The organism is Pseudarthrobacter cellobiosi (assembly GCF_023913815.1).
Classification (GTDB): domain Bacteria; phylum Actinomycetota; class Actinomycetes; order Actinomycetales; family Micrococcaceae; genus Arthrobacter; species Arthrobacter cellobiosi.
In genome coordinates this window covers 113,881-162,187 of record NZ_JAMXBK010000016.1, presented here as the reverse complement: position 1 = coordinate 162,187, position 48,307 = coordinate 113,881, and the positions used below count along the sequence as shown (strand labels likewise).

At 63.7% G+C, this 48,307-nt stretch carries 37 protein-coding genes (1 of these 37 cut by a window edge); 14 read left to right on the top strand and 23 right to left on the bottom strand.

The features are described 5' to 3' along the window. Positions 1-749, top strand: a 749-nt coding sequence (locus NG701_RS02895; RefSeq protein ID WP_252564374.1) for a PKD domain-containing protein, incomplete at its 5' end; no start/stop codon positions are given. 23 nt (positions 750-772) lie between these two features. On the opposite strand, the gene NG701_RS02890 is transcribed toward NG701_RS02895, so the two are convergent. From NG701_RS02890 to NG701_RS02830, 13 genes are all read right to left on the bottom strand, one after another. Then, positions 773-2,095: a M18 family aminopeptidase gene (locus NG701_RS02890; RefSeq protein WP_252564372.1), complete on the bottom strand. Its 1,323-nt coding sequence runs from the start codon at positions 2,093-2,095 to the stop codon at positions 773-775. 10 nt (positions 2,096-2,105) lie between these two features. Then, positions 2,106-2,999 (bottom strand): intradiol ring-cleavage dioxygenase, encoded by an 894-nt coding sequence (locus NG701_RS02885; RefSeq protein ID WP_252564370.1) that lies wholly within the window; start codon positions 2,997-2,999, stop codon positions 2,106-2,108. An 80-nt stretch (positions 3,000-3,079) separates the two neighbouring features. After that, the gene (locus NG701_RS02880; RefSeq protein ID WP_252564368.1) at positions 3,080-3,772 is read right to left on the bottom strand and encodes a response regulator; all 693 of its coding nucleotides are present in this window, start codon (positions 3,770-3,772) and stop codon (positions 3,080-3,082) included. Beyond that, complete coding sequence (locus NG701_RS02875) at positions 3,769-5,133, bottom strand: sensor histidine kinase (protein ID WP_252564366.1); 1,365 nt, start codon at positions 5,131-5,133, stop codon at positions 3,769-3,771. The genes NG701_RS02880 and NG701_RS02875 overlap by 4 nt, the downstream gene beginning before the upstream one ends. A 20-nt stretch (positions 5,134-5,153) precedes the next feature. After that, positions 5,154-6,041 (bottom strand): ABC-2 transporter permease, encoded by an 888-nt coding sequence (locus NG701_RS02870; RefSeq protein ID WP_252564364.1) that lies wholly within the window; start codon positions 6,039-6,041, stop codon positions 5,154-5,156. 14 nt (positions 6,042-6,055) lie between these two features. Beyond that, on the bottom strand, positions 6,056-7,018 hold the full coding sequence (locus tag NG701_RS02865) for an ABC transporter ATP-binding protein (protein WP_252564362.1): 963 nt from the start codon (positions 7,016-7,018) through the stop codon (positions 6,056-6,058). 168 nt (positions 7,019-7,186) lie between these two features. Beyond that, on the bottom strand, positions 7,187-8,683 hold the full coding sequence (locus tag NG701_RS02860; protein WP_252564360.1) for a bifunctional phosphatase PAP2/diacylglycerol kinase family protein: 1,497 nt from the start codon (positions 8,681-8,683) through the stop codon (positions 7,187-7,189). Between the two features lie 29 nt (positions 8,684-8,712). Continuing rightward, positions 8,713-9,924 (bottom strand): MFS transporter, encoded by a 1,212-nt coding sequence (locus NG701_RS02855; RefSeq protein ID WP_252564358.1) that lies wholly within the window; start codon positions 9,922-9,924, stop codon positions 8,713-8,715. Next, positions 9,921-10,694, bottom strand: a complete 774-nt coding sequence (locus tag NG701_RS02850) for a DeoR/GlpR family DNA-binding transcription regulator (protein WP_252564356.1) — start codon at positions 10,692-10,694, stop codon at positions 9,921-9,923. The genes NG701_RS02855 and NG701_RS02850 overlap by 4 nt, the downstream gene beginning before the upstream one ends. A 133-nt stretch (positions 10,695-10,827) precedes the next feature. Continuing rightward, positions 10,828-12,510: an ABC-F family ATP-binding cassette domain-containing protein gene (locus NG701_RS02845; protein WP_252564354.1), complete on the bottom strand. Its 1,683-nt coding sequence runs from the start codon at positions 12,508-12,510 to the stop codon at positions 10,828-10,830. Positions 12,511-12,612: 102 nt separating this feature from the next. Beyond that, positions 12,613-14,601 carry a penicillin-binding transpeptidase domain-containing protein gene (locus NG701_RS02840; protein ID WP_252564352.1) on the bottom strand — a complete coding sequence of 663 codons (1,989 nt, stop codon included), beginning with the start codon at positions 14,599-14,601 and terminating at the stop codon, positions 12,613-12,615. A gap of 137 nt (positions 14,602-14,738) precedes the next feature. After that, positions 14,739-16,178, bottom strand: a complete 1,440-nt coding sequence (locus tag NG701_RS02835; protein ID WP_252564350.1) for a phytoene desaturase family protein — start codon at positions 16,176-16,178, stop codon at positions 14,739-14,741. Continuing rightward, positions 16,171-17,634: a glycosyltransferase family 87 protein gene (locus NG701_RS02830; RefSeq protein WP_252564348.1), complete on the bottom strand. Its 1,464-nt coding sequence runs from the start codon at positions 17,632-17,634 to the stop codon at positions 16,171-16,173. Before NG701_RS02830 ends, NG701_RS02835 begins: the two co-directional genes overlap by 8 nt. Here NG701_RS02830 and NG701_RS02825 point away from each other — a divergent pair. After that, positions 17,633-17,833 carry a hypothetical protein gene (locus NG701_RS02825; RefSeq protein ID WP_252564346.1) on the top strand — a complete coding sequence of 67 codons (201 nt, stop codon included), beginning with the start codon at positions 17,633-17,635 and terminating at the stop codon, positions 17,831-17,833. The two genes, NG701_RS02830 and NG701_RS02825, sit on opposite strands and share 2 nt — an antisense overlap. Positions 17,834-18,474: 641 nt before the next feature. Here NG701_RS02825 and NG701_RS02820 read toward each other — a convergent pair. Continuing rightward, entirely contained in the window at positions 18,475-19,059 is a 585-nt protein-coding gene (locus NG701_RS02820) for a histidine phosphatase family protein (RefSeq protein WP_252564338.1), read from the bottom strand. Then, complete coding sequence (locus tag NG701_RS02815) at positions 19,056-20,564, bottom strand: CCA tRNA nucleotidyltransferase (RefSeq protein ID WP_252564337.1); 1,509 nt, start codon at positions 20,562-20,564, stop codon at positions 19,056-19,058. The genes NG701_RS02820 and NG701_RS02815 overlap by 4 nt, the downstream gene beginning before the upstream one ends. A 207-nt stretch (positions 20,565-20,771) precedes the next feature. Here NG701_RS02815 and NG701_RS02810 point away from each other — a divergent pair, with 207 nt between their 5' ends. The 5 genes from NG701_RS02810 (at position 20,772) to trxA (ending at position 26,784) form a co-directional block, all read left to right on the top strand. Further along, entirely contained in the window at positions 20,772-21,272 is a 501-nt protein-coding gene (locus NG701_RS02810; RefSeq protein WP_058930646.1) for an NUDIX hydrolase, read from the top strand. Positions 21,273-21,364: 92 nt separating this feature from the next. After that, on the top strand, positions 21,365-23,473 hold the full coding sequence (gene murJ / locus NG701_RS02805) for a murein biosynthesis integral membrane protein MurJ (RefSeq protein ID WP_252564335.1): 2,109 nt from the start codon (positions 21,365-21,367) through the stop codon (positions 23,471-23,473). A gap of 181 nt (positions 23,474-23,654) precedes the next feature. After that, on the top strand, positions 23,655-25,214 hold the full coding sequence (locus NG701_RS02800; RefSeq protein ID WP_252564333.1) for a protein kinase family protein: 1,560 nt from the start codon (positions 23,655-23,657) through the stop codon (positions 25,212-25,214). 249 nt (positions 25,215-25,463) lie between these two features. After that, the gene (trxB, locus tag NG701_RS02795; RefSeq protein ID WP_252564331.1) at positions 25,464-26,420 is read left to right on the top strand and encodes a thioredoxin-disulfide reductase; all 957 of its coding nucleotides are present in this window, start codon (positions 25,464-25,466) and stop codon (positions 26,418-26,420) included. 37 nt (positions 26,421-26,457) lie between these two features. After that, positions 26,458-26,784, top strand: a complete 327-nt coding sequence (gene trxA, locus NG701_RS02790) for a thioredoxin (protein ID WP_058930642.1) — start codon at positions 26,458-26,460, stop codon at positions 26,782-26,784. Positions 26,785-32,292: 5,508 nt separating this feature from the next. Here trxA and NG701_RS02785 read toward each other — a convergent pair. The 8 genes from NG701_RS02785 to rpmH all read right to left on the bottom strand — a co-directional run bounded on the left by NG701_RS02785 (position 32,293) and on the right by rpmH (position 38,016). Then, complete coding sequence (locus NG701_RS02785; RefSeq protein WP_252564329.1) at positions 32,293-33,585, bottom strand: ParB/RepB/Spo0J family partition protein; 1,293 nt, start codon at positions 33,583-33,585, stop codon at positions 32,293-32,295. Between the two features lie 66 nt (positions 33,586-33,651). Next, entirely contained in the window at positions 33,652-34,719 is a 1,068-nt protein-coding gene (locus tag NG701_RS02780; protein ID WP_308291968.1) for a ParA family protein, read from the bottom strand. 86 nt (positions 34,720-34,805) lie between these two features. Beyond that, positions 34,806-35,456, bottom strand: coding sequence for a 16S rRNA (guanine(527)-N(7))-methyltransferase RsmG (gene rsmG / locus NG701_RS02775; protein WP_252564327.1), 651 nt, complete (start codon positions 35,454-35,456; stop codon positions 34,806-34,808). A 20-nt stretch (positions 35,457-35,476) separates the two neighbouring features. After that, positions 35,477-36,043 (bottom strand): Jag family protein, encoded by a 567-nt coding sequence (locus tag NG701_RS02770; protein WP_252564325.1) that lies wholly within the window; start codon positions 36,041-36,043, stop codon positions 35,477-35,479. Beyond that, entirely contained in the window at positions 36,043-37,023 is a 981-nt protein-coding gene (gene yidC, locus NG701_RS02765; RefSeq protein WP_252564323.1) for a membrane protein insertase YidC, read from the bottom strand. The genes NG701_RS02770 and yidC overlap by 1 nt, the downstream gene beginning before the upstream one ends. 16 nt (positions 37,024-37,039) lie before the next feature. Beyond that, positions 37,040-37,435 (bottom strand): membrane protein insertion efficiency factor YidD, encoded by a 396-nt coding sequence (gene yidD, locus NG701_RS02760; protein ID WP_252564321.1) that lies wholly within the window; start codon positions 37,433-37,435, stop codon positions 37,040-37,042. After that, on the bottom strand, positions 37,428-37,838 hold the full coding sequence (rnpA, locus tag NG701_RS02755) for a ribonuclease P protein component (protein WP_252564319.1): 411 nt from the start codon (positions 37,836-37,838) through the stop codon (positions 37,428-37,430). The genes yidD and rnpA overlap by 8 nt, the downstream gene beginning before the upstream one ends. A 40-nt stretch (positions 37,839-37,878) precedes the next feature. Beyond that, positions 37,879-38,016 carry a 50S ribosomal protein L34 gene (rpmH, locus tag NG701_RS02750; protein ID WP_003800212.1) on the bottom strand — a complete coding sequence of 46 codons (138 nt, stop codon included), beginning with the start codon at positions 38,014-38,016 and terminating at the stop codon, positions 37,879-37,881. Positions 38,017-38,507: 491 nt separating this feature from the next. On the opposite strand from rpmH, the gene dnaA reads away from it, so the two are divergent. The 7 genes from dnaA to gyrA all read left to right on the top strand — a co-directional run. Beyond that, positions 38,508-39,929 (top strand): chromosomal replication initiator protein DnaA, encoded by a 1,422-nt coding sequence (dnaA, locus tag NG701_RS02745; RefSeq protein WP_252564317.1) that lies wholly within the window; start codon positions 38,508-38,510, stop codon positions 39,927-39,929. 529 nt (positions 39,930-40,458) lie between these two features. Then, complete coding sequence (gene dnaN / locus NG701_RS02740; protein ID WP_252564315.1) at positions 40,459-41,583, top strand: DNA polymerase III subunit beta; 1,125 nt, start codon at positions 40,459-40,461, stop codon at positions 41,581-41,583. A gap of 103 nt (positions 41,584-41,686) precedes the next feature. Next, a complete protein-coding gene (gene gnd / locus NG701_RS02735) occupies positions 41,687-42,571 on the top strand; it encodes a phosphogluconate dehydrogenase (NAD(+)-dependent, decarboxylating) (RefSeq protein WP_252564313.1) in 885 nt (294 codons plus the stop codon). Positions 42,572-42,616: 45 nt separating this feature from the next. Then, on the top strand, positions 42,617-43,819 hold the full coding sequence (gene recF, locus NG701_RS02730) for a DNA replication/repair protein RecF (RefSeq protein ID WP_252564311.1): 1,203 nt from the start codon (positions 42,617-42,619) through the stop codon (positions 43,817-43,819). Then, positions 43,812-44,369, top strand: coding sequence for a DciA family protein (locus NG701_RS02725; RefSeq protein WP_056342749.1), 558 nt, complete (start codon positions 43,812-43,814; stop codon positions 44,367-44,369). Before recF ends, NG701_RS02725 begins: the two co-directional genes overlap by 8 nt. 374 nt (positions 44,370-44,743) lie before the next feature. Then, complete coding sequence (gyrB, locus tag NG701_RS02720; RefSeq protein ID WP_104060341.1) at positions 44,744-46,834, top strand: DNA topoisomerase (ATP-hydrolyzing) subunit B; 2,091 nt, start codon at positions 44,744-44,746, stop codon at positions 46,832-46,834. A gap of 59 nt (positions 46,835-46,893) precedes the next feature. Next, positions 46,894-48,307, top strand: the 5' portion of a protein-coding gene (gene gyrA / locus NG701_RS02715; protein ID WP_252564304.1) for a DNA gyrase subunit A. Its footprint extends 1,265 nt past the window's final position; 1,414 of the gene's 2,679 nt are visible here — the first part of the coding sequence; it begins with the start codon at positions 46,894-46,896; its stop codon lies beyond the right edge, outside the window.

Below are 48,307 nucleotides of genomic sequence, written 5' to 3'. Positions count from 1 at the left end.
CCTCACACACCTACACAACCGCCGGCACCTACACCGCGGAACTCACCGCCACCAACAGCACCGGCTCCACCTCAGCGACCACAACCATCACCGTCAACCCCGTACCACCGGCTGGCGTGACGGTGGTCAACTCCAGCAGCGCTTCCGCCTCAACAGCATCGGCCAACGTGACCATCGCAGCACCGGCCGGCACCGCAGCCGGCGATGTGCTGATCGCCGCGATCACCGCGGACTTCAGCCCGACGATGTCCTCAGTTCCAACCGGCTGGACGCCGATTGTCAACGGTCTGGGCATTAATAGCTCCTCGAACTCGGGCTCCCGGGCGTTCGTTTATTACCACGTGGTGGGAACCTCGGATCCGGCAAGTTACACCTGGACGCTGAGCACTGCCGTGAAATGGGGCGGCGGCATCACCGCCTACCGCGGCGTCAACAACACAACTCCGCTGGACAGCCCGGTGGTCACTGCCCTCGACACAACCTACTCGGCAACGAGCATCACCGCCCCGAGCGTCACCACGGCCACCGCCGGCGCCATGCTGATCGGCGGCGGCGCGTGCGATTGCTCAGCACCCGTGTTCAGCCCGCCCTCCGGCTGGACCGAACGCTGGGAGGCCCCTGCGGGCCAGATAGCCGAATTGGCCGACCGCTTCCAGGCCACAGCGGGAGCCAGCGGCACGGCCACGTGGACCATGAGTGCAGCGCGGGCCGTGGCCGTCTGGCGGACAGCGCTGAAGCCCGCCGCCTGACGGCAGCGCCTGAAACCGGCCGCCTAAACCGCAGTCCGGAAAAACAGCTCCGTGACAGCAGCCAGCCTGTGCGGGTCCGCCACGCCGCAGAGCTCGCGGGCGGAGTGCATCGAGAGCAGGGGCACGCCGACGTCGACAGTCCGGATCCCCAGGCGCGTGGCGGTCAGGGGGCCAATGGTGGAGCCGCAGGGCATCACGTTGTTGGACACAAATTCCTGGTACGGCACCTTCGCCTCCCCGCACAGCCTGGCCCAGAATGCCGCGCCCGGCGCGTCGGTCGCGTACCGCTGGTTGGCGTTGATCTTCAGCAGCGGGCCGCCGTTCAGGACCGGATGGTTGGCCGGATCGTGCCGCTCCGGGTAGTTGGGGTGGACAGCGTGGCCGGCGTCCGCGGAAACGCAGAACGACGCCGCCACAGCCTGCCGCCGCTGGCTCACCGTTGCGCCGAGGCCGTCGGAGATCCGCACGAGCACGTCTTCGAGGATGGGTCCGCAGGCCCCGGAACGGGAGTTGGAACCGATTTCCTCGTGGTCGAACGCCGCGAGGACGGCGATCGGCCCACCGGCCGAGGCGGTAGAAGAGTGGTGCGCGATCAGCGCCGCCAGCCCGGCGTGCGTAGCCGAAAGGTTGTCCAGGCGCCCGGAGGCGAAGAACTCCCCATTGGCCCCGAAAACCGTAGGCGCCTGCGTGTCTGCAATAACGACGTCGTACCCTCCGATCCTGGCCGGATCAACGGAAGCGCCGCTGGGCACGTGCGAAGCGAGCACGGCAAGGAGGTCGACGTCGGCGGGATTGCCCAGGCCCCACACCGGGTGCATGTGCCGCTGCTTGTCCAGCGTCAGGCCGTCGTTCACGGCACGGTCCAGGTGGATGGCCAGCTGCGGGAAGCGGAGCATCGGCCCCGTTGCAGTCAGGTGTTCGGTGCCATCCAGCATGACCAGCCGGCCCGCCAGCTGAAGTTCGCGGTCCAGCCAAGAGTTGAGCAGCGGCCCACCGTAGACCTCCACTCCGGCCTGCAGCCAGCCGAAAGCTCCCGTGGTGGGCTTGGGTTTGAGCTTGAAGGACGGGGAGTCCGTGTGCGCGCCCAGGATGTTGAACCCGGTGGTGGGTCCGGCGCCTTCCGGGACCACCCAGGCGATCAGCGCGCCGTCGCGGACCAGGTAGAACGATCCGGCCCCGCCGGCCCAGGGCTCACGCTCGTCCAGGCGCGTGAACCCGGCCTCGTCCAGCCGCCGGGCGGCCTCGTGGACGGCGTGGAAGCTCGACGGCGATGCGCTGACGTACGCGCCAAGGTCCTGGATGTGGTCAACGGCACTGGAGGCGGCGGCACTGGAGCGTGAAGGCATGGTTCCGAGTCTAGATGGTCACATTGAGCCCGGCGGTGTAGCCGGCCGAAGCCGATCCGGTCATGATGGCCAGCTGGTAGATGCCGCCGTCATCCCTGAAGACGTTGTCCGACTGCAGCGTGGTCCGTTTCATGTTCGCGACGCTGGCCTCGTAGCCGGGAGTGGCGTAGACGTCGTCGCAGGCGGCCTTGGTCAGGGCGATCTGCGATACCGCCAGCACCTGTCCGGCGGCGGTGGCGTTGCCCATGGACTCGAACACCTCGAAGTGGATGTGCGGCCAGCGCCCGGAATAGGCGCCGGGGAAGATGGAGGTGAAGGTGACCTGACCGTTGGCGTCCGCCTCATGGACGCCGCGGAGGTAGTTTTCGTTTGCCAGGCCGGAATCGTAGAGGGAATACCTCCCGTCCCGGTCGCAGTGCCAGGCGTAGACGGCCGCGCCGGCTAGGGGCACGCAGCCGTTGGCGTTGTCCAGCAGGGTCAGGGTGAACGTCAGCGGCACACCCTCGGCCGTGGCTCTGCCGGTTCCGAAGCTTGAGGTGATGTCCTGCCGCACCACCCCGGAGGCTGCCAGGACGTTGGGGCCGTTGGAGCCGTCACCGGGGTAAGGACCTGCTGTTTCCTGCGGGATCTCCATGCCGCACTCCGCGATCGCCCGGGTGAGCGTGGGGCTGGCGGTGGGAGTCTCCGTCGTGGTGGCGGCACCTGCGGTGGCTGAGGCACTCTCGGTAGCGGCCGACGTCGACGTGCTGGCTGTGGTGCCTGACCCGCCGGGGGTGCAGGCTGCCAGCGCCGCTGCCGCACCGCCGGCGCCGAAGAACATTCCGAGTGAACGGCGGCTGATCATGGTGGACAGGTCAAACTCAAGGCCGCGGTCGTGGTTGGGGTGGGGAAGGTGGTTGCTCATGGCTCCGTCCAACGCGGCCGGCCTATCCCCTGCATAGGCCCTTCCTGTGCGGACCCTGTGCAACAGTCGGCGCGCCAGCGTCAGTAATCGGGATTGCTCGGGACCACCAGGCCGGTCTCGTAGGCGTACACCACTGCCTGGACCCGGTCGCGCAGGTGGAGCTTGGTGAGGATCCGGCGGACGTGGGTCTTCACCGTTGCTTCGGAGAGGAAATACCGGTGCGCGATCTCGGCATTGGAGAGGCCCTCCGCCATGGCTTCGAGCATTTCTGTTTCGCGCGGCGTGAGGTCTTCGAGCAGCGAATCCCGCGGCGCGGCGGAGGGGGCCGGCACGGCCGCACCCCGGACATAGGTCTCAAGCAGCCGCTGCGTGACCCTCGGTGCCACTACGGCATCCCCGCTGGCCACTACCCGGACGGCGCTGACCAGCTCCGACGGCGCCACGTCCTTGAGGAGGAACGCGGACGCGCCTGCCTGGAGCCCGGCGAAGGCGTATTCGTCCACATCGAAGGTGGTGAGGATGATGATCCGGGCGCAGGATCCGGAGGCGGTGATGGCGCGGGTGGCCTCGATACCGTCCAGCACGGGCATCCGGACGTCCATCAGCACCACGTCGGGTTTGAGGTCCCGGACCAGCCGGACCGCCTCGGCACCGTCGGAGGCCTCGCCCACAATATGCAGGTCTTCCTCGCCCTCGAGGATGAGGCGGAATCCCATCCTCAGCAGCGGCTGGTCATCAACCAGCAGGACGGTTATGGGTTGGGTTTCAGTCACGTGTGCCTTGCAGTTGGGATGGACGGTTGTGGGGTTTCCGCTGGTTCGTCGGCCGGCCAGTTCAGGACGGCACACACGCGCCAGCCGCGGCCGCGCCGCCCGGCCACCACGGCGCCTGCGTAGATGCGCGCCCGTTCAGCCATGCCTGCCAGCCCCTGGCCGGAACCGGGCCCGACGCCGGAGCCTGGGAGTCCTGAACCTGGCCCGCCGCCGTCGGAGGTGCCCGGGCCCGGGACTCCCGCGCCGTCGTCGAGCACTTCAATGGTGACCGTGGAGCCGGTCCGGACGATGCCCACGTCCACGCGTCCCAGCGACCGGCCGTAGCGGAGCACATTGGTCAGTGACTCCTGAACTATCCGGTAAACCGTCAGCTGGAAGGCCGCGTCGTCGGGCAGCGCGGGGCCGGTGTGCGAGTAGTGCAGGGGCAGGCCCGCGGTCCGGAAGCCTTCCAGGAGCTTGGCCAGGCTGTCGCCGGAAGCGAGCGGCTGCCGTGGCGCGGTCCCGCCGGCGTCGTCCCGGAGTACGCCCAGGACTCGCCGCATGTCCGCCAGCGCGGTCCGGCCGGTCCGCGACAGTTCGCCAAGCACTTCGCCGGCGCGGTCGGGGCTTTTCCGGACCACGACGGCGGCGCCATCGGAGAGGCTGACCATCACCGTCAGTGAGTGGGCCACGACGTCGTGCATTTCGCGGGCGATCCGGTTGCGTTCGTTGACGGACGCCAGGCTGGCCGTCCGCGCCGCCCAGGCGGCGATCTCCTGCTCATGTTCCCGCCGCTGCCGCACCGAGATTCCGATCCCGGTGGCGATGACGTTGGACAGGGCGATGGTGGCGCCGGTGGCGATGCTGGTCAGGAGGTGGAAGTCGCCGGGATTGCCGCCGGCATCATGGACGAAGGAATTCTCGATGGGACCAACGGCGGCCAGCAGGTACAGCAGGGCCAGCGGCGCCGTGGCGGCGGCCATGGCCACCAGCGCGAACCGGCGCGTGTGCACCACGGCCACGGCATACAGCGAGATCCACAGGCCCGCCGAAACATTGGAGCCCCACGGGTGAAGCAGCGTGACCGCCACTTCCATCACCGCGACGAAGGCAGCCAACGCCACGGGGTGGGAGCGCCGGAAGAATAGGGCCCCGGCGACCACGAAGAGGAGCGCCGCCGCCAGCCAGGCGCCGGACATGATCGCGTCCACCACGGTCGGCGCCACCAGAAGCGCGTAGCTGAACACCACCACACCGTCCATCACCCGGGGATGCTGGTAAAGGTAGCGCCGGAGCAGGCCGCGGCGCTTGGCCGTGATCTCGGCAAGGGACGCGTCGGCCTGTCCGGCCGGCGCGTCCCTCACGAGTCCCGCTTCATTCATGCTCTGAGCCTAGTGTCCGCCTAGACGTCGCGTTTCTTGAGCACGATCATGGCTGGTACCAGGAACAGCAGAACGTAGCCCAGGAATATCAGGCCGCCCTGCCAGGGATCGATGACCCCGTCGGTGTGGCCAATGGACAGGAACCGTCCGCCGGCGTCGCTGGGGAGGTACTGGGGCACGTACTTCCAGAAGTCACCGGGGATGAAGGTCATAAAGCTCGCCGCAATGGACAGGACGAAGAACAGGCCCACCAGCACGGTGATTCCGCCCGCGGAGTTGCGCAAGAGTGCGCCGAGCGACAGGCCGATCAGGGCCACCCCGGCAACGTAGAGGCCGCCCGTGAAGACGCTGTACAGCACGCCCTCCGTGGACCAGTCCAGGTCCAAGCCCAGTCCCTGGAAGACCGGCATGGCGATCAGGAACGTGGCCACGGCGGCGATGGTGGTGATGACGTAGGAGATCACGGCGAGCAGGATCGCCTTGGCCACGAAAGCCGGTGTGCGGCGCGGGACGGCGTTCATGGTGGAACGGATCATTCCCGTGGCGTACTCGGAGGAGATGAACAGGACAGCCAGCGAGCCCAGCACCAGGATGCCGATCTGCAGGCCTGCATTAGGCAGGTTGTACAGATCAAAGCCTGATCCTGGCGGGAATGTCTGCGACATCATTTCCGGCGTCATGGTCTGGCCCTGGTCCCTGGCCTGCCGGGCCATTTCGTCCAGGAAGGAGAACCGGATCAGGACGGCAAGGGCCCCGACGCCGATAATCGCCACAAGGGTCAGGAGCAGCAGGATGCGGGTGGACATCAGGGAGAACAGCTTGATCCATTCGGACCGCAGCACACCGGCGAAGGTCACCCCCTTGGTACCAGCGGTGGAACGGACCCGGGAAGTCTGGGTATCAGTCATGGTGGTCATCGTCCTTACTTTCCTGCCGTTGCCGGGGCGGGTTCCGGGGCGAACTCGCCGGCTGGTCCACCGGTCAGGTGTGAGTGGTATTCCACTTCGTCCTTGGTGAGATCGAAGTAGGCGTCTTCCAGAGACGATTGCTGCGGGGTGAGTTCGTAGACAAGCACCCGGTTGTCCAGCGCCACCTGGGCGATCTGGCGCGCGTCCAGGCCCGTCACTTCCAGGGTTTCGGGCTGGCCCTGGTCCACAGTTACGCCATCGCCGGACAGCAGGGCTGTCAGGTGGGTGGCTGCGGACGTACGGACCAGGGTCTTGACCTGACGGGTCCCCGCAATGATGTCCTGCACGGGGGCGTCGGCAATGATCTTGCCGCGGCCAATCACAATCAGGTGGTCTGCGGTCTGGGCCATCTCACTCATCAGGTGCGAGGACAGGAACACTGTCTTACCCTGCCCGGCGAGGTAGCGGACCAGGTTGCGGACCCACAACACACCTTCCGGATCGAGGCCGTTGACCGGCTCGTCCAGGATCAGGGTCTGCGGGTCGCCAAGGAGCGCGTTGGCAATGCCCAGGCGCTGGCCCATGCCCAGCGAGAAGCCGCCTGCCTTTTTCCGGGCCACTGCCTCCAGGCCGGTCATTTCGATGACTTCATGTACCCGGGACGTGGGAATGTTGTGCGTCGCCGCCATGGCCCGCAGGTGGTTGTAGGCGCTGCGGCTGGTGTGGACGGCTTTGGCGTCCAGCAGCGCACCCACCTGGTGCAGGGGGGCCTTGTGATCGGCGTAATGCAGGCCGTTGACGGTGACCGTGCCCGACGTCGGCCGGTCCAGTCCCATGATCATGCGCATGGTGGTGGATTTGCCGGCACCGTTCGGGCCCAGGAAGCCCGTTACCTGCCCTGCTTTGACGGTGAAACTGACGCCGTCAACCGCCGTTTTGCTGCCGTAGACCTTGGTCAGGCCTGTTGCCTCAATCATGGAAATGTTCCTTAGAACAGCAGCCTGGTGGCCGCGGGATGCGGGGAAGTTTCGTGTACGCTCCACGCTACCGACGGCTCGGCCGGATTTCGCCTGTCTCAGGGATGATTCAGGGTCGAATCAGGGTAGTCCGCACGGATGATTAGGGGTCCCCACCGGGGCGCAGCCTTAGGTGCGGGGCGAGTAGTACGTCAGGGCGCGCGGTTCCACCCGGATCCGGACGCTGCGCACGCCCGCCAGCGCCTCGCCGTCGACCGCCAGTGCCAGGGGGGAGCCCTCCGACTCAATCCGGACCTCGGTGGCCTCCCGCAGATGGGTGATCCGGGACGTCGCCACCGTGCCGGTCAACACCGACCACAGGAGCCGGAGCCGGGCAAAAGATTCGTCGGCAGTGATCATGCGGACATCCAGGACGCCATCGTCCAGCACGGGCCGCGACAGGGGCGCGTGGTCCCGGGGGTAATAGCGCCCACGTCCGATGTACGCGATCCAGAGTTTGTGCCGGACACCGTCCACGGTCAGTGTTGTGGGTGTTCCCGCGGCGAAGGTCCGGAACATTGCCACCACGCCGGCCAGCGGTTTGCCGAGGGCCGGCTGCAGCTGCTCCCTGCGCCGGACCAGGTTGGGGTACAGGCCGATGCTGGCCGTGTTCAGCATGACCAGGTCAGCTGTTTCCGGATTGCCCACCAGCCCGCGCTCCACGGTCACAATGCCGACGTCCGCCCGCGCGGCTTCACCCGCGGCCGCGGCTGCCACAGCGTCCTTGAGGTTGGCAGTTCCCGTGTCCCGGGCGAAGTGGTTGAGTGTTCCGCCGGGGAGCACCAGCAGGGGGAGGGAATGTTCGACGGCGGCTGCGGCGGCGGTGCCAACGGTACCGTCGCCGCCCCACACGCCCAGGGCACGGGTGTCCGCGTGGGAAGCGGCGGCCTGGATGGCCTCCTCCAGGCTCTCTCCCGGCTCGACCGCTTTTATATGCGCCTTGGAGAATACTTCCTGGAGTGCGCCTGCCGTTTGTTCCGTGAAGGAGCCGCCCAGGGTATTCACCACGATGCTGAGACCTTCACCGCCCGGCAGCTCCGGGGCTTGGGTTGCGGTGCGCGATACTCCGGGAAACGGTGGGCGGACGGGCCACCACTTACGGGTCACCAGGGCCGCCCCTGCGCCGATCGCCGAACCGAAGAACACATCCGAGGGCCAGTGCGCCCCCGTGTGGACGCGGGAGTAGGCCACCCCCAGCGCCGCCGGCGCAAGTGCCGCACCGACAACCGGCTTGACCAGGCCGGCGCCGAGCGCGAAGGCGATAGCGGAGGCCGAATGCCCCGATGGCATCGACGAGCTGGTGGGCTGCGGATGGACGAACCGGAAAACCGGCAGGTGTTCAGGGAGCGGCCGGGCCCGCGGCAACAGGGTCTTGAAGACCACGTTGGTCACAGCAGATGCCACCGCTTGGGCGATCAGCCCGTGCAGGGCGGCCCGGCGCGGCTTGCCGGGAAAGGCGGCCATGACCGCCGCTGCCCCGATCCACAGTTTCCCGTGGGTGGCGGAGGCGGAGAGGCGCCGGAAGAACTCATCGTGGTTTCCACCCGGGAACGACGACACGCCGCGGACAAGATGCCGGTCAAAGCGGCTGATCCAGCCCGGTCCCTTGCGCCACACTCTGTACATCTCCCCACCTTATAACCGGTGGGTCCTACCTACTTGGAGGACAGGGTCTTGGGGGGCAGGGGCCTCGCGGCGCCGGCAAGGAGCAGTGCCACCAGGATCGGGGCGAGGATCGCGAGGAGCGCCAGGTGGATTCCCGTGAGGTCGCCCAGGTAGCCCAGCAACGGCGGGCCGGCGAGGAAGGAAACATACCCCAGGGTGGATACAACCGAAACCCTCGCGGCCGCATGCTTCGGATCGTCGGCGGCCGCTGACATTCCCATGGGGAAGGCCAACGCGGATCCCACGCCCCACAGCGCAGCACCAACCCCGGCCAGCCAGATGTTCCCCGCGAGCACAAACAGGCACAGACCCGCCGTGGCCGCGGCCATGCTGGCCCGGAGCACTACGACGCGGCCGTAGATGTCGATCACGCGGCCGCCGAAGAGCCGCATGGCCGTCATTGCCAGGACAAACAAGGCGAACATCAGGGCACCGGTGGATTCCGAACTGCCCAGGCCGTCAACAGTGGCCTTGGCGATCCAGTCGTTTCCGGCGCCTTCGGTGAGGGTTGCACCCAGGACCACAACGCCGATCAGCAGGGTGCGGCCGTCACGCCAGGCCGATGGCCCCTTCACAGCCGTCGGTTCACCCTCGACTGGAGCGGCCTGGGCCGCGTGGGGGAGGAAATAGCGGGGCGCCACGAGGGCTACCACCACTACTACACCGGCGATGACCAGCAGGTGCAACGGCAGGCCAATACCGAGTGTTGAGAGGCCCGCACCGATCAGTGCCCCCACAAAGGCCCCGCCGCTGAAGGCCGCATGGAACTGCGGCATGATGGTGCGCCGAAGCTTGTGCTCGACGTCGGCTCCTTCAATATTTTGGGAAACGTCCCACAGCCCGACGCCAATGCCGAAGAAGAACAGCGAAACTGCAGTGCCCGGGATCGATTCCGCCGACAGGGAAAGGGCAATGCCCACCCCGGCCAGGGCTGACAGCAGACCGCCTGCGCGCACGGCATTGGCGGTGCCGATCTTCCCCACCACAAGTCCCGCCGTCGGAAGGGCGAGCAGGGAGCCGACGGCTATGCACAGCAGTAGCGTGCCCATCTGGCCGGAGGTCAGGTGCAGCGTCTCGGTGACGGCGGGGATCCTTGCGGCCCAGCTGGCAAAGACAAAGCCGTTGATCCCGAAGACCACAAAAGTGGCTGCGGCGGCTGCCCTGAGGGACGGTCCGGCCGTCGTGCTGGTGTTGATGCTCATGCTTTGACTACTTCCACCGAGAGCTTGTTGAGGTGTGCGAGTTCGTCCGAACTCAGGTCTTTGTCCGTAACTATCACGTTCACTGCGTCCAAGGGGGCAACCAGGGCCATCGCGGTGGCATTCCATTTGGCAGCGGCGCAGGCAACAATCACCCGCGCCGCCGACTCGAGTCCGGCCCGCTTCACTGCGGCGTCTTCCAAATCATGGGCCAGGAGACCGTCCTTGAGGTTCAGGGCGCAGGGGGTGACCACCGCCGTGTCGAAGCGCAGGGACCGGATGTTGGCTTCCGCGAGCGGGCCGCGGAAGGATAGCTCGCCGGGAATCAGGCTTCCGCCCGGGAGCAGCAGGGCAGGACGTTGGCCGGCATGCGGGTCGTCGTCGGTGACCGTCGTCAGGGCGCGCATGGACATGGGCATCAGCGTCAGTTCGCGCCCGCGGAGGACGCGGGCAATTTCGGTGGCTGTGGTGCCGCTGTCCAGCCACACGTGTTCGCGTTCTCCCAGCAGGCCTGCCACGGCGGCGGCGATCCTGGCCTTCACGGCCTGGTCTTCAAGTTCGCGCTGGCCGTAGCCGGGGTTTTCGCCGCCGGCAATCAGGCTCCTGGCACCGCCATGGACCCTGCGCAGCACACCATGCGATGCAAGCAGCTCAAGGTCCCGCCGGATGGTGGCTCCCGATGCGTCGCACGCCTGGGTCAGCTCTTCCACGGAGACCTCGGCTTTGCGGCGAAGCAGCTCCCCGATCAGGCGGTGCCGCTCTTCAGTCTTCATGCTCATATGATAGCAATTTTTGATCATATGATCGCCACCTGGAACGCTCTCTCACTTACAGCATAAAAAAGGCAGACGCTCTCTCACTCGATGAGAGAGCGTCTGCCGAAAACCTGCAAGAAGTGAGAGAGCGTCAGCGGGCGCGCTCAACCCGCTTTTCGTCCCACACGGGCTCGGGGGATTCGTAGACGCGGCCGTCGGAGCCGAACACCAGGAACCGGTCGAACGTGCGGGCGAACCAGCGGTCGTGCGTGACTGCCAGGACGGTGCCCTCGAAGTGGTCAATGGCCTTTTCCAGGGCCTCGGCCGAATGCAGGTCCAGGTTGTCCGTGGGCTCATCCAGCAGCAGGAGCGTGGCGCCGGAGAGCTGCAGCAGCAGGATCTGGAACCGCGCCTGCTGGCCGCCGGAGAGGGACTCGTACTTCTGCTCGGACTGCCCGGCCAGGCCGTAGCCGTCCAGTGCGCCGGCAGCAGCCTCACGCCCCAGACCGGACCGGTGCTCGTCGCCCCGGTGCAGGATTTCCAACAGGGTTTTGCCCAGGAGGTCGGGCCGGACGTGGGTCTGGGCGAAGAAGCCGGGCCGGATACGGGCGCCGAGTTTCACGGTCCCCTCGTGCGGCACTTCAGCAATATCGACGTCGGACACGGGGAGGTGCTCCCGTTCCGGGTCCGTCCCGCCCGTGGCGAGCAGGCGCAGGAAGTGGCTCTTGCCGGAGCCGTTGGAGCCGAGCACACCCACGCGGTCCCCGAACCACACCTCGGTGGAAAACGGCTTCATCAGCCCGGTCAGTTCCAGTTTCTCAGCCACGACCGCCCGTTTGGCGGTCCGGCCGCCCTTCAGGCGCATGCGCACGTTTTGTTCGATCGGCAACGCTTCGGGCGGGCCGGCCTCGAGGAACTTGGCCAGGCGCGTCTGGGCGGCCTGGTAGCGGTTGGCCATGTCGGAGCGGAATGCCGCCTTGTTTTTGTACATGTTGACGAGTTCCTTGAGCTTCACGTGCTCCTCGTCCCAGCGCTTGCGGAGCTCCTCGAAGCGGGCGTTCCGGTCCGCGCGGGCGTCGACATAGGAGCCAAAGCCGCCGCCGTGCACCCAGGCGCCTGCGCCGTTGATGCCCGGTTCGAGGGTCACGATGCGTCCGGCGGCATTGTTGAGCAGCTCGCGGTCGTGGCTGATGAAGAAGACAGTCTTTTTGGACTCGTTGAGCTTGTCCTCAAGCCAGCGCTTGCCGGGCACATCGAGGTAGTTGTCCGGTTCGTCCAGGAGCAGGAGTTGGTCAGGTCCCGCGAACAGGGCCTCCAGCACCAGCCGCTTCTGCTCGCCGCCGGAAAGGCTCGACGCCGGGCGGTGCTGTGCGCGGTCAAAGGGCAGTCCCAGGGCGGCCATGCAGACCTCGTCCCAGACAGTCTCCACGTCATAACCGCCGGCATCTCCCCAGTCCACGATGGCCTGCGCGTACCGCATCTGGCTGGGCTCGTCGTCGTGCTCCACCATCGCGAGCTCGGCCTCGTCCACCTCCCTGGCCGCGGCGGCCAGGGCCGGCGGAGCGGCGGAGACCAGCAGATCGCGGACGGTGGAATCGTCCCGGACCTGGCCCACGAACTGGCGCATGATGCCCATGTTTCCGGAGCGCCCGATCACACCTTCGTCCGGTACAAGGTCGCCGGAAATGATCCGGAAAAGGGTGGTCTTGCCCGTGCCGTTGGGGCCGATCAGGGCGGTTTTGGTACCGTCCGGGACCTTGAAAGTCACGCCGTTGAGCAGCTGGGTGCCGTCGGAGAGGAAGTAGTCAATGCCGGAAATGTCTATGTGGGCCACGCCAACAATCTTCCCACGCCCGCCCTACCCGGGTTTTTGTCCGGATAATATGCCTTTGAGGCAGTTCTGCGCGCATTATCTGGACAAGAAACTCGGGGGGCGCTAGCCGGCTGCGGTCAGGAACTGCTTGAGCAGCGGCCCGGACGTGGTGGCTCCGAGGCCGCCGTCCTCAACAAACACGGCCACTGCCAGGTCCCCGTGGACGGCCACAATCCAGGCGTGCGTCTTGGGCGGGTTCTCCTTGCCGAACTCCGCCGTGCCGGTCTTGGCGCCTACCGGCGCGCCGGGAACGGTCGTCAGGAAGCCCGCGTGGCCGGACGTGACTACCGCGCGCATCATGTCGGACAGCGCCGCGGCCTCGGCGGCAGTGATGGGCTGGCCGGACGCCTTGGCCGGCGCTTCCGGCGTAACGGTCGACGACGGCGACGCGCCCTCCGCGGTCGTCCCGCCGGACGTGTCTGCCGCGGCAGCCCCCGCGTCGGGGTTCAGGACCAGCTGCGGTGAGACGGGGGATCCCTTGCCCACGGAACCGGCCATGATGGCCGCTGCCAGCGGGGACAGGAGCACCTTGCCCTGGCCGATCATCGAGGCGGCATGTTCGGTGCCCGCAGCCTCGCCCGGAACGGACCCGAGGAATGCCGCGGCGCCCAGCGCGGGGGCCTCCACCGCCACGCCCATGGCGACGGCGGCAGCCTCGAGCTGGGCCTGAGTGACTGTGTCGCGCGCAGCGATAAACGCCGTGTTGCACGAGTGGGCAAAGGCATCGCGGAGTGCCACAGACCCCAGCGACGTTTCCGGGTAACCTTCCGCGTTCTTGAACGTCCGGCCGTCCACGGTAAGGGTGGGTGTGCATTCCACCTTCGAATCGGGCGTCAGGCCGTTGCGGAGCATGGCAAGCGAATCGACGATCTTGAAGGTTGACCCGGGCGCGTACTGGCCGAGCATGGCGGTGTTGTAGCCGTTGCTTCCCGGGCCTGAGGCCGCGGCGAGAACGGCCCCCGTAGAGGGGCGGAGCGCCACGATGGCCGACGCCGGGCCTACACCGGCAAGGGTGCTCTCGGCGAGTGACTGGAGGTTCGGATCAAGGGTGGTTTTCAGTGGCGTGCCCGGGGTGGGGGCCATCTCGAAGACCACCCTGCGGGGATCCGTTCCCGCAGCCTGGATCTGTTCGCGGGTCAGGTCGGCCCGCTGCGCACGGATCACCACGGCGTCGGTGCCGCGGAGTTGCGCGTCGTACTGCTGCTGGAGCCCGCCGATGCCGGTCACGTCTCCGGCGGTCAGGACGCCGTCGGACGCCTCGATCTGCTCGGCCGTGGCCTCGCCGACGGTGCCGAGGACTGCCCTTGCGAACGTGCGGCTGGGTGCCAGCGGCTGGGCTTCCGGGATGGCGCGGGCACCGGGAATGGCCGTGATCTGCGCGTCCGTGACGGTGCGGCCCTCATCACGGAGAGTGATTGCCCGGACGAACGCCTCGGCACCGGAGGCCGCAACCTGTTGGGCGTAGGCGGCGGGATCCACACCCACCAGTTCGGCCAGTTTGGTGGCTGACGCGGCGGCGTCCGCGGATCCCAGAAGCAGTCTGTCGATCCCCACGTTCACCACGGGACGGTACGTGACCAGCTTCGCGTCATCCGCGCCCAGGATGTCGGCGCGCTGCGGCGACTGGGTGCCCTTGCTCAGGATTTCGTTGTCGGCGAGTCCGGGGACCAGGGCTGCCGGGTTCCAGACCGCCAGCCAGTTATCCCCTGACTTCGTGAACTCTGCGGAGACCGTGTATTTCCACTCGCCGGTGCCGATTTTCCAGGTGTAGTTCAGCGGAACGGTTGCAGTGCCGCCGTCCAGGGTGAGCTCGCCGGCCGCCACAGTGGGCTTGCCCGGCTCCAGGGCCTTGAAAACGTCCTGGACCTGTTGCTTGGCCACCCCGGAGTCTTTGCCATCAAAGGCGACCGAGCCGACGTCGAGCGTGGAAAGCGCGGACGCAAACTGTTTAGCCGCGCTTTCGGCACCCCCTCTGCCGTCGTCGCAGGCAACCAAGGAGGCGCCGAGGATGAGTCCAGCTATGGCAAGCGATAGTTTCTTTGAGTTCCCCACGGCGCTATTATGCCCCGATTTGGAACGCGCTTGCTGTCACCCATTCCGCGCGAACGGACAGTTGACGCCCCAATGATTTGCGCGAAAGGACATTTGAGGACCGCTGTCAGGGGATTGAGTGTCCGTTCGTGCCGGGTTCAGAGGCCGAGAGAAGGGACCCCAAGACCAAATATGTCCTTCAGGGCATGTTTCGCGGCGAAGAACCCTGGCATGCCCGTTACGCCGGGGCCGGGCGGCGTGGAGGAGGAACAGAGATACACACCGGCCACGGGCGTCCGCCATGGAACGCGGGAGACCACAGGGCGCTGGATAAGTCCGCGCACGTCCATGATGCCGGCACTGAAGTCCCCGCCCACGTAGTTCCGGTTGTAGCTGGCCAGTTCCGCCGCAGTGGTCACCTGGGTCTGCATCACCACATCCCGGAAACCGGGCGCGAAGCGCTCCAGCTGCGCGGTGACGGCCTCGCCCATGTCGCGGGTTGATCCGGCCGGCACATGGCAGTATGCCCACAGGATCTGCCGGCCGGCCGGCGCCCGGTCCGTGTCGAACCGTGATGGCTGGGCCACCAGGACGTAAGGGCGTTCCGGGTGTTTCCCGGCGGATACTTCGTTCTCGGCACGGGCCAGTTCAGCACGCGTGCCGCTGACGTGCACCGTTCCGGCGTCCCCCAGTTCCTTTACTGCCCACGGAACGGGTCCGGACAGGATGAAGTCCACTTTGCAGGAACCATTCCCATAGCGGAACGCCTCCAGGGCTTGCCGGTACCTGGCCGGGAGGCTGTCGCCTGCAATGTTCAGCAGGCCCCGTGGGGCCACGTCCAGCAGAGTGGCCCGTGCGCCGCGGAGTTGTTGGAGGCTCTCGATCGTCGCCCCCGTATGGATCACCCCGCCGTGGGCACGGATGTCGGCCTCCAGCGCCGCCGCAATGGAGGCCGATCCGCCCAGCGGAATCGGCCAGCCTTGGGCGTGGGCCAGTGCGGTGAGCATGAGCCCGGCGCCTGCAGAGGCCAGCGAGGGCAGCTGCGAAACCGCATGGGCGGCCACGCCGCTGAGCAGTGCGGGCGCAAGGTCCTCGTGGAATCGCGCGTTCCACAGCCGCGATCCCTGCTCCAGTGTCCGCAGCCCGAAAAGCGCCGCTGCCAGGGGATTCCGGGGGATCCTCAGCAGCTGGTGCTGCGTCAGATCCATCACGCCGTCAATGCGGTCAACTAACGGGCGAAGAAGCCTGCGGTAGGCGTCGCCGTCCGGGCCCAGGCCTTGGACCGTCCGTTCGAGGCTGTGGTAGCCGAGGGCCGCCCGTCCGCCGTCGAGCGGTGATCCGAACGAAAGTTCCGGGACCACCAGGTCTATCCGGCGTGCCAACTCGAAGTCGCGGAAGAAGGGTGATGCCAGCGCCATGGGGTGCACGGCCGAGCAGATGTCATGGAGGTGCCCCGGCTGCATCAGTTCGGCGGTGCGGGTGCCGCCTCCGATGGTGTCCGCCGCCTCGTGGACTTCAACGGAGAGGCCGGCGCGCGCCATCACGGCGGCTGCAGCCAGCCCGTTGGGTCCGGACCCGACGACGGCGACGTCAGGCATGGTGTTTCGCCCGCCAAGGGAACACCGCGTGCGAGGGATGGCGGGGGCTGAACCGCAACCAGTCCGGGAGTCCGTCGAACGGCCCTCCCTGTGGATCATCGAGGTGATGGCGGCGGACGGGATCGTAGTCCGGATCGTAGATGTCCCATACAACCCGGAACATCACATATGCCGTTGCAAGCATATGTGCTGCCACGGCCAGGACGTAGTAGGGCATGTCAATATTGTGCTGGGTCGGGCCCTGGCTGGCCACCTGGCCCAGGTACATCCAGACGGCTGCCCAGTGCAGGCCTTCAACGCCCTGCCAAATGAGAAAATCCCGCCACCGCGGCCGGGCCAGCGCCAACAGCGGGATGAGCCACAGGACATGCTGCGGCGAATAGACCTTGTTGGTCAGGACAAAAGCACCCACGATGAGGAACGCCAGCTGGGCCAGCCGCGGCCGGCGTGCTGCTGTCAGCGCCACCGCGGCAATCATGGTGCAGGCCAGCAGGAACACGGCCAGCGCCAGCCAGTTGATGGTTGCGGGATCCAGCACCGGCCAGCGCAGCCGCCGGGCCACCAGGTTGTAGGCGAACCATAGGGACCCGTAGCCGGCCTCCCTCGTCTCGGTGAACCTGAAGTACCCCCAGCCGGACGGGTTGGCCACCGCAACAGGCACGTTAATGGCCAGCCAGGCCGCTGCGCTGGCGCCTGCAGTGACCAGGAAACCGCGGATCCGCCCGGTCCGCAGGGCCAGCAGGAGGACGGCTCCGAGAATGAGGGCGGCATATGGCTTCGTCGCTGTGGCGAGGCCGATCAGGGTGCCGGCGAGGACCAGCCTTTCCCGCGAAAAACAAAGCATTCCTAGCGCCAACAACCCCACGGCCCACATGTCCCAGTTGATGGTTCCGGCCAGCACGATGCCAGGTGCCAGCGCCACCATGGCCGCATCCCAGGGGCGCCGCTGTGACATCCGGGCCGTAGCCAGCACGGTGACAATCCATACGGCTGCAACCAGGGTGGCATTAACGTCGAAGTAGCCAAGAATCCGCGCGTCACTGATGCCCTGGCCCGGGACCATCCAGGCAGTCACCCCGGCAATGAGTCCCATCAGGACGGGGTCTTCAAAGAGAGACCCCGGGCTCAGGACCGGGAACGTGCCGTCCCCCAGGCCGCGGTTGCGGAAGAATTCCGGGAAGTCGGAATAGCACGTGGAATAGAACTGGCCGGGGCTCGACCAGCCGTTGGCCCGGCAGTAGCCCTTGATGGCGAGGCCGGCCAGCGCCGCCACTACGGTCAGGATGATCAGGACACGTTCCACGGTAAAAACGCCGGGGGAGACGAGGCCGGGCGCCGACCGGGCACCCATCGGCCCGCCGATCAGTTCCGTGAAATTCTTCAGCAGCAGGTCGCTGCGGCTCGGAACAACCAGGCGGGCGCGCCGTGGGTGCACCGGTGGCTTCGTCTCCTGCATGTCTGAGAGCTTACCCGGCACGTGCGATACCGGACCCTGGACTTCATTCCTGGCCCTCGCCTCAGTTCATGCCGCCCATCTGCTGGTGCAACAGGACGAAAACATCTTCGCGTCGCCGGTCCAGGAGCTGCCCGTTGAATTCCCGGCGGTCATCGCGGACAGGCCCGTCATCCCGGACAGGCCTCCGCAGGAAGAATAGTACGTTCTTCATTCTTTTGATCATGGTGGTCACCTCCTTTCGGGGTGTAATTGGGTATGATAAATAGAGCCATTTAATGTCGAAGCAATAACGGCATAATTAGGCAGGGAAATGCCCGGCGGTTATGAATAGTTCGCGAATGCGAAGACAGACCCGTGTTGCAGCGGCGGTGCAGCCCCCAACAAAGAAGCTGAGTTCCGAACTATGGGGATGCCGCGTCGGCCCGCGGACCAGCCGTGAAGCTACGCCGACAGGAGACTTCCAGCAGGCGTCGCCTGAGGCGAGCCGCTAGCGCGGGCCATCCGAGAGGGAAGTGGCCTGGATATACCTCAATGCACGTGACGCCGCCGCGGGGGCGGGATCGGTTGCAGGAAGGTTAGGAGGCAGACACTCCGTTAAGACGGCGCGCATAAGCAGCAGAGGCCGGGTTCGTGGTGATGGTCATCTTCCATCCGCTAGTCAAAGTAATCATTTTTCCCAACCTCCTTTTCCGTTATGCTGCTGCCTCGGCTGACTAGCCGGACAACGCGCGCCGCAACCCCGGCAAAGACGCTCTGGGGTCAGGAATAAAATTACCCTACGAACAGAGCAATGCGCCACTTAATTCGCAAAGTTTTTCAAGAAAGTTTATGAATGCGCCGTTAGAGTCCCCAGCGGACAATGGCCGGGGTCCGCTTATCCCAGCCGAGCGTGCAGACTTTCGCGGTTCCCAGGATGAAATGGCGGCCTTCGGCGGGCGGCAGTTCCAGCCAGCGCGCGGTGAGGATCCGGGAGAAGTGCCCGTGCGCCACGATCAGCACGTTGTCCAACCCGGATTCCAGCACGCGGGCCACAATCTTGTCCGCGCGGGCTGCCACCTCGTCCAGGGATTCGCCGTTGGGCACACCATGGGTCCAGATCAGGTAATCCGGGTTGTCCTTGCGGATCAGGTCCGAGCTGATGCCCTCATAGTCGCCGTAGTTCCATTCCACAGCCAGCGGTTCGTGCTGCGCGTCAGGGTAACCTGCCAGTTCGGCTGTGCGCCGGGCGCGGCGCAGCGGGGACGTCAGGACCAGGTCGAAGTCCACCTGGTCCAGCACCTTGCGCGCCTCCACGGCCTGCTGTTCGCCTTCCACGGTCAGGGGCAGGTCGGTGAGCCCGGTGTATTGCCCGCTCTTGGACCACTCGGTCTCGCCGTGGCGCAGGATCCAGAGCTGGGGGCGGGGCGCGGTCATCGGGTTAATCATTTGGACTCCTCGTTCGGGGAAAGTTCGACGGCGGCGGGAGGTTCTTCTGTTTCCGGAACCGGGGGTGCCGCCTCGGGCTGCTCCGCCCACCAGGCGAGCAGCCTCGTTTCGGCGTCGTCCGGGTGCAGCGGTCCGTGTTCCATCCGTTCCTCGAGCAGGTACTTGTAGGCACGGCCCACCACGGGTCCGGGTTTGAGGTTCAGGAGCGCCATGATTTTGGCGCCGTCCAGATCGGGCCGGACCGCGTCCAGGGACTCCTGCTCCCGCAGTACGGCGATCCGGTCTTCCAGGTCGTCGTAGGCGAAGGCGAGCCGCTCAGCCTTCCGCTGGTTGCGGGTGGTGACGTCTGAGCGGGTCAGCCGGTGCAGCCGTTCCAGGAGCGGGCCGGCGTCCGTGACGTAGCGGCGGACGGCCGAGTCGCTCCAGCCGGCATCGCCGTAGCCGTAGAAACGCATGTGCAGCTCCACCAGCCGGGCCACGGCCTTGATGGTGTCGTTATCGAACCGCAGGGTCTTCATCCGCTTGGCCGTGAGCTTGGACCCCACCATGTCGTGGTGGCGGAAGCTGACCGCGCCGCCCGGTTCGAAACGCCGCGTAGCCGGCTTGCCGACGTCGTGCATCAGCGCTGCGAACCGCAGCACAAAATCGGGGGCCGGCACGGCGCCGTCGGCATCCGTTTCCAGGGCGGCGGCCTGTTCCAGGACCTGGAGGGAGTGCTGGTAAACGTCCTTGTGGCGGTGGTGCTCGTCGGATTCCAGCCGGAGCGCGGACACCTCAGGCAGCACAAACTCGGCGAGGCCGGTGTCCACCAGCAGGTCCACACCGGCCCGGGGGTTCGCACCGCAGATGAGCTTGACCAACTCATCACGGACCCGTTCAGCCGAGATGATCTTGATCCGCTCGGCCATCTGGGTCATGGCCAGCCGCACGTCGTCATGCACGGAAATACCCAGCTGCGATGCGAACCGGGCAGCGCGCATCATGCGGAGGGGATCATCGGAGAAGGAGGCCTCGGGTGAACCTGGCGTCGCCAGGACAGAGGCGCTGAGGTCCCGGACGCCGCCGAACGGATCAATAAGTTCAAGGGAAGGCAGCCGCAGCGCCATGGCGTTGATCGTGAAGTCGCGGCGCAGGAGATCGTCGGTAAGTGACGTGCCGAATGCCACCACGGGTTTGCGCGACTCCGGATCGTAAGCCTCGGCGCGGTAAGTGGTGATCTCGATCTGGAAGCCGGCTTTCCGCATGCCGATCGTCCCGAACGCGCGGCCGATCTCCCAGAAGTTGTCCGCCCATTTCTTTATCAGGGCCACTGTCTGGTCCGGGCTGGCGTCGGTGGTGAAGTCCAGGTCCGGCGAGGTGCGTCCCAGGAAAAGATCCCGTACCGGACCGCCCACCAGGGACAGCTCGTGGCCGGCGTCGACAAAGCGCTGCCCGAGCTCCAGGACCACCGGGTCCACCTGGAAATCGACGGTGTTGGAATCAATCTTGTGATGTGCGTGCGCCATAGTTACTTAAGCTTGTCAGAAACCGGCGGCTTGGCAGGCCAAAATCTCCTCAAGATCGCGCCTATTCGCCTACAGCCCCTCAAAGTGCGTCATACGCAGTCCACTTTGATGTCATGTTCAGGTCATCATGATCGGACAAGAGTCGTTAGAGTGGACTCCATGGCCCATCCCGTACCGAGCGCTCCCGGCAGGAGGACAAACGCACCGTTGCCGTCGGCAATTGGTGCCCACGTCGCGCCTGTCTTGCACTCGGCCCCGGCCTCGCTGCCTACGGTGGAGGAAATTTCCGCCGGCGGCGTTGTTGTGGACACGTCCGACGGCGAACTAAGGGTTGCGATCATTGCCCGCCTTAACAGGGGCGGACGGCTGGAGTGGTGCCTGCCCAAGGGCCATCCTGAAGGCAAGGAAGACAACGAGCAGGCAGCAGTCCGCGAGATTGCCGAGGAAACCGGCATCGAGGGCGACATCCTGGCGCCGCTGGGCAGCATCGACTACTGGTTCACTGTCAGCGGGCACCGCGTGCACAAGACCGTGCACCACTATCTGCTGCGCGCCACCGGCGGCGAACTCACTATCGAAAACGATCCGGACCACGAAGCCGTGGACGTCGCCTGGGTTCCCATCAAGGAACTCGCACGAAAGCTTTCGTTCCCCAATGAGCGCCGCATCGCGGATCTGGCCCGGGACGTCCTGCCCGAACACCTCTAAGGCTGCCTCAGCCGGAGCTGCATGTATGCCTGCACCGGCATACAGCCTGTCCGTTGCGGTACAAACAGCGTCCGGGTGAGACGATGAACTCGATGTCAGCTACCAATCCCCCCTCCGATAAAGCAGGCCGCGCCGCCCCGAGCGGAACCGCGAGTGAAACCCGGTCCAGCGCCATCATGGCTGCAGGCACCCTGGTCTCCCGGGTCCTGGGCTTCGGCAAGACCTGGATGCTGGGTGCCGCGCTGGGCCTCGGCTCTACGGTTAACGACACGTTTATCAACGCCAACAACCTGCCCAACCTGATCTTCCTGCTGGTGGCCGGTGGTGTCTTCAACGCCGTGCTGGTGCCGCAGATCATCAAGGCGAGCAAGGCCCCGGACAGGGGAGCGGACTACATCAGCCGGCTGCTGACGCTGGCCGTGCTCCTGCTGCTGGGCCTCACCGCGCTGGTTACGCTTGCTGCTCCGTGGGTCATTGAGTTGACCACGCAGGGTTATTCGCCCCAGCAGAAGGCCTTGGCAGTAGCGTTCGCCTTCTGGTGCCTGCCCCAGATTTTCTTTTACGGCCTCTACGCCCTGCTGACGCAGGTCCTCAACGCCAACGGCGCGTTCGGACCGGCCATGTGGGCCCCCATCCTGAACAACCTGGTGGCCATTGGCGGCCTGGGCATGTTCATCTGGATCTTCGGCGAAAACGCCATGAATCCGCACACTCTGGACAACTGGGGGCCGACCCAGACCCTGCTTGTGGCCGGCTTCTCGACCGTAGGCGTTGTGGCCCAGACAGCCATTCTTCTGATCCCGGTGATCCGCCTGCGGCTAGGCCTCCGGCCCCGGTTCGGGTGGCGCGGAGTGGGCCTGGGCCAGGCAGCAAAGCTGAGCGTGTGGACGCTCCTGACGGCCGCCGTCGGGCAGTTGGCGTTCCTGTACGTCATGCGCATCGCCACCATTCCCGGCGCCGAGCGTCTCCGGCTGAAGGAGGCGGGGGATCCGGCGGCAGAGATGCTGCCCGGCAACGCCGTCCTGGAGGTGGCCAGCCAGCTATATCTGCTGCCGCACTCCATCATTGCGCTCTCGCTCGCCACTGTTCTGTTTAACCGGATGACCCGCGCTTCGCAGGATGGCAACCGCGCAGAACTCCGCGATGCCCTCTCGCACGGCCTCCGCACGATGGCGGTGGCCACCGTCTTTGGCGCGCTGGCACTCTTCGCGCTGGCGGGCCCGCTTGGCATGTTCTTCTCCGGTGGTCCGCGCCAGGACGGCGTCATGCTGGCCCAAACACTCACCATCCTCGCTCTCAGCACCCCGTTCATGAGCGCCAACTTCATGATGTCGCGGGTCTTCTACGCCAATGAGGACGCCCGCACGCCGTTCCATATCCAGCTGCTGCTTGCCGTGGTCTACTTGGCCGGTGCCTTCGGGATCCAATTCCTGCCGGTGGGCCAGATCATCTACGCAATCGCCCTCCTGTACATGGTGGGCAATATTCTCTCGGTGGTCATCAGCGCTTATTTCCTACGCCGGCTCCTGGGCCACCTCGACGGGCCGCGGATCGCCAACTCCTATATCCGGATGGGTTATGCAGCGCTCGGTTCTGCGATCGCGGGCGCCGGTGCCCTGTGGCTAATGGGCAGCTACAGCGCCGACGGCTTCGCCTGGAAGGACCGGCTCGCCGCCCTGGTGACCGTTATCGTCGTCGGACCCATCATGCTGGTTGCCTATGTCTTCCTGCTGAAGGTCTTCCACGTTGCCGAACTCCGGGACCTCATGCGCCCCCTGTTGGGACGGCTGGGACGCGGCACCGGACCGTCCGGCGGCGCCGGGGGAACGCCGTCGTCGGCTGCGGGTGCCGACGTTTCCGGAACGGAACGTCCGACGCCGGAACGCGCCACGATCGCGGTGGACACCGGCCTGATTCCCCGGATTTCCGGCGAATTCGACGCCGCCTCATTCCGCGCAGGACCCGTACCGGAACCCCAGGCAGCGCCTACGGCGCCAGCTGACGGCGCACAAGGGGAAACTGAAGGAGTGGCTAACGGGGGCACTGAACCCGCCGTGGGATACCTTCCCGCAGAGGACGTGCCCGGCACAGCGCGGGGCGGGCTGCTGCGCGACGAGATTCCCCTTCCCGGCCGGCGCACGTTCCAGGGCCAGGCCGGACAGAACCCCCATTTCAGGCCACGCCGGCCTCGAAAAAAGTGATCTTCGCGCGGTTTTTGGTTGCCTGTCGACCACGGCGGCCATAGCCGATCGGCTAGGATCGACAGTGAACAGGGGTAGTTGCAGGCAAGCGCAGACCGGCTCGCCGGCCGGCTTTTGGCCGGTTTCTGACCGGCGGTGGCATCATCTACGCCGGCATTCCCGGACAGTCTAGGAGGAACACGTGTCCCACCCGATCGACGTTGGATCAGTACTCGGCGGCCGCTACAAGGTCACAGCCACGGTATTGACCTCACACGACCAGGATCTGGTGCTGGACGGGGTGGACCAAGTTCTCAACCGACCGGTCAGCATTCTGGTCGCCGGCCCGGACAACACCGAACAGGTGGCCCAGAGCGCCCGCGAGGTGGCTACCGGTGAGCGCCCGGGTAACGTCCAGGTCCTGGACCTTGGGGTCACTGAGGCCACCACGTACCTCATCACCAATCACACGTCCGCGGCAGACCTGTTGGACCTCGTGGTTGCCTCCGACGCGCCTTACGTCGAGCCGTTCTTCACGGATACCCTGGGCAGCGAAATTTTCGGCCAGGTGCGTTCCCACGAACCGGAACCGTACGACGACGAAGAGAACGTCGACGCCGGATACATCAACTACTCGGACAATCACCCCAGCCAGGTTGACCCATTCCGGTCTGCCGCGCCGGCGGCTCCGCCGCTTGTACCCCCGGTTGTTCCAGCCCGTCCGCCGCTCCGACCGGCAGTCCGTCCGGCGTCGGGGTCTGCCAGGACCGGGGCCGCTGGAGCAGGGGCCGCCGCTGCTGGCGCCACTGCTGCACATCAGCACGTCGCTGCGCCGCAACCGGTGCAGGCTGCGGAGAACCGGTCAGTTTCCGGACCGGCTGAGCCCAAGACAGGTGCGGGCTCCGATTCGCCCAAGGTTTCTTTGTGGTCTGAGGACGACTATTCCAACGGCTCCCACGACGCAGGCTACGACGAACCCGTGGTCTCCCGAGCGCCGGAACGCTCCGATCGTGCAGCGGGCGCCTTCCCGTCGCTTGCCCGGAAAGTGTCTCCGGCGGCCGCAGTACCTCCTTCCGGCGGGACGGATGACTATTACGACGACGACGAGCCCGAGCGTGAGCCCCGCTCCATGCGCTGGCTGGTGGGCGGGCTGCTTGCCGTGGTGCTGATTGCCGGGCTGGTCTTTGCGGTCACCAACCTGGGCAGTCTATTCAAAACGGGCCCTCAGGCCGCCCCATCCTCCACGTCGACGGGCTCCACCCAGCCAAACACCGGGTCGCCTTCACCCAACCAGAGCTCCGCACCTCCGGCGGCACCGCCGGCCATCGACAACATCACCCGGCAAGGCGATTTTGACTTCGCAGCCACCTACGACGTGGATCTTGTGAAGGCATTTGACGGCAACGCAGCCAGCTACTGGTCAGACATGGAATTTGCCACCGAGGGCTGGGGCGGCCTCGCAACCAATGGCGTGCCATTGTTCGTCAAGCTGAAGAATCCGGCGAAGGTTTCATCCATCACCCTGACTCAGCTCGGAGCCTCGGGCGGCAATCTCAGTGTCTTCACCAATGACCGTCCGTCATTGGACGGCGCCAAGCTGGTGGGGACCAACAGCTTCACGTCAACAGATCTGACCATGCCACTGGCCGAGCCGGTGGAGGCACAGTACGTGATCGTGTCCATCAAGACCCTTCCCAAGCTGGCCGCCCCGAAGACCCGCTATGGCTTTGGCATCCGCCTGGCGGAGATCAAGATCCAGTAGGACCACACCAGCGTCGTCCCCGTTGAGCCGCGGCTGTTCTGCCCGGAGCATTGCTCCGCAGTAATAGACGCGGCTCAGCTGTTTTCAGACGGTAATCTGGTAGGGCGTCCCGTCCAGGTGACGGGGTTATGGCCGCTGATGGTTCCTCCGTTCGCGCGGCACCCGGAATATTCACCACCTAGATTCAGTTGTGCCATGTGGCCGGCCGCAAAAGCCGGCGCATCGACTAAGGAAGAGGTTCACCGTTCAGTGAGCAACGCAGAAAACACCGCGTCCGAAGTACGTGATGTCATCATCGTCGGCTCGGGCCCGGCCGGGTACACGGCCGCTGTCTACACGGCGCGCGCCAACCTGAAGCCCTTGCTTCTGGCCGGATCAGTTACCGCCGGCGGCGAACTGATGAACACCACCGACGTCGAAAACTACCCAGGCTTCCCCGAAGGCATCATGGGGCCGGACCTCATGGAGAACTTCGAGAAGCAGGCAGCCCGGTTCGGAACCGAAATCCAGTTCGAGGACGTCACAGCACTGGACCTCGACGGCGACATCAAGACTGTCACCATCGGTACCGGCGAGACCTTCCGGGCGCGGGCGATCATCCTGTCCACCGGATCCGCATACCGTGAGCTGGGCCTCCCGAACGAAAAGCGTCTCTCCGGACATGGTGTCAGCTGGTGTGCAACCTGCGATGGTTTCTTTTTCAAGGACCAGGAAATTGCGGTCATCGGCGGGGGAGACTCGGCGATGGAAGAAGCCCTGTTCCTGACCAAGTTCGCCAAGTCCGTCACCGTTGTGCACCGCCGCGACACACTCAAAGCTTCCAAGATTATGGCAGACCGCGCCCTGGCCCACGACAAGATTTCGTTCATCTGGAACAGCTCCGTTGAGGACGTCATCGGAACGGACAAAGTCACCGGGCTCAAGATCAAGAACCTGAAGGACGGCACCGTATCCGACCTCGCCGTCACCGGCGTCTTCGTCGCCATCGGAAACGACCCCCGCACCGACCTGGTCAAAGACTCCCTGGAGATCACGGCGGCCGGTACCATCGCCGTCGAGGGCCGGAGTTCCAAGACCAGCATCCCTGGCGTCTTCGCCGCCGGCGATGTTGTTGATCCCACCTACCGTCAGGCCATCACGGCCTCCGGGTCCGGATGTGTTGCCGCGATCGACGTGGAACACTACCTCGCAGACCTTCACGCGTAATCTCGCGTACCCGCCGTTCGAAGAGAGAGACAAGGTTATGAGCAACGCTAAAGACGTAACAGATGCAAGTTTTGCTGCGGACGTACTGTCCGCCGACAAGCCAGTAATTGTGGACTTCTGGGCTGAATGGTGCGGCCCCTGCCGCAAGCTGGGACCCATCCTCGACGAGATCTCGGTCGAATACAGCGAGAAGGTTAATGTCGTCAAGCTCAACGTCGACGACAACCCCGCCATCGCCGCCGAGTACGGAATCACGTCCATCCCTGCCGTTTACCTCTTCCAGGACGGCCAGGTGAAGAGCACTGTTATCGGTGCGAGGCCGAAGCAGTTCTTCGAAAAGGAATTTGCGGACGTCCTGTCCTAATCAGGTAGGGGACTTCTGTCCCATATGACCGGTGACACCAGCCTGTGGCCACTGCTTCCATGAAGCGGTGGCCACGGGCCTTTAAGACCGAGCCCGTCGAAGCACAACCACATTGCATCAACCGTCAATTGTTTCCTAACTTCACTGGTTGCTCAGAGTCGCTCCTGGAGACCCAGTGCAGGGATGAGCGTCCTATCTATGAGGGCTGGTGGGCTGAAATCTCCGACTAGTCGCCCGGTCGTCATCCCAAAGTCCGGGTTTCCAGCTTCGGATTCTTGTTTCAGGTGAAACATTGGCAGTCGAGATGCAGGGCCTTGTACGTCTGGTCTCGTTCACGTGAGGGAATGGCGCACGACAATGTGGGAGACTTCGCAGGACGTGCGGTCTTCGTTGGATTCGGCCGCCGGGCCGCGGCAAGAACGCATAGGTTCGCCGACAGTGGACAGAGTGTTCCCAGATTCCACCTCGCTACGGATTTCTTATGCCCGCCGACGCGATCCTGAATGCTCTGTTTCACGTGAAACATTGGCGATCGAGATGCAGGGCATCATGTGGAACATCGACAATCGCCAATCCAAGCGGCGCACGCTGTGACCACGTTCGCCGGACGGGCGCAATTTTCTTCGACGTCAGTGCATGCTGTTCCTTCCATTCGAGTGCCGTTGTCGCACGACATGCCGCTCCGATTCAGTTTGACCCACTTGATTCAGTTCAGTTCAGTTCAGTTCAGTTCAGTCCATCGACAGTAGATCAATCCATCCAGCCTTGCACGATCGCTACGGTCATACTCTGCGCACTGATGCGTCCCCGCGCTATGTTTCACGTGAAACACTGCCCAAACCTGCAAGAGTCTGCCCCCTCCTGCTGCTACTGGCCTGAACGACGGCACTTCGAGCCAGTCCTTATGGATTGGGTGCACGCGATGTAGCCGTATTGCGTCCAGTCCATCGCTGAGGAGAATATCCGCGGCACGCTCGGACAATAGATCGAACTCTGAGCAGCTTAAGACAATTGGATTAGGTGGCCTAGTGGACTTCCCGCCCAGTTTCATCTCGCCGGCAAAAATATGGAACGGGAACATCGGACTACCGGAAACACCCCGACCGGGCCAGCGTTCCAGTCACGCTAGCCGCCCGTGGTTTGAATCAAACGCCGATACTCTCGCAGTTGACGCCTAGAAGAACGGGGTTCCAAGAGTTGGTCAGACTCGATGCCGGTGGTCGGGGGAGTCGGGGCTGGCCGGAGGAAGCCAAGGGACGCCGGGGGAAGCCAGGTGTCTGCTTGACGCAAGGATCCGAGCCACTGGAATAGATCCCTCACATCAAACGGCACTGGCCCCTCGTAAATAGCTGCCCGGTCGGAAATGCGTACAAGCCTCATCGCCAAACCGCAGCACGTCGGTAACCTGCCGCGACGGTATCCAGTTCAGTGGCAGCCTGACCAGTTGCAACAGTCCAGTCTTGTCCACCGCATGTCGACGACACAGCAACGGGCAACTCAAGATTCAGCGACCCCGGGAGCACACTCACACAGTGTTGGGAACCCGCCAGCACAGACAAGTTGCCTACGGACGAATTCTGGACCGTGGGCCTGGAGACTCACAAAGCCCATCCGCCGCTACCTCCAGCCTCGGATGGTGGTTCGGGAGCCGCACGGAGGCCCCGCGTCGCGCAATCGACCTGTGCTCACCGCTCGGGTTGGCCCATTCGGGGCTCATCGTCCAATTGTGACAGGTGTCCATTGATGCCGATGGCGAAGGGCAGCACATGCGGAGATAGTCTAAGTCAGATATTGCCCTGGGCCTCGCCCAACGACCGCCTCGACACACACTTGTTCCGGCCTCTTCCCTTGACAAGGCCGTACTCGTCTCAACGGGACCATACCGGGAGACCTCCTGCGCGACACTGGTGCGGGCCAGCAAAGCCGGCATGAGGACACAGATGCTCTTCCACGCCAGACTGTTTCACGTGAAACAGTCTCGGCCCCGGCGACGACTTCGTGGATGGCAGCACCTCGAGCGTACTGTTTCACGTGAAACGAACTGAGCGAAAACGTCGTCCATGCCTTCTCGGGATGGGATGCTCAGGACACCGGCCTCGCATGTGCTGGATGCTAACTTCTGAGGCCAACTGCCAGATGGCCGCAACCCCACATCAAGCTCGTTGCGCCATGATCGACAGTTCGTGTATACGCGGAGCACCCATGCACAGCCCCGGCACACGAAGGCACTCGAGGGCGCATTCTCCATGCCCAGGTATGCTCTACACGGCAAGGCGCACCCAATCTTGCCGCCGGGCCCTAGGCACGTTTGCGTGACGGCTGAGCCCTCGCCCAAGCCCTGCGGTCTCCTGCATCGTTGGGGGACCGTCAGCCTGAACCTGGTCTGGAAGAAGGTGATCGCCGTGTATCTGCCCGTGGCCCAAATAGGCGCTGTGGCTTCGCCGCCACGCACATCTCTGTTCGCAAGATCGCTACGGCTGCCGTCCAGTCAGCGAAGGACGGTACCAGAGCCGCCTTGCTCGATCATTAGCCAAGGACGGTACCGAAGCCGCCTGCTCGGTCGTCAACATGTCAGTCCGCACTGCAGTCCCGACCGGAACGGCACGCATCGGAATGCGCCGATAGGATGCGCGTCTGAGCAAGGCAACAGGCATCCAGCTGCAAACGCATGCTAGGGCAGGTCATGAATCAGCTGGCTCATGCCGGCATTCCTGGTCGAACGGCGGAGCCCTAGATGCCCGACCAACTCCACCTGCAAAGGGCTAGACCAGGTGATAAATGTCAGCGGGTGACGGAATCGTATCCATCTGAAGTGTGACTGTTCGGTTCGACCGGAGGGTTCCATCGCGTTGATGTTCCACCGAATTCGAAGTTATCCCCAAATGTTATCCACACCTATATCCACAGGCTTATCCACCGGCCTGCAAATCGTGGATGCAGTACCCCTAGGGCGGGACTTGAGATCAGCCGACACACCCAAGCCGGCGCTTCTCCCAGGACAACTACCACGGAAGAAGCGCTTGTTCACATAGGACTGGAAATATCGCCGGAAATCCAACTATTGACGTCGCTTTCCGTCTCGAAAGAGAGTCTGGATCGGCCTCGGTAATGTTTCACGTGAAACGGTACTGCAGACGCTATCCGATGCGCGTGCGGACTACTCGTTTCAGGATCTGCTGGTGTGGGCAGAATCTTTTCGTGATGCCTGCCACCACGCAATCTATCCACAAAGTTATCCACAGCGATATCCACCGCCCAGTTCACACCTACGGGCCCAAGGCTGTCTTGGCTCCATCTACTGTTGTGGCGAAGTCTGCCGCGCACCATGATGAAGAGTGGGCCGAAGACTCATAGTCTTTCGGCAGTCTCTTTCCCCTAAACCAGACTCCTGTCCGACTGGCTAAAGCTGATTCATCTTCGGCCGGGCCATGGCCGGACGTGGTTGCTACTGTGGTCGCTACCCGATCGGATCCGTACCTTTCCGAACAGTCCCGTCTGTCCCGAACTGCTGCACAGAAAGACGACTCGGCTTCCAAATTCCTTCCTCTCCCGGACACTCCGAGACTGGGCCTGTTCTGTCCACCCTGCAGTCAGGTCCTGGAGGGGGCGAAGCCAAGTCGTGGAGCTGGTCTAGAAACGCACTATGGCGAGCTGCCCAGCGTCATGCTGTGACGTCTTGGAATGTCGCAGTCCTGCCCATGGGTAGTGGTTCCAGATGAGGCAGCCGGCGGCCCTATTGGCCAAGGCAGGGGATCGATGCGCACTCCTGAGATTCGTGTGTATCGAGGCGCCCTGCAGATTCGATTCCGTCGACTTCCCATCTCCGCAGAAAACTATTCGACGAAAAGACCGTTGGGGCCAAGATCGTACCTGCCTGCATTCCTACAGAGACTACCCGTGCTTCGGCGGCGGCCCGCAGCGCCGCCCTAGCCCGTCTCTTCTGAGCTGCCCCAAGCCCAGGGATCGACGCTGGCTGTCAGCTCACGGCTCCTCGGATGCTCCTGGAAGTGTTCTACCCAGGCTAGCTTCCCGTCGGATGAAACTGAGGCGCCAGGGTCGGGCCACCACGGACGTGAACATGCCGTGCCCCCGGCCATGTCCCGCCTCTGGATGCTGGCCCTCTGGACGGCCTGCCAAGGTCCCCTGAGCCCCGGGCCGCCATCCGCTAGTTCAGCAGCACGCTGCCTGCAGCGGACTCGACACGGCCGGCGAGGGGAGTGGGGCGGCGTCATCCTCGTTGCGTGAAAAGACCATCATCGGTTCTGAGCCATACACTCCAAGAACGCCAAACCATCTGTTCCTTCGGCGGTCGAGATAGGACGGACTCCGGGCTGTGGTCATTGAATCGACTCCGGGCTGTGGTCATTGAATCCCTGACGCAGCCGGCTCACTGGCGCCGTCGGGCCATGGGGAGATGCCAGGCACGGGGCGCTGGACTCGTCGCGATGTTTCACGTGAAACCCATTGGAAGACCACTGGGGCGCAGGCCGAGCCTGCTAAGCAATCTCGGCTACCTTCACGAACCTCAGTGAACTGCCTCTGAAGGAGTGTTTCTGTCCGTCCCTGGCTGCCGGCGAAGTCCCTCGGATGCTGCAAACCGGACTTCACTTCACCGCAGCCGCAGATCAGATGACGCGTTGGCGACATCATGCGTCGTGACCTCTAGGTCATACCAACTTCATGTTCGTTCTCGATGAAGCCGCCGCCTAGATCCGGCACTTACCCTGTTGATGTTTCACGTGAAACAGCCACCGAGAGGCGCCCTCCCATCTGAACCTGACGTTGTCGAACCCGGATATTGCCGAACCAGATTGAAGGTCAGAATACTATCTGGCGACAGGTCCGGGGCAGACGCCCATCCTGGCGCATCCCCGTAGTCAACGAGCCAGCCGGAGGCTGAGGCCAACAGCTGCACGGGTGCGCACGCTGCACACCAGCTCCCTGGAAGAGAACGGGGCAAGAGCAACGAACACGGGATTCCCGCCGCTTCGCAGGATGAGCACCGCACCGACCGATGGAAATTGTGTGAATCGACGCATTCTTGACTGTTCGGAGCAACGGAACCCACTGGGTGCACAGCATCAAGAGTCGCATCGTAGTGTCCAGCGTTCCGCCGACTCCTCCACTCGTACCTGACTGCTCGTCTTGAGAGTTGGCGGCTCCACCACCTTTATCTCTCCCAGTGCCCACCTCCAGTGGGTCAGCAAACCCGAGCCACAGAATTCCACCGCTGCCGTAGGAACACAAGCAGAGGCGCCACTCGTTGGAGGAGTCCAGTCCTTGGAGGAGTTCAAGGCAGTGGACAGAGCCAAACTCGCGTCCCACAACCAAGAACTATTCCATCGGGCTCCGGCGTACGCCATACGAACCGCGGGCTCTGGCTTCCGCGGCGCTTCACAACCACAATGGTCACAGCCAGTATCAGCTCCGGAGTGCAAAGATGGCGTCGATACAGACAAAAGAAGGGCCTGTTTCACGTGAAACAGGCCCTTCTTTGAACACGGAACGCTAGTTTTCAGATCCTGGCGCAAGAACTTCCATGATGCGGTTCAGGTCTTCAACACTGGCGAATTCAATGCTGACTCGCCCCTTGCGGACACCCAGGGAAATCTTGACGTTGGTGTCTAAGCGGTCTGACAGCGAGGATGCAAGATAGTCCAGGCGCTCATGGCGGGCTCCCGGACGAGGGATGTTGTTCTTGGCAGGCTTCGCAGGATCCTGATAGAGAGTGACGGCCTCTTCGGTTGCCCGAACAGACATGCCTTCAGCCACGATCTTCTGGGCGAGGCGTTCCATGGCTGCTGCATCCGGCAGGGCGAGCAGCGCGCGCGCGTGGCCAGCGGAAATAACGCTGGCCGCCACACGACGCTGAACCAGGGGCGGAAGTTTGAGGAGACGCAGCGTGTTCGAAACCTGGGGACGTGAACGGCCAATGCGGTCCGCAAGCTGCTCGTGAGTGGTTCCGAAGTCTTCAAGCAGCTGCTGGTAGGCCGCCGCCTCTTCCAGCGGGTTCAACTGGCTTCGATGCAGGTTCTCCAGCAGTGCATCCCTGAGGAGGTCATCATCAGTGGTGTCCCGGACAATGGCAGGGATGGTCGCCATCCCGGCCGCCTGTACTGCCCTCCAGCGACGCTCACCCATCACCAGCTCGTACGGTTCTCCACCTTCTTCGGTTGAAGTACGAACCACAATTGGCTGGAGGACGCCGATCTCGCGCACGGAGTGGATGAGCTCCGCCATGTCATCGTCATCGAAGACTGAGCGGGGCTGTTTACGGTTCGGATGGATGTCGGTGACCGGAATCTCGGCGAAACGCACGCCGGGGACTTCCACAAGATCAACACCGTTGTCCGGCGTACTGCTCAGGGCTTCAGGTGCCTCGGATGCAGACTCGTCAGTCGCGCCTTCAACCGGCGCGGGCGCAGGGTCCACCGTCGATGTAGCTGCACCGCCCTTTACCGGAGCTTTCGCAGGAGCCTTGGCGGGAACTTTAGCGGCCGGCGGCTTGTCTGCTGCCTTGGCTGGCGGATTCGCGGGGGAGGCCGTTCTCGGCGCGGCTGTTTTCTTCGTTACCGATGCGTCGTTGGCCTGAGCCGGCGCAACCGACTCGGAAGATGATGCATCTGAAGCTGCCCCACCGTTCCCTGAAGCATCGTCAGAGGAAGCGACTTTCTTACGGCCTTCCGGGAAGAAGAGATCCACAGGCCGCGACACAGCGCTGCCGTTGCCCGACGCACTACCGGCGGAACTTGGAATGAGTGCGCCAAGACCGCGGCCTAGGCCACGTCGCTTTTCGCTCATGGATAAATCCCTCCGATGGAAGAGCCAGACCTTGTCGGACTCCGGTTGTTGCAGTTCTTGAAGATTCTAGCGTTCAGCGATTTCGGCTGCGGCTTCCAGGTAAGACAGGGCTCCACTGGAGGAAGGATCGTAGGTCATGACGGTCTGCTGGTAGCTCGGGGCTTCTGAAATCCGAACGGAGCGGGGGACTACAGCACCAAGGACCTGCTCGGGGAAGTGCAGACGGACTTCCGCTGCCACCTGGGCTGCAAGGTTGGTTCGGCCGTCATACATCGTGAGGAGAATAGTGGAGACCACCAGATCCGCATTCAGGTGCTTCTGGATCATCTCAATGTTCTTAAGGAGCTGGCTGAGGCCCTCCAGGGCGTAGTACTCACACTGGATGGGGATTAGGACCTCACCGGCAGCACAGAAGGCATTAACTGTGAGCAACCCGAGGCTCGGCGGGCAGTCAATGAAGATGTAGTCGAGGCGTTCTTCGCCATTCTTCGCCCGGGTCTTGGCATAGACATCGATCGCCCTGCGGAGCCGCTGTTCACGGGCCACAAGCGAAACAAGCTCAATCTCCGCGCCGGCCAGGTGAATGGTGGCAGGAGCACAGATCAGGTTACTGATGTCCGGGCAGGGAGCCACCACGTCAGCAAGAGGGAAATCGTTGATGAGGACGTCGTAGATGCTGTCCACATCGGCATGGTGCTCGACGCCGAGGGCGGTCGAGGCGTTGCCCTGGGGATCGATGTCAATGACCAGGACGTTCAGGCCGGCTGCGGCCAGGGCAGCGGCGATGTTCACGGTGGTGGTGGTCTTGCCGACCCCACCCTTCTGGTTGGACACCGTGAAGATACGGGTCTTCTCCGGCTTGGGAAGTTTCCGGCCAACCAGCCGTTCGCGGCGCCTGGTTTCGTGCGCGAGCTCCCGGGCGATAGGACTGGAGTCGTCCATGGTGTCCATGACGTTGATCCTGCCCCCCGTTGTTGTTTCACGTGAAACAGAGGCAAGATTTGCCATCTCTGAAACCGGATTAGGGTGACTTTCCCCTCGTCCCGGCGCGGATCCCATGCCAGCAACTGATCGTGCTGACCCCAAAGACACGAACGGGGGTATCCGTTGTGTGGAGGCTTCGCTACTGGTCACTGGGACACACTCACTCTCGTTCGGCTTTTGCTGCCGTTGTCTAGCCTAACCTCTTCGCCCTGCAGACCAAGGCTACCGGGCCCGGACTAGGAGATCTTTCGGGACTTGTTGACGACGATCCGTACCACTGTGGTGGGTTCCTCCAGGAGGTTTTCACCGACAGTCACTACAGATGTCTGGACACCACCGAGTTTCCGGATGACCTTCGCTGCTTTTTCGATTTCCTCGCCTGCACTGCGTCCCTTAATGGCCACAACCTCGCCCTTGCCGGCGAGCAGGGGGATGGTCAGGCCAGCGAGGTTGCTCAGCGCCGAAACAGCACGGGCAGTCACAACATCAGCGTCCACCATGCCGACTGCCAGTTCAGCGCGGGTCCGCATCACTGTGACGTTTGTCAGGCCCAGATCGTCGACCACTTCCTGGAGCCAGATCACCCGGCGTTCCAGCGGTTCGATCAGTGTCAATTGAAGGTCCGGCCGCGCGATGGCGAGGCAGAGTCCGGGAAGACCAGCCCCGCTTCCGACGTCGGCAACATGGCTGCCGTGCGCGATCTCGCTTTCGATGACGGCACAGTTGAGGACGTGCCGGCTCCACAACCGTGGGATCTCGCGCGGCCCTATCAGCCCGCGTTCCGTTCCGGACGTGGCCAGGTGGTCTACGTAGCGTTTGGCCAGGTCCAGGCGGTCACCGAAAATCTTCTCGGCCGCCAGCAATTCTGCTGCCGTGATGTCAACCATGATTAGCGGTTCAGCATTCTCTAGTCTGCGGATACTACGATGTGACGCCCGGCGCCTTCGCCCTCGGACTCGCTGACGAGTCCCAGGTCAGCGACGGCGTCATGAACGATTTTACGTTCGTAGGCACTCATCGGCTCCAGTGCCACGGCCTTGCCGGACTCCTTGACCGAAGCTGCCGCATCCTCGGCGATCTTCTGGAGATGCCCGGCGCGCTGCTGACGGTAGCCGTTGATGTCCAAGACCAGGCGTGAGCGGTTCTCCGTTGCGGAGAGGACAGAAAGCCGGGTCAGTTCCTGAAGGGCTTCCAGGACTTCGCCGTCTTCGCCGACGAGGCTGTCGAGACCATCGGTTTCGTCCTCGGCAACGATGGAAATGTAAGTTCGGCCGTTCCGGACTTCGATGTCAATGTCGCCGTCGATGTCAGCGATATCAAGGAGTTCCTCCAGGTAATCGGCAGCAACGTCGCCTTCCTCTTCGAGGCGGCTGGCAGCGGATCCCTTGGGCGAATCATCGGCGTCCGTCGAGGCTTCGTCCTGATCGTCAATGACCTCGTCGGAAAGGGCGTGTTCGGTGCTTTCGGCTGACATTACTTTTTCTTCCTGTTCTTACGCTGGGGCTGGACGCGCTGTCCCTTTTGCTCGATGACCGCAGCTGCGGCAGCTGCCTCCGCTTCGGCGTCGGCCTTCTTCCCGCCCAGAATGGGCAGGGCCGGCAGGCCCTTGGCAGCCCGGCGCTCGGCGAGTGCCTTGGCGGCGGGGGATCCCGGCGTCGGCATGCGGCGGATGACGAAGAACTGCTGCGCCATGGTCCAGAGGTTGGTGGTGGTCCAGTAGATGAGGACACCGATGGGGAAGTTGATGCCACCCACACCGAATACGATGGGCAGGATGTAGAGCATCATTTTCTGCTGGCGCATGAACGGGCTGGCCATGGCCTCTTCAGACATGTTCTTGGCCATGATCTGCTTCTGCGTGATGAACTGCGACGCCGTCATGGCCAGGATCATCACGATCGACAGCGTCCACACGGCCACCACGTTGCCGCCCTCAGGCGTTCCGTGCAGCAGGGTTGCCGACAACGGAGCACCAAAAATGCTCGACTCGTCGAACTGGACAACCTGTTCGTGGCTCATGGCCCCGATGCCCTTGCCCTGGTCACGGGCGGTGCTGATGCCGGACAGAACCTGGAAGAGCGCGAAGAAGAACGGCATCTGGATCAGCATGGGCAAGCAGGCAGAGAACGGGTTGGTTCCGTGCTTCTTGTACATGGCCATCTGTTCCTGCGCCATTGCCTGGCGGGAGAGCTGGTCAGTCTTGCCTTTGTACTTGTCCTGGAGTTTCTTCAGGTCCGGCTGGAGCAGCTGCATGCCACGCTGCGCCTTGATCTGCTTGACGAATACGGGGATCAGGGCGGCACGGATCACCAGCACCAGCCCGATGATGGACAGCGTCCACGTCCAGCCTGAAGCCTCAGGCAGCCCGATGCTGCTCAGGCCCTCGTGGAAGCCCACCATGATGATGGAAACCAGCCACTTGAACGGAAACATGATTGTTTCAAAGAAGTCCATACGATATCCCTATTCGTCAGGCCGCAAGGCGGCCTTCTCCATCAGTCTGAGCAGCCAGGTACTTGTCCGGGTTGTTCAGCACAACAATTGTGGGGGTCCGGTGATCGGGCCAGTGGCGGTGGCCGGCGGGGACATGGTCCACACCACCGGCATTCCACGGATGGCAGCGCACAAGGCGACGGGCCGCAAGCCAACTGCCCTTTATTGCCCCATGGACAGTGATCGCCTCAAGGGCGTACGCCGAGCAGGAAGGAAAGAAACGGCAGACCTGGCCATACAAGGGAGAAATCACCTTGCGGTAGGCCATCAGCAGCAGAATAAGAATGTTCCTGGGCAGGTTCCAGAGGAAGGTACCCACGGCGGCAGCAACAGGATGAAGGTAGTGGACGACGGCGGCAGTTACCTTACGCACGCTGTGTCCCTTCCTGTGTTGTACCGGTTGACCCGTTTACAGCAGCCCGCGGAAGGCGGCTGCCCAACCGGCTCACTGTTGATTCCAGTGCGGCGTTGTAGTCCGCCAGCAGTTGATCCCAGCTGGCGGCAGCGGACGCAGGCAGCGCCCGGACCACTATGGCGAACCCGGTACCGTACTCGCGCAGCGAGGCAGCACCGGCTTCTCTCAGTCTCCTCTTAACGAGGTTCCTGACCACAGCGTTCCCGACACCTTTGGAAACGATGAACCCGATCCGGCTGGGTTCGTCGGCAGCAATAGCTGCCGCATATAACACTACGTTCCGGCGTCCATTGCGGACACCGGAACGTACAGTTGTTGAAAAATCGGTTGCAGTCCTCAAACGGTTACGGGTGGCCAGCACCTTAAACTCGCAAAGAAAAGTTAACCGACGAGTCAGTTATCTAGGCCGACAGTTCGGTGCGGCCCTTGCCACGACGGGCTGCCAGGATGGCACGGCCGGCACGGGTACGCATACGAAGGCGGAAGCCGTGCTTCTTGGCTCGACGGCGGTTATTCGGCTGAAAAGTCCGCTTGCTCACGTTAGTTACTCCAGTGGATCAAAGGTGCGCCCACCCGATCAGTAAAAAGGGAAGAACTGGCCGACGCTAAGTTTTGTATATGCACACTTCCCCCGGCTGCTCAAACGCGGTGCGCCAGAGAGATTCAGAAGGGGCCAAAAAGCGTACACAAAGGACTTCACAACGTTAGGGCAAAATGCCTGCCAGAGTCAAACCGGGGTAGCCCCGGGTCCCTGTCGCCGGCTGTGGTTAACCTGGCCCCACAGCCTGTGGATGAAGTGGCTCACAGCCTGTGGATGAAGTGGCTCACAGGGCTGTTTTCGAACCACAACGGTGTAATTATCCACAAGCTACTTCCCAGCTATCTTCTGGCCTTTTGTTCCCCTAGAGTGGCTCAGTAGCCGATTATCCACGGACTGTGCATAACCCTGTGGATGAAGCTGAACCAGCATCCTGGTTCGGGACTTGGGGCTGCACGTAATGCAGGCACGCAAGTTTTGAGGAACTGATTGATGACAGTAGACGAAGCCAACCACGCCAATACTGTCGGAAGTTCCTGGCGTCGAGTTGTGAGCCTGCTCGAGCAGGACGACCGCGTTTCTCCACGGCAGCGGGGCTTTGTCATCCTGGCCCAGGCACAGGGCTTGATCGGATCCACCCTCCTGGTGGCCGTTCCCAACGAACTGACCCGTGAAGTCCTTCAGACCCAGGTCAAGGACGCCCTGGATGACGCCCTGCATAACGTTTTCTCCGAGGACATCCGCTGCGCGATCGACGTGGACACCGATCTGGTGCCGCTCCACAAGGAGCCGGAACCCGTCGTCGAACCTTCCTACTCGCCGGACCAGCTGATCGAACAGAAGCCGCAGCCGATGCTGCCGAGCACTTCCCACGAATTCGGCCGGCTCAACCCTAAGTACGTCTTCGATACTTTTGTGATCGGTTCATCCAACCGCTTTGCCCATGCAGCTGCTGTGGCCGTGGCCGAAGCGCCCGCCAAGGCCTACAACCCGCTGTTCATCTACGGTGATTCCGGGCTTGGCAAGACCCACCTCCTGCACGCGATCGGCCACTATGCCCGCCGCCTGTACAGCGGAATCCGGGTCCGGTACGTGAATTCCGAAGAGTTCACCAACGACTTCATCAACTCCATCCGCGATGACGAAGGCGCCAGCTTCAAGACCACGTACCGCAACGTGGACGTGCTGCTGATCGATGACATCCAGTTCCTGGCCGGCAAGGACCGGACGCTGGAGGAGTTCTTCCACACGTTCAACTCCCTGCACAACAACAACAAACAGGTGGTCATCACCTCGGATCTGCCGCCCAAGCAGCTGGCAGGTTTCGAGGACCGGATGAAGTCCCGCTTCGAGTGGGGCCTCCTCACCGACATCCAGCCGCCCGAGCTCGAGACCCGCATCGCCATCCTGCGGAAGAAGGCGCTCAGCGAAGGTCTCTCCGCCCCGGACGATGCCCTGGAATACATCGCTTCCAAGATCTCCAGCAATATCCGCGAACTCGAGGGCGCACTGATCCGGGTGACGGCATTCGCCAGCCTGAACCGCCAGCCGGTCGATGTTGCGTTGGCTGAGATGGTCCTGAAGGACCTCATCACGGACGACGGCGCCCAGGAAATCACGTCGAGCCAGATCCTGATCCAGACGGCCGAGTACTTCAAGCTCACCATGGAGGAACTCTGCAGCAAGTCCCGTACGCGCACGCTGGTGACCGCCCGGCAGATCGCAATGTACCTCTGCCGCGAGCTCACGGACATGTCCCTGCCGAAGATCGGCCAGGAACTCGGCGGCCGCGACCACACCACGGTGATCCACGCAGACCGCAAGATCCGTGAGCTGATGGCTGAGCGTCGTGTGATCTACAACCAGGTCACCGAACTCACCAACAGGATCAAGCAGCAGCAGCGCAACTCCTGAGCTGTCGCCTCTATACCTTATTAACAGGTGCATGTGGATAAGCCTGTGGATACTTAAGGGGACAACCGAGCTTAATGGGCTTAAAACCCTTAAGCCGCCTGTGGATCAGCGAAAACCCAAAAAATGTTATCCCCATCCACAGCCTGTTTAAAACCTGCGTCACCCACAATCCATGAACAGGGCTTAACCGCTGGATCCTGCGGCCGGATCGAGTTATCCACAGTATCCACAGCAGTTATTAACACTACTAATCCCAAGAAATTGATTTCCCTCAAATAACAATCTCGATCCGCGCCCCGAACCGGCCCAGGCCCAAGGGCCTCCGGACCCCAGGCGTCCTGACCGGGGATGGGTTAATCAGCCGTCTTCCGGCTAAGCTGTCAGCAGCGCTCCCATCCTCGGGTTTCTTTGTGGTTCAGCAATCGACGAACCATGCAGGTTCCGTTGTTGGGGCGCCACTACTTTTGGGCTCCCTGTGGGAGTTTTCCGGTTCAGACAAGGCAGCAGCAATGAAAGGCGGCACCCTTCCGTGAAGTTCAGAGTCGAACGGGACGTCCTGGCAGAAGCCGTCACCTGGACAGCCCGGTCGTTGTCTCCGCGGCCGCCGGTTCCAGTGCTGTCCGGCCTGCTCCTGAAGGCTGAAGCAGGCACGGTCAGCCTCTCAAGTTTTGACTACGAGACTTCCGCACGGTTGGAAATTCCCGCGGACATCACCGCCGAGGGAACCATCCTCGTTTCCGGGCGCCTCCTCGCAGACATTTGCCGAAGCCTTCCTTCCGCTCCGGTGGTCGTGGAGACCGATGGCAACAAAGTGACGCTGACCTGCCGCCGCAGCAGCTTCCACCTGGCCACCATGCCCGAGGCCGAATACCCGCCGCTGCCTGCGCTGCCCGCCATCAGCGGCACTGTCCCAGGTGAAGCATTCGCCCAGGCTGTGTCCCAGGTGATCATTGCGGCCAGTAAGGATGACACCCTCCCGATCCTGACCGGCGTCCGGATGGAGATCGAGGACGACCTCATCACGCTTCTGGCCACCGACCGCTACCGCCTGGCCATGCGCGAAGTGCCGTGGAAGCCCACCACTCCGGGAATTTCCACCAGTGCGCTGGTCAAGGCAAAAACCCTCAACGAAGTGGCTAAGACCCTTGGCAACAGCGGCGACATCAACCTCGCGCTTGCTGACGATGACAGCCGCCTGATCGGTTTCGAAAGCGGCGGCCGCACCACCACCTCGCTGCTCGTGGATGGCGATTACCCCAAGATCCGCTCGCTGTTCCCGGATTCCACCCCCATCCACGCAACCGTCCAGACGCAGGAACTTGTGGAAGCCGTCCGCCGTGTGTCGCTGGTGGCCGAACGCAACACACCGGTTCGCCTCGCCTTCACCGAAGGACTGCTGCACCTGGACGCCGGCACCGGCGAAGATGCCCAGGCCTCCGAAGAACTCGAAGCCCAGCTCTCCGGTGACGACATCACCGTCGCCTTCAACCCGCACTACCTGGTGGAAGGCCTGAGCGTCATCGAAACGAAGTACGTCAGGTTCTCCTTCACCACTGCACCGAAGCCCGCCATGATCACGGCCCAAGCAGATGTCGACGGTGAGGACCAGGACGACTACCGCTACCTGGTCATGCCCGTCCGCCTCCCCAACTAGGTAGCAGAAAACGTCGTTATGGGCGCTCATAACGACACTTAGTGCGACCTAGTTGGGCTGACCAGTTCAGCAACAGCCAACCCCGCGCAGAAAAGAGACCCACGTGCATATTGGACTGATCGGCCTTGGCAAAATGGGTTTCAACATGCGCGAACGCCTGCGAAAGGGCGGCATTGAGGTCACCGGCTTTGACCGCAATCCCGAGGTCACCGATGTTACGTCCGTGGATGAGCTCATTGCGGCCGTTCCGGCCCCGCGACTGATCTGGGTCATGGTCCCGTCAGGCGACATCACCGATGCCGTCGTCACCGAACTCGGGAACAAGCTCGACGCCGGCGACCTGGTGATCGACGGCGGCAACTCCCGCTTCACCGAGGACCAAAAACATGGTGCCACGCTGGCTGAGAAGGGCATCCGCTTCGCCGACTGCGGTGTTTCCGGCGGAGTGTGGGGCCTCCAGAACGGGTACGGACTCATGGCCGGCGGCGACGCTGCCGATATAGAGCGGGCCCTGCCGGTTTTTGATGTACTCCGCCCCGAAGGCGAGCGGGCAGACAGCTTTGTCCACGTCGGCGAAATCGGTGCCGGACACTACGCCAAGATGGTCCACAACGGCATCGAATACGGCCTGATGCAGGCGTACGCCGAAGGCTACGAACTGCTGGCTGCCAAGGACATTGTTGACGACCTGCCCGGTACGTTCCGCGCCTGGCAAAAGGGCACCGTGGTCCGGTCCTGGCTGCTGGACCTCATGGTCAAGGCGCTGGACGAGGACCCTGGACTCGAATCCATTGATGACTACGTCGAGGACTCGGGCGAGGGACGCTGGACCGTTGAGGAAGCCATCGCCAACGCTGTTCCCGCGCCGGCCATCACCGCTGCACTCTTCGCACGCTTTTCCTCCCGCGAAGAAAACTCGCCCGCGATGAAAATGGTTTCAGCGCTGCGCCACCAGTTCGGCGGGCATGCCACCCGTCCCGCCAAGTAACATCCACCCCGGGACCCGCGGGTTCCGAGAATTGTCGAACACCGCGTGTACCTAGAACACCTCTCGCTCACTGACTTCCGCAGCTACGCCCAGGTTGACCTTCCCCTCGAACCGGGGGTCACCGTGCTCGTCGGGGCAAACGGCATCGGCAAAACCAACCTCATGGAGGCCATCGGATACCTGGCCACGCTCAGCTCGCACAGGGTCAGCTCCGACGCCCCACTGCTGCGGTTCGGCAAGGACCGTGCGCTGGTCCGGGCCCGCCTGGTCCGTGGCGGGCAGACCACGGTCCTGGAACTTGAGATCAACGCCAGCCGCGCCAACCGGGGGCGGATCAACCGCAGCAATCCCGTCCGGGCCAGGGATCTCCTGGGGATCTGCCAGACGGTGCTTTTCGCCCCCGAGGACCTGGCGCTTGTCAAGGGAGATCCGTCCAACCGCCGCCGGTTCCTCGACGAGCTGCTGGTCAGCCTTATGCCCCGGCACTCGGCGACCCGCACGGACTATGACCGTGTCCTGAAGCAGCGCAACGCCCTGCTCAAATCCGCCCGGGCCGGAAAATTCACTGCCGGCCATGAGGCCACCCTCGATGTCTGGGACCAGCACATGGCCCGGGCAGGCGCCGAGCTGCTGCACGCACGGCTGGCGCTGGTGGAACTGCTGCGCCCGCATCTGGCCAAGGCATATGCCCAGCTCACGGATGGCTCCAAGGAGGCCAACGCCGTCTACCGGTCCACCCTGCAAAACCTGATGGACGACGACGGCGGCGCAGCAGCGGGTGCCGGCGCCGGTTTGATGGTGGATGGGTCCGCCGCTGCCGAAGATCTGCGGAACCTCACCGTTGAGGACCTCACCGGGCGCTATGTCCAGGCCTTTGCAGCCTCCCGCCGCAAGGAACTTGAACGCGGAATCTCCTTGGTGGGGCCGCACCGGGATGAGCTGGAACTGATCCTCGGCGAAGCGCCTGCCAAGGGATATGCCTCGCATGGCGAGACCTGGTCCATGTGCCTCTCCCTCCGGCTCGCTTCCTATTACGTCATGCTCGATGACGCGAGGACCGGCGGGTCTGCACCGATCCTCATCCTCGACGACGTTTTCGCCGAGCTGGATGTGCAGCGCCGGCGTAAACTGGCGGCAATAGTCTCCGGCGCGGAACAGGTCCTGGTGACCGCCGCCGTCGACGCCGATATCCCGGAGGAACTCTCCGGCCGGCGGGTGAAGGTCATCCCGGGAGGAATCGATGAATAAGGATGAAAAGGGCGGGCTGCAGCCCGGCCGGGATCCTGACAACATCGACGCGCCGCAGGCTGCGCTGAACCGCATGCGTGAGGCCGCGGCCGCACGCGGCGAAATCCGCCGGAAGGCACCCCCCAAGGCCGGCGCCGCCAAGACAAAGGGTGGGATCCGGGATACCCGCGGTTTCAGCCAGTTCCATTCCACCGGCCGTGATCCGCTGGGGCTTGGCAAAGTGGTAGGACGCCTCGTGGCCGAACGCGGCTGGAGCTCGCCGGTAGCGGTGGGGTCGGTCATGGCAGAGTGGGCCACGCTGGTTGGCCCGGAGATCTCAGCGCACTGCACCCCGGAGAGTTTCACCGATACCACCCTTCACGTGCGCTGCGACTCGACGGCCTGGTCCACGCAGCTGCGGCTGCTGAGCAACAGCCTGCTGGAGAAGTTCCGCACGGAACTGGGCGATGGCGTGGTCACCAGCATCCAGGTGCTCGGCCCGTCAGCACCCAGCTGGCGCAAGGGCGGACGTACCGTCAACGGCCGCGGGCCGCGCGATACCTACGGTTAGCCGCCGCCGTCGACTCTTGAATATTCGTCCGGCGGCGTGTAGGGCGGGCTAACGCCCTTGGGGCGTATAGGAACCCGGAGACGGGACCTCGAGAGCGCCCTAGGCGGGGTCAATGGCCTCGCATCGGCACATCAAGGTCCCGCGACGCCCGCCGGAATGCGGGTTTGCGGCCCATTTCACGATAGAATCACAGCAGATAACTGGGCGCCGGTGAAACGTTGACTGAGTCCGTTTTCCGCACGCTCTCCGCAGGCGGACTTCGGTCCTGCACGTCGACGTATCCGTCAGCGCCATCAGCTTGTGCCTGTTGGCGGATGCTTTCCCCTGGAAGGCCGCCGCCGGCCATCATCGAAAAAGAGGAGTCGACAGCACCTGTGGCTAACGACAATACAGATACCCAGGCAGTGGACCGCGCAACGGAGGACGTCCCTACCCCCGATACGCCGGCGGAGGCCGTGACACCCCGGGAATACGGCGCAAGCGACATCACCGTACTTGAGGGCCTCGAAGCCGTCCGGAAACGCCCGGGCATGTATATCGGCTCCACCGGGCCGCGCGGCCTGCACCACCTGGTCTATGAAGTGGTGGACAACTCTGTTGACGAGGCGCTGGCCGGGTACTGCACGCACATCGAAATAGTCCTGCAGGCCGACGGCGGCGTCAAAGTTGTTGATGATGGCCGCGGAATTCCGGTGGACATGCATCCCACCGAGCACAAGCCCACCGTTGAAGTGGTTATGACCATCCTGCACGCGGGCGGCAAGTTCGGCGGCGGCGGTTACGCAGTCTCGGGCGGCCTCCACGGTGTGGGTATCTCCGTGGTGAACGCGCTCTCCAGCAGGGTGGACACTGAAGTCCGGCGGCAGGGCAACGTCTGGCGGATGTCCTTCGCCGACGGCGGCAAGCCCCAGGGCGGGCTGGTCAAGGGGGAAGAAAGCGCCACCACCGGCACCACCCAGACCTTCTACCCGGACGCGGGAATCTTCGAATCCACTGAATTTGATTTCGAGACGCTCCGCGCCCGCTTCCAGCAGATGGCCTTCCTGAACAAGGGCCTGCGGATCACGCTCACGGACGAGCGCACCGCAGCGTCGAACGCGGACGCCAATGAGGACCTCAACCTTGACGTCGTGGTTACCGAAGGTGAAGTCACCGCTGAGCACCGCACCGTGGTGTACCAGTACGACGACGGCCTGCTGGACTATGTGAAGCACCTGAACTCCGGCAAGAAGGTTGATGTCGTCCACGAAGACGTCATTTCCTTCGAAACCGAGGACACCGAGCGGCACATCGCGCTGGAAATGGCGATGCAGTGGACCAACGCGTATTCCGAGAGCGTCCACACCTATGCCAACACCATCAACACCCACGAGGGCGGCACCCACGAAGAGGGTTTCCGCGCCGCGATGACCTCCCTCATCAACCGCTACGCGCGGGAGAAGAGCATCATCAAGGAAAAGGACGACAACCTCACCGGTGACGATATCCGTGAAGGCCTCACGGCGGTCATCTCCGTGAAGCTGGCCGAGCCGCAGTTCGAGGGCCAGACCAAGACCAAGCTCGGCAACTCCGAGGTCAAGGGCTTCGTCCAGCGCGTTGTCACCGACGGCCTGGGCGACTGGCTGGAACGCAACCCCGGCCCCGCCCGCGATGTCATCCGCAAGGCCATCTCCGCGGCCCAGGCCCGGATGGCCGCCCGGAAGGCCCGTGACAATGCGCGCCGCAAGAGCCCGCTGGAATCCTTCGGGATGCCCGGCAAGCTGTCAGACTGTTCCTCGAAGGACCCCGCCCGCTGCGAGGTGTACATCGTGGAGGGCGACTCCGCCGGCGGTTCCGCCAAGCGAGGCCGCAACCCTGAAACCCAGGCCATCCTGCCGCTGCGCGGCAAGATCCTGAACGTGGAGCGGGCCCGGCTGGACAAGGCCCTGGGCAACACCGAGGTCCAGTCCATGATCACCGCGTTCGGCACCGGCATCGGCGAGGACTTCGACCTCAGCAAGCTCCGGTACCACAAGATTGTGCTGATGGCCGATGCCGACGTTGACGGCCAGCACATCACCACGCTGCTCATGACGCTGCTGTTCCGCTACATGCGCCCGCTGATCGAAAACGGCTACGTGTACCTGGCGCAGCCCCCGCTGTACCGGATCAAGTGGTCCAACGCACCGCACGACTACGTCTTCAGCGACAAGCAGCGCGATGCCAAGCTCCTGTCCGGGCAGGCCGCCGGCCGCCGTATTCCGAAGGACAACGGCATCCAGCGCTATAAGGGCCTGGGCGAGATGGACTATACCGAGCTGTGGGACACCACCATGGACCCGGACCACCGGACCCTCCTGCAGGTCACCATGGACGATGCCCTGGCAGCGGACCAGACCTTCTCCACACTGATGGGCGAAGACGTGGAGTCCCGCCGAAACTTCATCCAGCAGAACGCCAAGGACGTCAGGTTCCTGGATATCTGACCGGTTCACCGAGTAGATATTCCAAGTCCGACATATACCTGAAACGGAAAATATAAACGATGAGTGACGAGACACCCGAGAACCCGGCGGAATCCGCCGATCTTCCGGAAACCGTTCTTGAAGGCGACGTGCTGGTTGACCGCGTGGAGCAGGTGGACCTGCAGACGGAAATGCAGCGCTCGTACCTGGACTACGCCATGGCCGTTATTGTGGGCCGTGCTCTTCCCGACGTGCGCGATGGCCTCAAGCCCGTGCACCGCCGCGTGCTGTACGCAATGTTCGACGGCGGTTACCGGCCGGAACGGTCCTTCAACAAGTGCGCCCGTGTGGTGGGCGAGGTCATGGGCCAGTACCACCCCCACGGCGACACCGCGATCTATGATGCGCTGGTCCGCCTGATCCAGGACTGGACCATGCGGTACCCGCTGGCCCTGGGCCAGGGCAACTTCGGTTCGCCGGGCAATGACGGTGCCGCCGCCCCGCGGTACACCGAAACGAAAATGTCCCAGCTGGCCATGGAGATGGTCCGGGACATCGACGAGGAAACCGTCGACTTCCAGGACAACTACGACGGCAAGAACCAGGAACCCACCATCCTGCCGGCCCGTTTCCCCAACCTGCTGGTCAACGGCTCCTCCGGCATTGCCGTGGGCATGGCCACCAACATTCCGCCACACAACCTCCGCGAAGTAGCTGACGGCGTCCAGTGGTACCTGGCAAATCCGACGGCCAGCCGCGAGGAACTGCTCGAAGAGCTGCTGCTCCGTATCAAGGGTCCCGATTTCCCCACCGGCGCGACCATTCTCGGCCACAGGGGCATTGAGGACGCGTACCGGACGGGCCGTGGCTCCGTGACCATGCGCGCCGTGGTCAACGTCGAGGAACTCCAGGGCCGTACGTGCCTGGTTGTCACCGAACTGCCCTACCAGGCCAACCCGGACAACCTGGCCATCAAGATCGCCGAACTGGTCAAGGACGGGAAGATCTCCGGTATTGCGGACCTCCGCGACGAGACCTCCGGCCGCACCGGCCAGCGGCTGGTCATTGTGCTCAAGCGCGACGCCGTGGCCAAGGTGGTGCTGAACAACCTGTACAAGCACACCGACCTGCAGAGCAACTTCTCCGCCAACATGCTGGCCATCGTGGACGGGGTGCCGCGCACGTTGAGCCTGGACGCCTTCATCCGCCATTGGGTAACGCACCAGCTGGACGTCATTGCGCGCCGTACCCGCTACCGCCTGCGCAAAGCCGAGGAAGAGGCGCACATCCTGCGTGCCCTCCTGAAGGCACTGGACGCGCTGGACGAAGTCATTGCGCTCATCCGTGCGTCCAACACCACCGAAGCCGCGCGCGACGGACTGATGCAGCTGCTGGACATCGACGAACTGCAGGCCCGGGCCATCCTGGACATGCAGCTGCGCCGCCTGGCAGCCCTGGAACGCCAGAAGATCCAGGACCGCCATTCCGAACTTG

Coding starts and splice junctions, on each gene's coding strand:
- trxA (WP_058930642.1), top strand. CDS start 26,458: ATGAGCAACGCTAAAGACGTAACAGATGCAAGTTTTGCTGCGGACGTA.
- murJ (WP_252564335.1), top strand. CDS start 21,365: ATGTCAGCTACCAATCCCCCCTCCGATAAAGCAGGCCGCGCCGCCCCG.
- NG701_RS02890 (WP_252564372.1), bottom strand. CDS start 2,095: ATGCCTTCACGCTCCAGTGCCGCCGCCTCCAGTGCCGTTGACCACATC.
- NG701_RS02870 (WP_252564364.1), bottom strand. CDS start 6,041: ATGACTGATACCCAGACTTCCCGGGTCCGTTCCACCGCTGGTACCAAG.
- NG701_RS02820 (WP_252564338.1), bottom strand. CDS start 19,059: ATGATTAACCCGATGACCGCGCCCCGCCCCCAGCTCTGGATCCTGCGC.
- NG701_RS02725 (WP_056342749.1), top strand. CDS start 43,812: ATGAATAAGGATGAAAAGGGCGGGCTGCAGCCCGGCCGGGATCCTGAC.
- yidC (WP_252564323.1), bottom strand. CDS start 37,023: ATGGACTTCTTTGAAACAATCATGTTTCCGTTCAAGTGGCTGGTTTCC.
- NG701_RS02770 (WP_252564325.1), bottom strand. CDS start 36,043: ATGTCAGCCGAAAGCACCGAACACGCCCTTTCCGACGAGGTCATTGAC.
- NG701_RS02825 (WP_252564346.1), top strand. CDS start 17,633: ATGTCTGAGAGCTTACCCGGCACGTGCGATACCGGACCCTGGACTTCA.
- NG701_RS02785 (WP_252564329.1), bottom strand. CDS start 33,585: ATGAGCGAAAAGCGACGTGGCCTAGGCCGCGGTCTTGGCGCACTCATT.
- NG701_RS02865 (WP_252564362.1), bottom strand. CDS start 7,018: ATGATTGAGGCAACAGGCCTGACCAAGGTCTACGGCAGCAAAACGGCG.
- NG701_RS02815 (WP_252564337.1), bottom strand. CDS start 20,564: ATGGCGCACGCACATCACAAGATTGATTCCAACACCGTCGATTTCCAG.
- rsmG (WP_252564327.1), bottom strand. CDS start 35,456: ATGGTTGACATCACGGCAGCAGAATTGCTGGCGGCCGAGAAGATTTTC.
- NG701_RS02835 (WP_252564350.1), bottom strand. CDS start 16,178: ATGCCTGACGTCGCCGTCGTCGGGTCCGGACCCAACGGGCTGGCTGCA.
- NG701_RS02855 (WP_252564358.1), bottom strand. CDS start 9,924: ATGAGCATCAACACCAGCACGACGGCCGGACCGTCCCTCAGGGCAGCC.
- NG701_RS02875 (WP_252564366.1), bottom strand. CDS start 5,133: ATGAATGAAGCGGGACTCGTGAGGGACGCGCCGGCCGGACAGGCCGAC.
- dnaA (WP_252564317.1), top strand. CDS start 38,508: ATGACAGTAGACGAAGCCAACCACGCCAATACTGTCGGAAGTTCCTGG.
- NG701_RS02850 (WP_252564356.1), bottom strand. CDS start 10,694: ATGAAGACTGAAGAGCGGCACCGCCTGATCGGGGAGCTGCTTCGCCGC.
- NG701_RS02830 (WP_252564348.1), bottom strand. CDS start 17,634: ATGCAGGAGACGAAGCCACCGGTGCACCCACGGCGCGCCCGCCTGGTT.
- NG701_RS02860 (WP_252564360.1), bottom strand. CDS start 8,683: ATGTACAGAGTGTGGCGCAAGGGACCGGGCTGGATCAGCCGCTTTGAC.
- NG701_RS02885 (WP_252564370.1), bottom strand. CDS start 2,999: ATGAGCAACCACCTTCCCCACCCCAACCACGACCGCGGCCTTGAGTTT.